This window comes from Streptomyces sp. NPDC029159, assembly GCF_055564055.1.
Genome location: NZ_JBVHWT010000005.1, coordinates 112,708 through 155,457, shown reverse-complemented (window position 1 = coordinate 155,457; position 42,750 = coordinate 112,708). Strand labels below are relative to the sequence as shown.

At 72.8% G+C, this 42,750-nt stretch carries 36 protein-coding genes, 5 pseudogenes and 1 riboswitch (1 of these 42 only partly in view); of the genes and pseudogenes, 16 read left to right on the top strand and 25 right to left on the bottom strand.

The window, feature by feature from the left end:
• Positions 1–181 precede the first annotated feature (181 nt).
• Both ACZ4U4_RS12930 and ACZ4U4_RS12925 read left to right on the top strand, forming a co-directional pair.
• Complete coding sequence (locus ACZ4U4_RS12930; protein WP_467872459.1) at positions 182–742, top strand: glycosyltransferase family 2 protein; 561 nt, start codon at positions 182–184, stop codon at positions 740–742.
• 103 nt (positions 743–845) lie between these two features.
• Positions 846–1,001 carry a hypothetical protein gene (locus ACZ4U4_RS12925; RefSeq protein WP_467872456.1) on the top strand — a complete coding sequence of 52 codons (156 nt, stop codon included), beginning with the start codon at positions 846–848 and terminating at the stop codon, positions 999–1,001.
• Positions 1,002–1,170: 169 nt separating this feature from the next.
• Here ACZ4U4_RS12925 and ACZ4U4_RS12920 read toward each other — a convergent pair whose 3' ends face one another.
• The 3 genes from ACZ4U4_RS12920 to ACZ4U4_RS12910 all read right to left on the bottom strand — a co-directional run bounded on the left by ACZ4U4_RS12920 (position 1,171) and on the right by ACZ4U4_RS12910 (position 3,889).
• Positions 1,171–2,019, bottom strand: a complete 849-nt coding sequence (locus ACZ4U4_RS12920; RefSeq protein WP_467872454.1) for an LLM class flavin-dependent oxidoreductase — start codon at positions 2,017–2,019, stop codon at positions 1,171–1,173.
• 34 nt (positions 2,020–2,053) lie between these two features.
• Positions 2,054–3,208 carry an epoxide hydrolase family protein gene (locus ACZ4U4_RS12915; RefSeq protein ID WP_467872452.1) on the bottom strand — a complete coding sequence of 385 codons (1,155 nt, stop codon included), beginning with the start codon at positions 3,206–3,208 and terminating at the stop codon, positions 2,054–2,056.
• 228 nt (positions 3,209–3,436) lie between these two features.
• Positions 3,437–3,889 carry an SRPBCC family protein gene (locus ACZ4U4_RS12910; protein WP_467872450.1) on the bottom strand — a complete coding sequence of 151 codons (453 nt, stop codon included), beginning with the start codon at positions 3,887–3,889 and terminating at the stop codon, positions 3,437–3,439.
• Between the two features lie 56 nt (positions 3,890–3,945).
• On the opposite strand from ACZ4U4_RS12910, the gene ACZ4U4_RS12905 reads away from it, so the two are divergent.
• Complete coding sequence (locus tag ACZ4U4_RS12905; protein ID WP_467872447.1) at positions 3,946–4,428, top strand: MarR family winged helix-turn-helix transcriptional regulator; 483 nt, start codon at positions 3,946–3,948, stop codon at positions 4,426–4,428.
• Position 4,429: 1 nt separating this feature from the next.
• Here ACZ4U4_RS12905 and ACZ4U4_RS12900 read toward each other — a convergent pair whose 3' ends face one another.
• Together ACZ4U4_RS12900 and ACZ4U4_RS12895 are read right to left on the bottom strand one after the other, a co-directional pair.
• Positions 4,430–5,869: an ATP-binding protein gene (locus ACZ4U4_RS12900; protein ID WP_467872445.1), complete on the bottom strand. Its 1,440-nt coding sequence runs from the start codon at positions 5,867–5,869 to the stop codon at positions 4,430–4,432.
• Positions 5,870–6,156: 287 nt separating this feature from the next.
• Positions 6,157–6,303 (bottom strand): annotated as a pseudogene (locus tag ACZ4U4_RS12895) (peptidase C39 family protein); the annotation flags it as partial.
• A gap of 515 nt (positions 6,304–6,818) precedes the next feature.
• On the opposite strand from ACZ4U4_RS12895, the pseudogene ACZ4U4_RS12890 reads away from it, so the two are divergent.
• The 4 genes and pseudogenes from ACZ4U4_RS12890 to ACZ4U4_RS12875 all read left to right on the top strand — a co-directional run.
• A pseudogene (locus tag ACZ4U4_RS12890) lies at positions 6,819–6,932 on the top strand (3-hydroxyacyl-CoA dehydrogenase family protein); the annotation flags it as partial.
• Positions 6,933–7,688: 756 nt separating this feature from the next.
• Positions 7,689–8,396 (top strand): annotated as a pseudogene (locus ACZ4U4_RS12885) (DUF6177 family protein); the annotation flags it as partial.
• A 244-nt stretch (positions 8,397–8,640) separates the two neighbouring features.
• Entirely contained in the window at positions 8,641–11,169 is a 2,529-nt protein-coding gene (locus tag ACZ4U4_RS12880; RefSeq protein ID WP_467872442.1) for a hypothetical protein, read from the top strand.
• Positions 11,169–11,540, top strand: a complete 372-nt coding sequence (locus ACZ4U4_RS12875; RefSeq protein WP_467872440.1) for a toxin-antitoxin system YwqK family antitoxin — start codon at positions 11,169–11,171, stop codon at positions 11,538–11,540. The genes ACZ4U4_RS12880 and ACZ4U4_RS12875 overlap by 1 nt, the downstream gene beginning before the upstream one ends.
• Before the next feature lie 140 nt (positions 11,541–11,680).
• Here the strand turns inward: ACZ4U4_RS12875 and ACZ4U4_RS12870 are convergent.
• The 3 genes and pseudogenes from ACZ4U4_RS12870 to ACZ4U4_RS12860 all read right to left on the bottom strand — a co-directional run.
• Positions 11,681–12,133 (bottom strand): annotated as a pseudogene (locus ACZ4U4_RS12870) (IS1380 family transposase); the annotation flags it as partial.
• Between the two features lie 46 nt (positions 12,134–12,179).
• Positions 12,180–12,347 (bottom strand): annotated as a pseudogene (locus ACZ4U4_RS12865) (IS5/IS1182 family transposase); the annotation flags it as partial.
• A gap of 280 nt (positions 12,348–12,627) precedes the next feature.
• Entirely contained in the window at positions 12,628–14,004 is a 1,377-nt protein-coding gene (locus ACZ4U4_RS12860) for a peptidase C39 family protein (RefSeq protein ID WP_467872437.1), read from the bottom strand.
• 251 nt (positions 14,005–14,255) lie between these two features.
• Here ACZ4U4_RS12860 and ACZ4U4_RS12855 point away from each other — a divergent pair, with 251 nt between their 5' ends.
• The gene (locus tag ACZ4U4_RS12855; RefSeq protein ID WP_467872435.1) at positions 14,256–14,840 is read left to right on the top strand and encodes a uridine kinase family protein; all 585 of its coding nucleotides are present in this window, start codon (positions 14,256–14,258) and stop codon (positions 14,838–14,840) included.
• Between the two features lie 481 nt (positions 14,841–15,321).
• A complete protein-coding gene (locus ACZ4U4_RS12850; RefSeq protein WP_467872433.1) occupies positions 15,322–17,199 on the top strand; it encodes an AAA family ATPase in 1,878 nt (625 codons plus the stop codon).
• Positions 17,200–17,248: 49 nt separating this feature from the next.
• Here ACZ4U4_RS12850 and ACZ4U4_RS12845 read toward each other — a convergent pair whose 3' ends face one another.
• The 10 genes from ACZ4U4_RS12845 to ribD all read right to left on the bottom strand — a co-directional run bounded on the left by ACZ4U4_RS12845 (position 17,249) and on the right by ribD (position 25,950).
• Positions 17,249–18,394 (bottom strand): hemolysin family protein, encoded by a 1,146-nt coding sequence (locus ACZ4U4_RS12845; protein WP_467872430.1) that lies wholly within the window; start codon positions 18,392–18,394, stop codon positions 17,249–17,251.
• Entirely contained in the window at positions 18,391–19,746 is a 1,356-nt protein-coding gene (locus ACZ4U4_RS12840) for a hemolysin family protein (RefSeq protein WP_467872428.1), read from the bottom strand. The genes ACZ4U4_RS12845 and ACZ4U4_RS12840 overlap by 4 nt, the downstream gene beginning before the upstream one ends.
• Positions 19,747–19,935: 189 nt before the next feature.
• On the bottom strand, positions 19,936–20,388 hold the full coding sequence (locus ACZ4U4_RS12835; protein ID WP_467872426.1) for a PH domain-containing protein: 453 nt from the start codon (positions 20,386–20,388) through the stop codon (positions 19,936–19,938).
• A gap of 47 nt (positions 20,389–20,435) precedes the next feature.
• The gene (gene hisG / locus ACZ4U4_RS12830; RefSeq protein WP_143943901.1) at positions 20,436–21,284 is read right to left on the bottom strand and encodes an ATP phosphoribosyltransferase; all 849 of its coding nucleotides are present in this window, start codon (positions 21,282–21,284) and stop codon (positions 20,436–20,438) included.
• 50 nt (positions 21,285–21,334) lie between these two features.
• Entirely contained in the window at positions 21,335–21,607 is a 273-nt protein-coding gene (locus ACZ4U4_RS12825; RefSeq protein ID WP_467872423.1) for a phosphoribosyl-ATP diphosphatase, read from the bottom strand.
• Positions 21,608–21,737: 130 nt separating this feature from the next.
• Positions 21,738–22,223: a 6,7-dimethyl-8-ribityllumazine synthase gene (gene ribH, locus ACZ4U4_RS12820; protein WP_467872420.1), complete on the bottom strand. Its 486-nt coding sequence runs from the start codon at positions 22,221–22,223 to the stop codon at positions 21,738–21,740.
• Between the two features lie 50 nt (positions 22,224–22,273).
• Entirely contained in the window at positions 22,274–23,557 is a 1,284-nt protein-coding gene (locus ACZ4U4_RS12815; protein WP_467872418.1) for a bifunctional 3,4-dihydroxy-2-butanone-4-phosphate synthase/GTP cyclohydrolase II, read from the bottom strand.
• Entirely contained in the window at positions 23,554–24,207 is a 654-nt protein-coding gene (locus ACZ4U4_RS12810; protein ID WP_467872416.1) for a nicotinamide mononucleotide transporter family protein, read from the bottom strand. Before ACZ4U4_RS12810 ends, ACZ4U4_RS12815 begins: the two co-directional genes overlap by 4 nt.
• Positions 24,204–24,821, bottom strand: a complete 618-nt coding sequence (locus ACZ4U4_RS12805) for a riboflavin synthase (protein ID WP_467872414.1) — start codon at positions 24,819–24,821, stop codon at positions 24,204–24,206. The genes ACZ4U4_RS12810 and ACZ4U4_RS12805 overlap by 4 nt, the downstream gene beginning before the upstream one ends.
• Before the next feature lies 1 nt (position 24,822).
• Positions 24,823–25,950 carry a bifunctional diaminohydroxyphosphoribosylaminopyrimidine deaminase/5-amino-6-(5-phosphoribosylamino)uracil reductase RibD gene (gene ribD / locus ACZ4U4_RS12800; RefSeq protein WP_467872411.1) on the bottom strand — a complete coding sequence of 376 codons (1,128 nt, stop codon included), beginning with the start codon at positions 25,948–25,950 and terminating at the stop codon, positions 24,823–24,825.
• A 154-nt stretch (positions 25,951–26,104) separates the two neighbouring features.
• Positions 26,105–26,235: riboswitch (FMN riboswitch) on the bottom strand.
• A gap of 195 nt (positions 26,236–26,430) precedes the next feature.
• On the opposite strand from ribD, the gene ACZ4U4_RS12795 reads away from it, so the two are divergent.
• Together ACZ4U4_RS12795 and ACZ4U4_RS12790 are read left to right on the top strand one after the other, a co-directional pair.
• A complete protein-coding gene (locus tag ACZ4U4_RS12795; RefSeq protein ID WP_467872404.1) occupies positions 26,431–27,204 on the top strand; it encodes an SDR family oxidoreductase in 774 nt (257 codons plus the stop codon).
• Between the two features lie 140 nt (positions 27,205–27,344).
• Complete coding sequence (locus tag ACZ4U4_RS12790; RefSeq protein WP_467872401.1) at positions 27,345–28,901, top strand: eCIS core domain-containing protein; 1,557 nt, start codon at positions 27,345–27,347, stop codon at positions 28,899–28,901.
• Between the two features lie 319 nt (positions 28,902–29,220).
• Here the strand turns inward: ACZ4U4_RS12790 and ACZ4U4_RS12785 are convergent, their stop codons facing one another.
• A complete protein-coding gene (locus ACZ4U4_RS12785; RefSeq protein WP_467872398.1) occupies positions 29,221–30,549 on the bottom strand; it encodes an ROK family transcriptional regulator in 1,329 nt (442 codons plus the stop codon).
• 218 nt (positions 30,550–30,767) lie between these two features.
• Between ACZ4U4_RS12785 and ACZ4U4_RS12780 the strand changes: the two genes are divergently transcribed.
• The gene (locus ACZ4U4_RS12780; RefSeq protein ID WP_467872396.1) at positions 30,768–32,039 is read left to right on the top strand and encodes an MFS transporter; all 1,272 of its coding nucleotides are present in this window, start codon (positions 30,768–30,770) and stop codon (positions 32,037–32,039) included.
• A 76-nt stretch (positions 32,040–32,115) separates the two neighbouring features.
• On the opposite strand, the gene ACZ4U4_RS12775 is transcribed toward ACZ4U4_RS12780, so the two are convergent.
• Positions 32,116–32,607 carry an acyl-CoA thioesterase gene (locus ACZ4U4_RS12775; RefSeq protein ID WP_467872393.1) on the bottom strand — a complete coding sequence of 164 codons (492 nt, stop codon included), beginning with the start codon at positions 32,605–32,607 and terminating at the stop codon, positions 32,116–32,118.
• 268 nt (positions 32,608–32,875) lie between these two features.
• A complete protein-coding gene (locus ACZ4U4_RS12770) occupies positions 32,876–33,520 on the bottom strand; it encodes a LysE family translocator (protein WP_467872390.1) in 645 nt (214 codons plus the stop codon).
• A 172-nt stretch (positions 33,521–33,692) separates the two neighbouring features.
• On the opposite strand from ACZ4U4_RS12770, the gene ACZ4U4_RS12765 reads away from it, so the two are divergent.
• The 4 genes from ACZ4U4_RS12765 to ACZ4U4_RS12750 all read left to right on the top strand — a co-directional run bounded on the left by ACZ4U4_RS12765 (position 33,693) and on the right by ACZ4U4_RS12750 (position 37,491).
• Entirely contained in the window at positions 33,693–34,043 is a 351-nt protein-coding gene (locus ACZ4U4_RS12765; protein ID WP_467872388.1) for a hypothetical protein, read from the top strand.
• Between the two features lie 141 nt (positions 34,044–34,184).
• Positions 34,185–34,868 (top strand): response regulator transcription factor, encoded by a 684-nt coding sequence (locus ACZ4U4_RS12760; protein WP_467872385.1) that lies wholly within the window; start codon positions 34,185–34,187, stop codon positions 34,866–34,868.
• 2 nt (positions 34,869–34,870) lie between these two features.
• Complete coding sequence (locus ACZ4U4_RS12755) at positions 34,871–36,193, top strand: sensor histidine kinase (protein WP_467872383.1); 1,323 nt, start codon at positions 34,871–34,873, stop codon at positions 36,191–36,193.
• Positions 36,194–36,585: 392 nt separating this feature from the next.
• Positions 36,586–37,491, top strand: coding sequence for a serine hydrolase (locus ACZ4U4_RS12750; protein WP_467872380.1), 906 nt, complete (start codon positions 36,586–36,588; stop codon positions 37,489–37,491).
• On the opposite strand, the gene ACZ4U4_RS12745 is transcribed toward ACZ4U4_RS12750, so the two are convergent.
• The 4 genes in view from ACZ4U4_RS12745 to ACZ4U4_RS12730 are tightly spaced (at most 21 nt apart) and all read right to left on the bottom strand, a layout consistent with a single transcriptional unit that may run on beyond the window.
• On the bottom strand, positions 37,457–38,209 hold the full coding sequence (locus tag ACZ4U4_RS12745; RefSeq protein ID WP_467872378.1) for a 4'-phosphopantetheinyl transferase family protein: 753 nt from the start codon (positions 38,207–38,209) through the stop codon (positions 37,457–37,459). The genes ACZ4U4_RS12750 and ACZ4U4_RS12745 overlap by 35 nt on opposite strands.
• Entirely contained in the window at positions 38,206–39,129 is a 924-nt protein-coding gene (locus ACZ4U4_RS12740) for an amino acid kinase family protein (protein WP_467872376.1), read from the bottom strand. The genes ACZ4U4_RS12745 and ACZ4U4_RS12740 overlap by 4 nt, the downstream gene beginning before the upstream one ends.
• A gap of 21 nt (positions 39,130–39,150) precedes the next feature.
• Positions 39,151–40,560: an aspartate aminotransferase family protein gene (locus ACZ4U4_RS12735; protein WP_467872373.1), complete on the bottom strand. Its 1,410-nt coding sequence runs from the start codon at positions 40,558–40,560 to the stop codon at positions 39,151–39,153.
• A protein-coding gene (locus ACZ4U4_RS12730; protein WP_467872371.1) for a Pls/PosA family non-ribosomal peptide synthetase crosses the window boundary here: on the bottom strand, positions 40,557–42,750 show its 3' portion. It continues 1,937 nt past the right edge of the window; 2,194 of the gene's 4,131 nt are visible here — the last part of the coding sequence; the start codon falls outside the window, past its right edge; its stop codon occupies positions 40,557–40,559. The genes ACZ4U4_RS12735 and ACZ4U4_RS12730 overlap by 4 nt, the downstream gene beginning before the upstream one ends.

Here is a 42,750-nt window from a genome sequence, read left to right as displayed (position 1 = left end):
ACCCCTCCCCCCCCCCCCCCACCCCCCCCCCCCCCCCCCCCCCCCCCCCCCCCCCCCCCCCCCCCCGCCCGCCCCCCCCCCCCCCGCTTCCGTCTGCCCAGGGCAGGAGCCCTGGCCCGCGCCCTTGAGCAGGAGTGGGCGGTGAACACCGAGTCCGCAATCGAGTGCGGTCGAGGGCCAGTTGTCGAACGTCGCTCAGATCGTTGCAGCGTCGAAGGCCGGCGCCCTCGTGGACTCCGCGTTCGGTGTCGAAGTGGCCGTTGTTACGCCTACGCGGCTGCGTCCGGACCGGATCGCGTACCTGCTGGAGCTCTATGCGAGCCTGCGGGATCAGGATGTGAGCTGGGAGTGGATTCTCGCTCTCGACGGCGTGTCCGAGGAGGGCGTGCCCGAAGTTCTGCGTACGGACGCTCGTGTGAAGGTCGTCGCGCTCCCGCGGCCTGTGGGAGCCGGCTCGGCGCGCAACTTCGCGATGAACGAGGTGACCGCCGAGTGGCTCACTACGTCGGACGATGACGACGTACTGCACACCAGCCCAGTCCGTGCGCCCGCGCTACGCTCAGGCGCACGGACTGGGCTGGTGTGCAGGTTGGTCTGCAGACCTTCGCCCCGACCGTTCGATCACTACCTGGCGTTGCTCAACTCCGCCTGGTTTCCATGCGCCTGGCGATGTCTGGCGGCACTGGGCGTCCCCGGACTCGACCATTCCCATCGGACCGACGACGCTGCTGGCGCGCACTGAGGTTGTCCGCGCGAGCGGTGGCTACGCTGCCCTGCCCCAGGGAGAGGACTACGCCTATCTGGTCGGCGTCATCGGTGTCGCCCGCGGCGCTCTGCTGCCGACCGTGGTCTATCACTACCGCAAGCACGCGGAGCAGATGACGGCCCAGCCCGAGTATCCGGCCATGGAGCCGCAGGCCCGCCGGTTCGCCTGGAACCACGGCAAGCACCTGCAGTCGCTGCGCAAGGAGAAGTGCACTCTAGGTTCCGCGGTTTCGTGAGCACCGCCGCGTGATCATGAGCACCGTTCGAGCATTTCCGCGCGATCGTGGGCAGCGGTACCGGCTCGGCGACGCTGCGCCGGCACTGGACGCGGAGCTGCGTGCGGACTTCGCGCCGGGCAGGCCAGTCGTTTGGAGGTCTTGCTGTATGTCGGCTCCCGACGGCTGTTCAGGTGGCGATGTCGGCGAGCCTCGTGACCTCGTCGAGGTCGTCCGTGGCGGGAACGAAGATGATCTCGTCCACACCGAGGTCGGTGTACTCCGTGATGGACCGCTCGATCGTCTCCCGGGTGGTGCGGAGCACCGCGTTGGCGGCGATGTCCTTGGGGGCCAGCCGGTAGAAGTCCTCGATGTTCGCCCGTCCGGCCTCGGGGTCGCCCAGTGCGAAATAGGTGAGGACGACGAGTTTCGGGGCGCCCCGGCGGCCTGCCTCCCGCCAGGCCCGTTTCGCCGCCTCGAAGCTGGGCGCCGTCATGGCCGGAGGCAGCGACCCGCCGATGTAGCCCTCTCCCCAGCGCACCATGCGGTCCAGCGCACGAGCGGAGTACCCGCCGAACAGCATGGGGACTTGCCGGGTGCCCGACGGCACGGCCGGGTTCGGTCCGTTGCCGGCCGGCGCCCCGCTCCAGATCTCGCAGTACGTCGCCAGGTCGGATTCCAGCCGCGCGCCACGACCGTGCATGCCGTGACCGGGCACGGTGAACTCGTCCTCGCGCGACCCGACGCCGACACCGAGCGTGAGCCGGGCGCCGGAGACACCGTCGATGCCCGCGATCTCCTTGGCCAGCAGGGCACCGGGCCACGTCGGGGCCAGCAGGACCGCGCTGAGCAGTCCGATCGTGGTGGTCGCCCCGGCCGCGGCCGCGAGCGCGACGGTGTCGCTCACGCCCGGGTATGCGTAGCGCCCGGTCGTGGCAAGGGTGGAGAATCCCGCTTCCTCGGCCCGGGCCGCCCAGCGTGGAAGGGCCGATGCCGTGACATCGCGGACCTGATTCGGAAGTCCGATGCCGATCTGCACAGTGGTTCCTCTCTGGGGTGGGGTCAGTCCTGCGTCAGGGTGTGCCGGGCAGGCTTCGGAAGAACTCCCGGATGTCGGCCACGAGTAGCTCGGGTGCTTGGAGGGCGGGGAAGTGCCCGCCTCGCTCGTACTCCCGCCAGCGCGTGATCACGTGGGACCTTTTCGCCAGGTCCCGGATCGCATGGTCCCCGGGGAAGTTCGCCACCGCTGTCGGGACCATCGACGGCGACGGCCTTCCCGCCGACAGTTCGGCCCCGGCCTCGAAGTAGAGGCGTGCGGCAGAGCCCGCTGTTCTGGTCAGCCAGTAGATGGTGACGTTGGTCAGGATCGCGTCCCGGTCGACGGCGGTGTGCTTGGTCGCGGTGGGGTCGTAGTCGACGAACCACTCGGAATTCCAGGCCAGTTGACCGGCCGGCGAGTCGTTCAGCGCGTAGGCGATCGTCTGTGGGCGGGTGCTCATCTCGTGCATGTAGCCGGAACGCCCGTACCACCACCGCTCGTGTGTGAGCGCCCGTTCGCGATCGGCTTCGCCGAGTGTGTCGAGCTCGTCGGGGGACATGGGCCACGCGGCGAAGGCCAATGCGTTGACGTGCACTCCGATCACCCGTTCCGCGGCAACCCGGCCGAGCTCGGGCGCGATGAGACTGCCGAAATCCCCTCCCTGGGCCGCGTAGCGCTCGTACCCCAGGTCGCTCATGAGCTGAGCCCAGGCGCGGGCAGTGCGGTTGACGCCCCAGCCGCGATCGCGGGTGGGGCCGGAGAAGGCGTACCCGGGCAGGGAGGGCGCGACGACGTGGAAGGCGTCGGCCGGGTCGCCTCCGTGTGCGCGGGGATCGGTGAGCGGTCCGAGGATCGCCTGGAAGTCGGCGATCGTGCTGGGCCAGCCGTGCGTGATGATCAGGGGCGTCGCGTCAGGCTCGGGGGAACGGACGTGCAGGAAGTGGATGTTCTGCCCGTCGATCTCGGTGGTGAACTGCGGGTGCGTGTTGAGCGCCGCCTCGTGCGCTCGCCAGTCGTAGCCCTCGCGCCAGTAGCCGGCCAGGTCCCGCAGCCATGCTCTGTTGACGCCGTGGGACCAGCGGGCTCCGGGCAGCTCATCGGGCCAGCGGGTGCGGTCCAGGCGCTCCGCGAGGTCCATGAGATCTTCTTCGGGTGTGTCGATCCGGAAGGGGCGGGGTTCGGACGCCATGCGACTCTCCTGGGTTGTGCAATGCACACTGCGGCGGCACGCCGCGCTGAAGGTGGTGTTGGGCCCGCGGCAGCAATCGCCTCTGCGCGCCGTGATTGGGCGGCATGCGAACGTTCCGCGGAAGCATGTCGAAGTGGTGCGACGGTCCCGGCAGCCCGGGTACCTGGAGCGGGCATACGGTGCATGGCCGGCTGCGGCTGGTGTGCCGGGCCGCCCCTGCCCGTCGCTTCAGGCGCCGTTCTCGACCAGGGCCTTGAGCCGCGGCAGGGTCTTCTCGATGCCCTCGGCGTTCCAGCGGGGCCACGGTGTGCGCAGGAGCAGTCCGCGCACAGGCGAGGTGGAGAAGTCGCAGGTCTCGACGACCCGTGTGGCGCCGTCGACGGCTTCGAGTTCGTAGCGCCAGCGGTGCTTGCCGGGGTGGCACCACGCGATGCGCCGGTCCGCCTCGAACTCGACCACGGTGTTCACGATTTGGTAGCGCACACCGAACAGTTTCATGGCTGTCTTGAACGTGTCGCCCAGGCCCAGGCGATCGGGTCCCGATACCGCGTTCTTCACGGTGCCCGAGCCGTCGAAGTCGGCGTGACGGTGCGGATCGGCGAGCACCGAGAAAACCGTCGAGGGCAGTGCGGCGATGATGATGCTGCGTGAGATTAAGAGGGGGCGGGATACGGAGAACATGCGGTACTCCTCATTCGCTCATTGCGGCCCGAAGCGCAACATGACAACATGTTGCCATGTCCGAGAAGGTAGCTACACGACAACATGTTGTCAAGGATGGGGACCGGGCCTGTGATGCCTACAGCGCGCTGATCGACCAGGTCGGCAGACTCGCCGACGTCGTCGAAGCGATCGGCAACGGCATCGCCCGGCCGACCGGCCAGAGCCTGGCGCGCTGGCAGGTCCTCGCCGAGGTCGAACACGAAGCCGCCCCGGTCGGAGCCATCGCCTGCCGGCTCGGCCACACCCGCCAGGCAGTCCAGCGCGTCGCGGACCTGCTCGTCCAGGACGAACTCGCCCGCTACCGGCCCAATCCCGCGCACCAGCGGGCCAAGCTGATCGAGGTCACCCCGACCGGCCGCGCCGCACTGCACAGGATGCAGGCGGCCTACACCCAGCTGGCCCTGCGCACCACCGAGGGTCTCGACCCGGAAAGGCTCACCCTCGCACGCGAGACCCTCGGTGAGCTGCAGCGCCGCCTCGAATCCGAACTGACCTGACTCATCGAATGGCGCGCCGGCACTCAGGGGATCTCGATACACGGATCCCCGGCTGGACCGCCACCAGGATCCGCCTCGCCCACCCGGCCGACAAACCGGTCAGACTGGGGCGCGGACCCCGCGGCCGAGCGAACGTGGACCACCTCGCCATCGCGCCCGGCGACGCCGTGATCCTCCCGGAGGGAATCGCTGGTCGGGCCGCTACCGGGTCCGCACCGTCGGTGAACGCCTGCTGCACGGCCAGTGCGACGTCACCGACCGACTCCGCGGCCTCCGCCACGAAACAGCCACCCGTCTCCACCGCCCTCGACGTCCGCGTCACCCCGCTCGTCCTCATGGACGGTGCCCCCATCGACGACAGCGAGCTGGTTTGGCTCCGTCTATACCGTGAGCGGCATTTCAGGAAGCGTTCGACGGCGGTGCCGCTGGGGTCGCCGACCTCGGCTGGGTCTGTCGGGCGGGTCTCGGCGAGCATCGAGACCAGCACGGGCAGCCCGCCGGACAGGGTGAGGATCACCTCGACGACGCGTTCGTCGGTGACGCCCTTGACCGCCAGCAGATGGCGGGCCTCGTCCTCGGTGAAGACGTCCAGGGGGAGGTCGGTGACGAGGTCGAGCCAGTCGCCCCAGCACCGCGCGTCCAGCCGTGACTGGCCCGCCAGCAGGACCATGACGTTCGCCGGGAGTTCGCCGTAGCGGTCGCTGACCAGCAGGTCGCGCAGCCAGGTGTCCAGCCGTGGGCCGGTGCGTTCGTAGGTGTCGAAGAGCAGCACGATCCACGGTCGGCCGCGTGCCGTGTCGGTCAGGTGCCGGAGAAATACCGGGGTGAGGGCCTGAAGCGGGGACGTGACGAGCTGGACGTCCTCGTGGTTGCGGAGGTGGGCGCTGAGTGCCGCCTTGAGACGATCGGCCCCCGCCGCCAGATGGTTGGCACTGACCGCGCCGGTGAACGTACTCAGGCCGGGGACCATTCCCGCGCCCGCAAGGCCAAGTTGGGCGAGGACCATACTCGATGGCGACGGTGCGGCCGGTGTGGCGGTTTCCGACGAGCCCACCGCCGCCTCGGCCTCGGCGAGGCTGGAGTCGGCTTCGTGACGCCGTTGCCGGTAGGTCGCCAGCGCCTTGCTGAAGTCCTTCGACGGCTCGCCCTGCGCGGCGAGCTGGGCGCTGATGGACTCCATCGCCTCGATCGGGTCGGCCACCGCCTCATCGACATAAGCGGTGAGCGCGCCCGCCTCACGGGCGACGTTCTCCAACTGCCGGGCCAGCGTGGACTTCCCCACACCACCAGGCCCGTGGATGTGGAAGAGAGACTGCGTGGCCTCTTCCGGCTCCTGCTGCAAAGCCTCCTGGAACTGCGCCCGCTCGCTGCGGCGTCCGACGAACCCGCTGCGCCGGCGCCGCCTGATCAGCTCCTGCCGTGAAGGTCCCCGCCCCGCCACCTACTACCTCCCCGCCCTGCGGCTCACCCCCACCATGCTGTCACCACGATCACTGCAGCGGGCCGAGACCGGAACTTCGGTTGGAGTACGCAGCGTCGGGCCGCCCCTGGCCACGCTGGACCGGGCGATCGGCGAACCCGGCCTGGACACCGATCCATCAAGGTCACGGTCGACCAGTACGGACACCTCACACCCAGGACGGCCGGGAGCACAGCCGCCAGGTGATGACGACGGCCTTCCGGGACCACCTCCCGAAGAAGCCGTCGCCCCACCCGGCGGCCCCACCGCTACCGGACCCCGACGTCCCGCAGTGCGCCGCGCTGGGCCGGGGTCGGGTCCACCGGGAAGTAGAGGTAACACACTCCCCCGCTACCGCTCTTGACCTGCCCCTCCGCGTCGTACCGCTTCGTCCGCAGCCAGATGGTCTCGAACTGGAACGCTGAGCCCTAGCAAATGCTGGGCGGAGTGGCAAACATACAGGTCAACGGCCTGGGCTCGTTCGCCGCGAACGAGCCCAAGCCGGGCCGTGCTGAGTTCGTGCTGAGTTCCGCTGAGGCCCCTTTTCGGTCCGGCCAGGAGCGTTGTGCTGGATCGGTGCTGGTTTCCCGCGGGGCGGGCCCACTGTGCGTCACCTCAGCCCCAGCGCCGCCTCCCTCATAGAGGCTGTGTTTGAATCAATGAAGGTCAAGCGGCGCTACACAGCTCGTTTGGTGCGGCCGTTTTCCGTCCCTATCGTGTGGCACTCCCGACCTCCGGAGTGAACAGTTATGGACCAATCCATGTGGACCGTGCCACCCCTCGCCAGCTTTCTTGGAAAGCCCGCCTCATGGGTTTACGACAATCACGAGAAGCAGGTCATCCCCAGTTTTCGCGTTGGACAGCAGCTTCGGTTCCGGCCCAGCGAGATCAAGACCTGGCTGGAGGATAACTGCCGCGGGCAAGAGGCTGCATGAACGAGGAGTACAAGGAGCCGCTCTACGCCGCTCCCCCGCTGCTCGCGCGGATGGTCGACGCCGGCCGGCTGGGCCGCAAGAGCGGGTCGGGGTTCTACTCGTACCAGTGAGTGCGACCGCTTCGCCAACTGGCGCTGCTCCAAGGGGTAGTTCACTTGGAGCAGCGCCGATCGCGGCACTACGCTCGCGCGACTCGCACTGCTCCACCAGCCCCTCGCCCACGCAGCCGCGTCCATCCAGGGCGGCTCGCACAAGGGATGTGGCCCGGCGAGCATCACCAACCGACAGGGAACCACCTCTGAACTGGGCCTTTGCGTCTTTCAGAGTCGTCGGGGCCTTACCCGTTTACTCAGCGAAAAGTCCGAAAAGTCCCTGGGAAGTCTCTGGTCCGGATTAGCTTGACCTGCATTTTCGAGCCCTGGATCGGCGGCACGTACAGCGGCAGCGGCTCGCCCCTCCCCTGGGCGTGGAAGTTCTCGCGGATGCCTCGCGTAAATGCTCGGCGGCGAGCACGACGAACCACCGCTCCGCTTGATCAGGGGTGTCCGATGAGCCGCACGAACGCGATCACACTCCCATCGGGCAGCGCCCGCGCCCACACCGGAAACGTCAGCCCTCCCTACACCGGCTGCGCTCCTGATCGTCGATGCTCCGGCGAGTGCCCCGCTGCCGAGGAAGAGGAAAAGCTACCTGGTCCGAGCCTGCCCTCCGGGGTGCGGCTCCGTTGTGGCGCTGTCTACCAGGTCGCTGGGTACATCGGTCTGGGCGCTTACCGTTCCGAGCGCGGCGGCCCTACAGCGACGGCATACACCAACACCCTCGTGGCACGCACCAATCCCGGCATGGGCAGCTCGGCCATGGAATACGGCATATTCGCCCCCGTGACGTCGGCCGACGTGACCGCTGACGACCCGCCTACCCCGGTGGCCGCCTCCTACCAGGACGTGGCGGTCACCGGTGAACACCAGCTGGCCGTGACCTTCCGCACCGTCCACCCCGCGGACGACCGCCTGGTCCTAGGCGGCGCCCTGGAGTCGATATGGCGCGAGCTGACCGGCGCGCCCCCGGCCGGATGGGGAACCGCCGAGCCCGCCAATCTCCCCTGGTCACCGCGCCGGATCACCGACCTCGCCCACGAGCGGGCGCCCGAGCCGACGTGGTGCGTGGTGGTCGGCAACCCAGACCGGCCGGGCCTTGCCACCGTGCGTATCAGCCGGACGACGGCGGGCGTGGAGGAAGATGTCACGCTGATGTTCGGCTACGGCCCCGACGAAGTGCCCCCGGTGGACGCCTTGCCCTGGACAGCGGTCGGTGCTCGTCCAGCTCCGCAAGGCCCGCCGCGACCTGGCGGTGCCGCCCCGCTTCGAAGGCCCGGGGCCCCCTCGCCTTCGTCCTCGGCGCGGACGAGGTCCGCCGGATGCCTGACAACCGCGCCCAGCACACCCCGCTGTCCGGACCGCCGGCCCCTCTCGGCCCGAAGACGCAACCGGCGATGGTGCTACCCGCTGCCGGGAGACCCGTCGGATCTGTCGGGCTGGAAGGACTTTGAGTGCCTGATGCGGCGTCTGAAGGGCGGGGGAGAACGCCTGGAGCGGGTGGGTCGGCCGTTCGGCCTCCCGTATCAGCCTCGCTACGGCGGCGGGCAGTCGGACAGCCGCCCTGAGCCCGTTGTCACACCCCGGTCGTAGCATCGGGATAGCGGATTGCATCAGCGATCCCGCACTTGATAGGCATAACCGCACAAAGGATCGTCAAGTTCAGCAGGGGGGCGATCTGGAGGCGGCCAGGAACGCCCAGAACGCCGCCCGGGCTGTGCGGGTGGATGCGCTGAAGGGCTTCGGGGGGGGGGAAGAAGTGAGTGACGCTCCGGTCGACCCGGCCGAGGTACCGGTCTTCACCGGCGATCTGGACCTTCTCGAATCCAAGGTGAAGTCGCTCTCCCACAGCGGCCCCAAGATCCAGACCGCCGGCTCGGACGTCCACACGTCCTTCGGCGGACTGTCCGCCTTCTACAAGGCGCCCGAGGCCGAGCAGCTGTTCGCCGTCACCAAGCCCGTCGCGGACAAGGCCCACGACGTCAGCGAAGACGTACGCGTCATCGCCAAGGCCCTGGGCACCTATGCCCGTGAGATCGCTCCGCTGGTCAAGCAGCTCGATCAGCTCAAGCAGGACGCCGCCACTTTCCGCCACAAGGTCGCGGGCGACGACAACTGGCGCGAGGACGGCGACCTGACCGACGAAAACCTCAGCCGCCGCAACAAGATCGCCGAGGTCTGGGCCGCATTCCAGGCAGCCGAACGCGACTGCCACGCCAAGATCGTCGCCCTGGTCGGCGGCAAGAAACTGCACGCGATCGACGGCTCCCACACGACGGGCTACGGCTACGACGCCGAAGCCCTCAAACAGTCCAAGCACCTGCCCTGGGGCGACGCGGTCGAGGAATCCGTGCCGTGGTGGAAGGTGTGGCGGCACGCCTACGACTTCGGCAAGGGCGTCATCGTCGACGGCGCCTGGGGAACCATCAGGGGCCTGGGCACCCTGCTCTGCGTCGACGGCTGGGACGCCGCCGGCCAGGCATGGACCGGCCTGGCCAAGCTCGCCACCGGCGTCTCGATCACCACCATGCCCCTCATAGGCCCCGCCTTCCTGGCGATCCCGGGCGACAAACTCCCCTCCTGGCTACGGGACTCCCGCACCGCGATGAAGGAAACCGGAAAGGCCCTCGTGGCCTGGGACCAATGGGAGTCGAACGCCCCCCGGGCCGCCGGCGCGGTCACCTTCAACGTCCTGACCGCCATCTTCACCGAAGGCGCCGGCGCCACCGCATCAGGCGCAGGCAAAGCCGGCGCCGCGGCCAAGGTCGTGTCCATCGCCGGCAAGGCGGGCAAGGCCATCGACCCGATGACCTACGTCTTCAAAGGCGCAGGCGCGGGAGTATCGAAGATCAGCACCGTCATGGCCCACCTCAAAGACGCCGGCCACTTCACCATCCCCAAGATCTCCGAAGGCGCCTTCAGCCTGCCTGAGGGTGCCGTCAGTCTGCCGGACGGCACCGTCCAACTCCCCAACGATGCCGCCGTCCCAGTCGGCGCAACCAAGCTCCCCAACGGCACCATCAAGCTGCCCGAGGGCACGACCGTCCTCCCGCCCCACACCGTCAAGGACCCCTTCACCGGGAACTACACGGACGGCGCCGGGCACCTCTACGACAAGGACGGCACCCTCCTCCAGCACGCCGACGACGCCCCCAAGAACAAGCCCGCCCAAGCGGCCACAGGCGCGGACAGCCCGCGGATCGAGGCCCCCGCACACCAGAGTCAGCCGGTCCTTGCCGGCGTCGGCGGACGCAGTGACAACGCCACACGCATCGGCTCGGACCTCTCCGATCCGGCCCGCACCGTGGACGGCACCTCAGCCGTCCACACCGACACGTCTCCGGGCGGCACCACAGGACACAGCCTTTGGGGCCAAGCGGGCGATCACACGCCCACGAACAACGTGGAAAATGAGGCAGGTAGAGCAGGCCGCACTGGTGATGCCACCCCCACGATCGGAGGCCACGGCTCTGACGACCCGACGGTCCCGCACCAAGGTCAGCACGGGGCCGGTTTCGGGGCGGCCGGGCACGACCCTCATGTTCCAGGTTCGGGCGGGACACCCGATCACGGCGCCTCTGGCTCTGCCTCCAGCCCGGAAGAAGCGCTCTCCCTCGATACACACGTGGGCGAAGACGGAACAGTTCCACCTCCTGGGCAGGGGCAGAAGCTCTTGGAGCAGATCGACGTCAACCAGCCTTATGTGGCCAGGAAGGACGGCCTCATCACCCACATCCACGACAAGCCGGTCGCCGACTACCTAGATGAGCTGGCCCAAAAGCGCGGAGCTGAGTACCGAGACGCCAAGGACTCAGGTGCCTTTCCCAGGAAGCAGACAGGGGCTTGCGTCGGATCCGTGATGGACCTCCGGACGGGCACAATCATCGAAGGCATCAACGGCAAGGCGGATGTCGTCATCAAACTGGACGACCTGCACCCCACCCTGCGGGAGAGGTTGGAAACGATTGGGGACCCCCCGCCGCACAAGGACAACCCACTGGGCCATGCCGAGGTGAAGGCGGCCAACGAGCTGCTTTGGATGCGTACGCGCCAGGGACTTCCGGACGACGCCTCTGTTCTCGCCGAGATGCGCGCGTCGGTCGACTTCCCCTACCTCAACGATGCTTCGACGGGGCTTCCTGGCAGGCGAGCTCCCTTCTGCGCGAACTGCAACCATATGCTGCAAGGGCTGCCCAGCAGCCACGGGAGGTTCACCGGCTTCCCTCCGAATGACGAGAACTGGATTCCCTGATGACCCCTGCGCCACGAATCGACGTTGATGATCCGGACGTTGACATGGATCCCGCTCAGCGCTTGCTCTACCGAGGTAAGCCCTTCACCGGAGAAGTAGCTGAGTACCAGGGCGGACACCTGATCAGCTTGGATGAGTACACCGATGGAATCCCGAACGGGCAGTCCCGTGAGTGGTACCAAGACGGCATTCCGCGCTCCGAGGGGGTTGTCCGAGACGGCCAAGCTGTCGGTGAATTCAAGGAGTGGCACCCCAACGGGGTCTTGAAGTCCCGAAAGTTCTTCGACAGCTCCCTAGCTTCTCTCCGCGAGGAGGACACATGGGATGAGCAGGGAGTTCGGTTGACCTCATGGCGCCGCGACGACACCTGAGCCAGAAAATCCCATGTGCTTGATTTCGATCCGACGTTGTACGGCGTGAAATGCTGCCAAGAACTTCACAAAGCTGACGCGCATCGGCTCAAGGCCAGAAGACATCTGGATGAATGCCGCGCGTCGTGAATGCGCGTCAAGCGGAGCATCACCATTAGGGGTTTCGGGTGGTCGAGGAATGCGATGAGGGAATGGTGGTCGGAGGTCTTCTTCCAGATCGTGGTGGCGTCCTGTTTGTCGGAGTGAGCAAGGACCAGCAGGCCGTCGCTGTCCACGACCACCTGCCCGTCGGCGGCCTGACTGCTCACGCCGGCCAACTCCCGCACCCGTTCACGCGTACTTGGTAGCGTACGTCCCGGATTACCGCGAGGGTCTTCGGGCCGGAGGCGGCGAGTGTCTCGATCAGGCAGGAGACTGTCGGATCGGAGGCCACCGGGCCGAACGCATCCGGCTCGGCCCGCAGCGTGCAGGCATCGGCCAGGTAGTCCCCCACCGAGTGCGACGGCCAGGGCAAGTCCAGCAGGATCGTGCACGGCCCGCGGCCTGCACCACGGCATGAGTGCCGCCGTTATCGCCTGGTGTTGCGCCAGCTTGCAGGTCTCGCGGTCGAAGGCCGGTGGCCTGCAGGACCGTGTCCAGCCGGGTTCTCGGTCTTCCCCGTCGGTGGGGAACGCACAGGCGGGCCATGACATCCACGAAGGCAGGCGCGCCACCGGCCTGGCCTGCGGTGAAAACGAAGGCCAGCGGTAGGCAGCAGGCATCGGCAACAAGACGGATCTTCGTGGTCAGCCCACCGCGGGACCGGCCGTAGGCATGGTCGTCCGGTTCACCGGCCGGGGCCTCTTTTTACGGCCCCGGCCGCGTGCTGGTGAGCCTGCACGATCGTGGAGCCCACCGAAACTGCCCAGTGCAGGTCCTCGTCCGCTTCGGCCTGGGCCACCAGAGCGGTGAGGCCCGCCCCCAAGTGCCGTCGACCAGTACGACCATCTCCCGGACAACCAGAAGCGCAGCCGCCAGGCGGTGACGACAGCTCTTCCAGGACCCGCCTCCCGGATGACCTGTCGGTCCACCCGGCGACCTGAGACCGTTACCGGATCCCGAGGTCCCGCAGTGCGCCGCGCTGGGCCGGGGTCGGGTCCACCGGGAAGTAGAGGTAACACACTCCCCCGCTACCGCTCTTGACCTGGCCTTTTGCGTCGTACCGCTTCGTCCGCAGCCAGATGTTCTCGAATTCGTGGCGGCGGTAGACGCGCCGTACCGCCGGGTCGTCGGGGGAGGCGGGGTCGTTGGCGATGACGTCGCCGGTGGGGGTGAAGCCGATGACGGTCATGAGGTGGCCGGCGGTGCCGTAGCCGGCGCCGGTGAGTTCGGTGGCGAGGAAGGACTGGGAGGTGATGACGGGGATGCCGGCGGCGATGAGGTGTTCGGCGTCGGTGAGGGAGGTCAGGCGGGTGACGACGGACTGGAGGCCGGGGTAGGTGGCGGCGTAGGCGGCGTTGAAGGGCCAGTTGCCGCAGCCCTTGTACTGGTTGTCGTAGGTGCGGCGGGCGGCGAGGCAGACCTGGGGGTCCTGGTACGAGGGGTCGACCCAGGTGAGGTCCTCGGGGGCCGGGTGGTGGCCCCAGTACTCGACGATCATCTGGGAGGAGGTGGGGCTGCACCATGCCTCGCCGCCGTTGTCGTACTCGGGGTACTGGCCCTTGTGGATCTCCTGGGAGTAGCGCGGGACGGACAGTTCGCGGCCGGCGGCGGGGCCGGGGGTGGAGGCCGGGACCTCGAAGCGGGCGGGGATGTCCGAGCCCATCGCGCCGAGCCGGTGGACGGTGGGGGTGGCGGCGGTGCCCGGGGTGCGGTGCAGGGTGACGCGGAGGGCGTAGGCGGTGAAGCGGGTGCCGGACGCCGCGTCGTCGATCGCCAGGGTGTCGGTGGAGACGCTGCTGCGGCCGTCCTTCTGGTCGTCGACGGAGGTGCGGCGGATGTCCGCGTCGCCGTCGCCGGAGGTCCAGCGGCCCATGACGTACCAGGGCGTCCGGCCGCCGTCGGAGTAGTCGGCGCGGGCCTCGACGGTGATCCAGGTGCCGGGCGGGGTGTGCGCGTTCCAGGCGGCGACGAGTTCGGTGGCCGGGACGGCGAGGGTGTGGCGGGGGCCGGTCCAGGTGGCGTACTCCCAGGCGGCGGTGCGGCCGGTGTGCGGGTCGTGGTACTCGGCGGTCCCGGCGGGCTTCAGCAGGCGGATCCCGGCGCGGGCGGACGGCGCCGGGCCGGTCCCGTCGTGGGTGCCGCGCGCCCAGTCGGCGGCGGTGGTCCAGGCGTGGTGATCCACGGTTCTCCTCGGGCGGGCCGCCCGCGGCGCGGGCCCGGGGCCCGTGTGGCGCGGCGCGGCGGCCGCGACGGGGGCCGCGGTGGCCGCGGCCGCGGCGAGTGCGGCGGCGAGGACGGTGCGGCGGGACGCGGAAGGTGTCATCGGGATTCCCCCAGTCGGGTGCGGCGTACGGAAACGCGGGCGGTGCGGACGGCGGGCGGAACACGGTCGGGTGACTCCCGGACGGCGTACGCGCGCCGGGCGCCACGGGGGGACGGCCGCCGGGCGCATGGCCGCGGCGCCCGTTCGGGCAGGGATCAACTATCGCCGGTGCCCCTACATTTCGGCCAGCGGTCGGACGCGCGTCGTCGGGCCGATGTGAGCGGCGGCCACGGGGTACGTACGCTGGCGCGATGGACGACACCCTGGCCCCGCTCGCCGCCCGCCTCGCCGCGCTCCCGCCGTCCTGCGGCCCGGTGCGGCTGATCGGGGTGGACGGGCACGCGGGGTCGGGGAAGAGCACCTTCGCCCGGCGGCTGGCCGCGGCGCTCGGCGGCGCGCCGGTCGTCCGCACCGACGACCTGGCCTGCCACACCTGGCTCTTCGGCTGGGTGGAGCGGTTCCGGGAGCAGGTTCTTGTGCCGTTGTCCCGGGGCGAGCAGGCGCGGTACGAGGTGTACGACTGGGTGCGCCGGGAGTACGGCGAGGTGCGGGAGGTGGCGCCGGAGCCGGTAGTGCTGGTGGAGGGGGTGGGCGCCGGGCGCCGGGCGCTGCGGCCGCAGCTGGCCTGTCTGTTGTGGATGGAGCTGGCGGACGAGCCGTCCTGGGAGCGGGGGCGGCTCCGGGACGGCCCGGCTCTCACGGAGTTCTGGGATGGCTGGATCCCGGCGGAGCGGACGCACTTCGCGGGGGATCCGTCACGTCCGTACGCCGACCTTCTGGTGCGGCAGGGAGCGGTGGGTTACGAGGTGTCCGAGGGGCCCGGTTCGGCGACCTGAAGGAACGTCACCTTTACCCTGTGTCACCGGACTTGGGGGTAACGCGGGTGCCGGGTGGCGAGGACCCGCCGACTGCCCAACTCGGCTTGACCTGGGGGGCGTACAGGACTTACGTTCTCATTGTGCGGCTCACGGAGTCGCCCGCAGATGCGAAGCCCCCGGTTGTTCCCCCGTGATCGGGGGCTTCGTTCTGCCCGGAAGTCCTTTTTCACCGCTCCGGGCCCCCTCTCCCCCTCACCGTGGGTCACCGCTCCGTTCGCGCCGTGTGCGCCCCTCTCTGCCCCCTTCCGCGCATCCCCGCTCGCCCCCTACGGCCTGCGGCGACACCCCGGGTACCATGCGAGTCGGTGCCACGGCAGGGGCGTGCGAGGGGCCGGTGACGGCTGCGGGGCGGCGGCAACTCCCGTACGGCGTACGGTGCTTCGGCGGCGGCGTGGCGACCGGTCGGCGGGACACCGGGGCACGTTCTGTGGGGGATGCGATGGACTTGGGTACACCGGGCGCGCCGCCCGCCCCGGCCGAACTCGCCTGGCTGCGCGCGGTCGACGCCTACACCGTCGGCGCGTATCCGCAGGCCGAGGAGGAGTTCCGGGCCGCGGTACGGCTGGATCCGACGATGGCTGACGCCTGGCTCGGCCTCCACGCGCTGCGCGCCGACACCTCCACCGCCCTGCTGCGGATGCACCGCCACCGCGACCGCTTCGGCGAACAGCGCACCCGTCACCGACGCCCCCTCAACTCCTGGTACTGGCTGGGCTGGTGGGTGCAGCCGGTGCTGGAGAGCCGCCGCGATCTGCTGCTCGCGCACGCCTCGCACTGGCTCGACGGCCGCCATGTCGCGGAGCTGGACCAGGCGCTGGCCGGCTGCCCGCCGGTCGACACCGATCCGCAGGTCCGCTTCCTGCACGCCTGCCGCGCCTATCTCGTCAAGGACTGGGAACAGCTCGTCCGCCACACCGAACCGCTGCTGGACGATCCGGTGCTGGGCATCGAGGCGGGGCTGTTCGGCGGGATGGCGCGGGTGCGGCTGGAGATGTACGGGCAGGCGGCGCCGCTGCTGTCGGCCGCGCTGATGCGGTGCCGCAGCGAACAGCCGCAGCGCAAGGAGCTGCGGTACTGGCTCGCCCGCGCCCACGAGGGCACCGGCCGCAGCGCCGCCGCACTCCCCCTGTACCGCGCGGTGCACCGCGTCGACCGGTCGTTCATGGACACCGCGGCGCGGCTGGCCACCATCACGCAGGCCGACGGCCTGGAGGAGGACGGCGATCTCGCGATCGTGCCCGCCGCGGGTCAGGAGGCCGGGCGCGACCCGGATCCGCTCGCTCCGCTCGACGCCGTCGACGGCTGGGAGGCGGTCGCCGGTGAGGCGGGCTTCCCGGAGGCGGCGGGTGTGGTGCCCGATGCGGCGTCCGCCGCCCGGCGCAGGGCGGCGGCACCCGGGCAGCGGGCCGCCGGGCGGGCGGCCGGGCCCGCCGATCCGGTGCTGCTGGAGCAGGCGCTGGCGGAGCTGGAACGGATGGTCGGCATGGAGCCGGTGAAGCGGCAGGTGCGGGCGCTCTCCGCGCAGCTGCGGATGGCGGGGCTGCGGGCCGGGCAGGGCCTGCCGGTGCAGCCGCCCAAGCGGCACTTCGTCTTCTCCGGCCCGTCCGGCACCGGCAAGACGACGGTGGCCCGCATCCTCGGCCGGGTCTTCTACGCGCTGGGCCTGCTGGGCGGCGACCATCTGGTGGAGGCCCAACGCGCCGATCTGGTCGGCGAGTTCCTCGGGCAGACCGCCGTCAAGGCCAACGATCTGATCGACTCGGCGCTCGGCGGTGTCCTCTTCGTCGACGAGGCGTACAGCCTCTCCAACACCGGCTACAGCAAGGGCGACGCCTACGGCGACGAGGCGCTCCAGGTGCTGCTCAAGCGGGCCGAGGACAACCGCGACCGGCTCGTCGTCATCCTGGCCGGCTACCCCGAGGGCATGGACCGGCTGCTGGCCGCCAACCCGGGGCTGTCGTCGCGGTTCACCAGCCGGGTCGACTTCCCCAGCTACCGGCCGGGTGAGCTGACCGCTATCGGTGAGGTGCTGGCCGAGGAGAACGGCGACCGCTGGGACGACGAGGCCCGCGACGAGCTGCGCAGCATCAGCAGCCACGTCGTCGACCAGGGCTGGATCGACGAACTGGGCAACGGCCGCTTCCTGCGCACCCTGTACGAGAAGAGCTGCGCCTACCGCGATCTGCGGCTCTCCACCTGGCGCGGCACCCCGGGCCGCGACGACCTCGCCACCCTCCGGCTGCCCGATCTGATCCAGGCGTACGGCGAGGTGCGCTCGGGGCGCGGCCCGGACGCGGCGGGGCCCGCCCCGCTCTGAACCGCGCGGTGCGCGGCGGCGGGACGGGCCCCTGGGCCGGTCGGCCGGATCAGCCGGTCAGCGCGCGGTCCCCCTCGGGGAGCCCGGCCACCTCGGCGCCGGTGGCGTCCGGGACGGCAGCCGGGACGGGCGTGGCCGCGCCGCGGGCGCCGTGCGAGGGCGCCCCGGTGCGGTGCGCCGGGTCGTGGACCTCCCCGACCAGCTTCTCCAGGACGTCCTCCAGCGCGACGAGGCCGAGCACCCGGCCGGTCGGATCGGCGACCGCGGCGAGATGGGAGGCGGCCCGGCGCATCGCGGTCAGCGCGTCGTCCAGGGGGAGTTCGGCGCGGAGCGTCGTCATCGGGTGCCAGATCCGCTGCGGCACCGCGCGGTCCCGCTCCTCCAGGTCGAGGACGTCCTTGACGTGCAGATAGCCCATGTACGCCCCGCCCGGCCCGCAGACCGGGAAGCGGGAGTAGCCGGTGGCGACGGTCAGCTCCTCCACCTGGCGCGGGGTGACCGTCGCATCGACGGTCACCAGCCGGGCCCGGTCGAGGAGGACGTCGGTGACCGGGCGGCTGCCCAGCTCCAGGGCGTCGGCCAGCCGCTCCTGTTCGGCCGGGGCGAGCAGTCCGGCCTGTCCGGCATCCTCGACGAGGTGGGTGAGCTGTTCGCTGGTGAAGACCGCCTCGACCTCGTCCTTCGGCTCGACGCGGAAGAGCTTCAGCACTCCCCTGGCGCAGGCGCCGAGCAGTGCGGTGACCGGGCGGCAGAGCCGGGCGAAGGCGACCAGCCCCGGGCTGAACCACAGTGCGGTCCGCTCGGGCGCCGCCATCGCCAGGTTCTTCGGCACCATCTCGCCGATGACGAGGTGGAGGAAGACCACCACGGCCAGCGCGATGGCGTAGCCGAGCGGATGGATCAGCGGGGCGGGCAGGTGGACCGCGGCGAAGAGCGGTTCCAGCAGCCGGGCGACGGTCGGCTCGGCGACGGCGCCCAGGGTCAGCGAGCAGACGGTGATGCCGAACTGTGCGGCGGCCATCATCTGCGGCAGGTTCTCCAGCCCGTGCAGCACCTGCCGGGCCCGCTTGGAGCCCTCGGTGGCCAGCGGCTCGATCTGGCTGCGGCGTACGGAGACGAGGGCGAACTCGGCGCCGACGAAGAAGCCGTTGGCGAGGACGAGGAGAACGGCGAGGAGGAGTTGCGCGAAGGTCACCGGGCCGCCTCCGCCCCGGCGCCGACGGCCTCCCGGGCGACGCCCGCGGGGGCCGTGCGGACGAGCCTTATGCGCTCGGCGCGGTGGTGGGCGACCAGCCGCACCCGCAGCCGCCAGCCGTCGAGTTCGGCGGTGTCGCCCGGTGCCGGGATCCGGCCGAGTATGTGGGCGACCAGCCCGGCGACCGTCTCGTACGGGCCGTCGGGAGCCGCCAGACCGATCCGCCGCAGGGTGTCGACGCGGCAGCCGCCGTCGGCGTCCCAGGTGGGGCGGCCGTCCTCGGCGGGTGCCTGGGCCAGCTCGGGCAGGTCCACCCCGTCGTGCTCGTCGCGGACCTCGCCGACCAGTTCCTCGATGATGTCCTCCAGCGTGACGACGCCGGCGGTGCCGCCGTACTCGTCGACGACGACGGCTATCGGCGCCTCGCTGCGCAGCCGCTCCAGCAGCGGGGCGACGGGCAGCGTGGCCGGCACCTGGAGCGGCGGCACGGCGATCCGCGCGGCGGGCGTGCGCAGCCGGTCGTGCGCCGGGACGGCCAGCGCGTCCTTGAGGTGCACCATGCCGACGACCTCGTCGAGGCGGGCGCGGTAGACCGGGAAGCGGGAGAGGCCGGTGGCGCGGGTGAGGTTGACGACGTCCTCGGCGGTCGCGGACGCCTGGAGGGCACTGACCCGCACCCGGGGCGTCATGACGTTCTCCGCCGTCAGCTCACCGAGCGCGAGGGTGCGGACGAAGAGGTCGGCGGTGTCCTGCTCGATGGCGCCGGCCTGGGCGGAGTGCCGGGCGAGGGAGACCAGTTCACCGGGGGTACGGGCGGAGGCCAGCTCGTCGGTGGGCTCCACGCCGAGGGCGCGGACGAGGCGGTTGGCGACGGTGTTCAGCAGGGTGATCACCGGGCGGAAGAAGCGCGAGAAGGCGTTCTGCGGCCCGGCGACGAAGCGGGCCACCTGGAGCGGCTTGGAGACCGCCCAGTTCTTCGGCACCAGTTCGCCGACGACCATCTGGACGGCGGAGGCGAGGAGCATGCCGGTCACCACCGAGATGCCGGACACGGCGCCGCGGGGCAGTCCGGTCGCGGTCAGCGGCCCGTCGAGGACGGCGGCGAGCGCCGGTTCGGCGAGCATGCCGACGACGAGGGAGGTGATGGTGATGCCCAGTTGGGTGCCGGAGAGCTGGAAGGACAGCTCGCGCAGGGCGGCGACGACGGTGGCGGCGCGGCGGTCGCCGTCGTCGGCGGCCCGCTCGGCGTCGGCCTTCTCGACGGTGACGAGCCCGAATTCGGCCGCCACGAAGAAGCCGTTGGCCAGGATGAGGACGAGCGCTGCGGTGAGCAGCAGGAGGGGGCCGGTCATGCCGCCGCCTCCGTCGTATCCGGGGGGTCGCAGGGGGCGGCGCAGGTACTACAGGACGATCCGTCCATTGCTGGAGGGAGTCACTCCTCAGGTCGCAGTGGCCCCGGGCAGGGGCGGGCGCGGGAGCGCGCCGTGGGGAACAGGGTAAACAGCCGGGAGCCGGTTACGGCAGGGTCATCGGACGGCGGGTCAGGCCGTGGCGGAGTCGCCGGTGCCGTGGAGTTCGGCGAGGTCGCGCAGTGCGCGGGCGTCGCGGATGGCCTGCTGGCGGGCGATGCCGGGCTGGATGCCCATCGCGGGCAGGCTGGTGCCGTCGGCGAGGTCGAGGTGGACCCAGGCGTCGCCCTGCCGGAGGTTGACGCGCAGCACCTGGGCCCAGGCCAGTTCGCGGCGGGTGGTGAGGTTGACGACGGTGACGCCCTCCTGCCGGGCGACCACCTTGGGGCGGGCGAGCAGCAGGAGGACGGCGAGCACCAGCAGACCGGTGAAGACGAAGCTGATCCGCTCCCCGCCGGACAGCTTGGGCAGCGCCACACCGATGGCGGTGAGGGCCGCGAGCTGGGCGAGGCCGACGAGGTACAGGACGACCCGGGTGTGGGTCGGCCGGAAGGTCACCGGCAGGCTGGGCAGGGGCGCGGACACGTCGTGGGTCTTCCGTCGGAGGTGGTGGGGCGGGGGCTGCGGGGCCGTCAGAGGCGGCAGGCGTGGATGCCGGTGGTGAGGATGGCGCGGGCGCCGAGGTCGTACAGCTCGTCCATGATGCGCTGGGCGTCCTTGGACGGGACCATCGAGCGGACCGCGACCCAGCCCTCGTGGTGCAGCGGGGAGACGGTCGGCGACTCCAGGCCCGGGGTGAGCGAGACGGCCTTCTCGACGTGCTCGACGCGGATGTCGTAGTCCATCATCACGTAGCGGCGGGCGACGAGGACGCCCTGCATCCGGCGGAGGAACTGACGGACCTTCGGGTCGTCGGCGGGGGCGCCGGTGCGGCGGATGACGACCGCCTCGGAGGTGAGGATCGGCTCGCCGATGATCTCCAGTCCGGCGTTGCGCAGCGTGGTACCGGTCTCGACGACGTCCGCGATGATCTGGGCGACACCGAGCTGGATGGCGGTCTCGACGGCGCCGTCGAGGTGGACGACGTCGGCGTCCACGCCGTTGTCCGCGAGGTGCTTCTTGACCAGACCGGAGAAGGAGGTGGCGACGGTCATGCCGCCGAACTCCTTGACGTCGGTGGCGGTGCCCGGGCGCGTCGCGTACCGGAAAGTGGAGCCGGCGAAGCCGAGCTGGAGGATCTCCTCGGCCTGCGAGCCGGAGTCCAGCAGCAGGTCGCGGCCGGTGATGCCGATGTCGAGCTTGCCGGAGCCGACGTAGACGGCGATGTCGCGGGGGCGCAGGAAGAAGAACTCGACCTCGTTCTGCGCGTCGACGAGGACCAGTTCCCGGCGGTCCTTGCGCTGGCGGTACCCGGCCTCATGGAGCATCGCCGACGCAGGCTCGGACAGTGAACCCTTGTTGGGGACAGCGATGCGCAGCATGAGGTGCTCTTCTTCCTTCGGTGGGTGAGGTGTGACGGGGTGAGCGGGGCTCAGAGGTGGGCGTAGACGTCGTCGAGGGAGATGCCCTTGGCGATCATCATCACCTGGAGGTGGTAGAGGAGCTGGGAGATCTCCTCGGCGGCGGCGTCGTCGGATTCGTGCTCCGCGGCCATCCACACCTCGGCGGCCTCTTCGACGACCTTCTTGCCGATCGTATGGACACCGGACTGCACCAGCTCGGCGGTACGGGAGGTGGTGGGGTCGCCGGTGGCGGCCTTCTGCTGGAGCTCGGCGAAGAGCTCCTCGAACGTCTTCTTGGACATGGTGCTCCATACCCTAGCGGGCAATGTCGCTGCGGCGCGCAGCGCCTCGGATGAAGGGTGGTGGTGGGCGGCGGGCGGGCGCAGCGCCTCGGATGGTGGACGGGCGAGCCCCGAGACGGGGCCCGGTTCCTCAGCGCCAGGGTTCCGACACCGTCCGCAGGGTGGCGGCGGTGGCGACGGCGGCGGTGACCGCCTCGTGGCCCTTGTCCTCGGTGGAGCCGGCGAGTCCGGCGCGGTCCAGGGCCTGCTGCTCGGTGTCGCAGGTCAGCACGCCGAAGCCGATGGGGACGCCGGTGTCGACGGCGACCTGGGTCAGGCCCTGGGTGACGCCCTGGCAGACGTAGTCGAAGTGCGGGGTGCCGCCGCGGATGACGACGCCGAGCGCGACGACCGCGTCGTAGCCGCGTCCGGCGAGGACCTTCGCGACGACCGGCAGCTCGAAGGCGCCGGGGACCCGCAGCAGGGTCGGCTCGTCGATGCCGAGGTCGGTCAGGGCGCGCAGGGCGCCGCTCACCAGGCCGTCCATCACCTGCGCATGCCACTGCGCGGCGATCACGGCGACCCGCAGGTCCCGGCAGTTCTTCACGGTCAGTTCGGGTGCGCCCTTGCCGCTCACGGTTCTCCTCGTACGGGTGGTGGTGGTGTCGGGGACGGTCGGGAGGTGCGTTACCGCTGGTCCTGGTGGTCGAGCCAGGGCAGGTCGTGGCCCATGCGGTCGCGCTTGGTGCGCAGATAGCGGAGGTTGTGCTCCCCGGCCTGGACGGGCATCGGCTCGCGTCCGGCGACGGTGAGGCCGTGGCGCGCCAGGGCGGTGATCTTGTCGGGGTTGTTGGTCAGCAGCCGGATCGAGCGGACGCCGAGGTCCTGGAGCATCTGGGCACCGGCGGCGTAGTCGCGGGAGTCTGCGGGCAGGCCCAGTTCGAGGTTGGCGTCGAGGGTGTCGCGGCCGCGCTCCTGGAGTTCGTAGGCGCGCAGCTTGGAGAGGAGCCCGATGCCGCGTCCCTCGTGGCCGCGGAGGTAGATGACCACACCGCGCCCGGCGGCGCTGATCCGCGCCAGCGACGCCTGGAGCTGCGGGCCGCAGTCGCAGCGCAGCGAGTGGAAGACGTCGCCGGTCAGGCACTCGGAGTGGACGCGGACCAGGACGTCCTCGCCGTCGCCCAGCTCGCCCGCGACCAGTGCGATGTGTTCGACGCCGTCGACGGTGGAGCGGTAGCCGTACGCGGTGAAGTCGCCGTGGGCGGTGGGCAGCCGGGTGGTGGCCTCGCGGCGGACGGTGGGGGTGGAGCGGCGGCGGTAGGCGATCAGGTCCTCGATGGAGATGATCGCGAGGCCGTGCTTGCGGGCGAACGGCACCAGCTCCGGCAGGCGGAGCATGGTGCCGTCCTCCCCGGCGATCTCCACGATGGCGGCGGCCGGGCGGAGTCCGGCGAGGCGGGCCAGGTCGACGCCGGCCTCGGTGTGGCCACTGCGGACGAGGACGCCGCCGGGGCGGGCGCGCAGCGGGAAGATGTGCCCGGGGCGGACGAAGTCGCCGGGTGCGGAGTCGCCGGAGGCGAGCAGCCGCAGGGTGGTGGCGCGGTCGGCGGCGGAGATGCCGGTGCTCACGCCGTGCGCGTCGGTGGCGTCGACGGAGACGGTGAACGCGGTCCGCATCGACTCGGTGTTGTGCTCGACCATCTGCGGCAGCGCGAGGCGGTCGAGTTCGGGGCCCTCCATGGGCGCGCAGATCAGGCCGCGGCACTCGCTCATCATGAACGCGACGATCTCGGGGGTGGCCTTCTCCGCGGCGAGGACGAGATCGCCCTCGTTCTCGCGGTCCTCGTCGTCGACGACCACGACGGGGCGGCCGGCGGCGATGTCGGCGATCGCCCGCTCGACGGGGTCGAGGGTCAGGTCCGCGGCGTCGTCGGTGGCCTCGGGCTCGTACCAGCTCTGCAGTGCGGTCATGCCGCGGCTCCTTCCAGGGCGGTGGCGGTGGCGGTGCGCGAGCGCAGCCACCAGTCGCGCAGGCCCCACATGACGAGCGCGAAGTAGACGACGTAGACGAGGCCGGAGAAGGCGAGGCCGCTGCCGAAGGCGAGCGGGACGCCCACCAGGTCCACCAGGAGCCAGGCGAACCAGAACTCGACGAGTCCGCGGGCCTGGGCGACCATCGCGGCGAGTGTGCCGACGAAGATGTACGCGTCCGGCCAGGGGTTCCAGGACAGCTGCGGGACGAGGGTGAAGAGGCCGCCGACGGCTGCGGTGCCGGCGGCGGTGCCGGCCAGCAGCAGTCCGCGCTCGCGCCAGCTCGCGAAGCGGACGGCGATGGAGCCGTCCTGCGCCTGGCGGCGGCCACGGCGCCAGGACCGCCAGCCCCACAGCGCGACGACGATGACCAGCAGCTGTTTGCCGACGCCGCCGCTGAGGTGGGCGGAGGCGTAGGCGGCGACGAGGATGACGCCGGAGAGGAACTGCGCGGGCCAGGTCCAGATGGAGCGGCGCCAGCCGAGGGCGAGGGCGGTGAGGCCGATGGTGTTGCCGAGCATGTCGGACCAGATGACGTGCTGTCCGAAGAGGGTGAACGCCTCGCCGTTGAGCCAGGTCGGCGCGGTCACCGGACGGCTCCTTCGGGTGTGGTGCCGCCCTGGCCGAGCAGCCGCTCGACGTACTTGGCGAGGACGTCGACCTCCAGGTTGACCGGGTCGCCGACCTGTTTGATGCCGAGGGTGGTCAGGGCGAGGGTGGTGGGGATGAGGCTGATGGTGAAGTGGTCGTCGGCGGCGTCGACGACGGTGAGGCTGACTCCGTCGACGGTGATCGAGCCCTTCTCGACGACATAGCGCGCCAGCTGCGGGGGCAGCGCGATCGTGACGATCTCCCAGTGCTCGCCGGGGACCCGCTCGGTGATCGTGCCGGTGCCGTCGACATGGCCCTGGACGAGGTGGCCGCCGAGGCGTCCGCCGAGCGCCATCGGGCGCTCCAGGTTGACCCGGGAGCCGACCGCCAGCGCGCCGAGGCTGGAGCGCCGCAGCGTCTCGGCCATCACGTCCGCGGTGAACTCGCCGTCCGCGGTGTCCACGACCGTCAGACAGACGCCGTTGACGGCGATCGAGTCGCCGTGCCGGGCGCCGTCGGTGACGACGGGACCGCGCAGGCGGAATCGGGAGGAGTCGCCGAGGTTCTCGACGGCGGTGACCTCACCCAGTTCTTCGACGATTCCGGTGAACACGTCAGTTCTCCTCGTGCGGGGTGTGGCGGACGGGGGTGGCGGTGATCCGCAGATCGGGGCCGAGGCGCACGGTCTCGCTCATATCGAGGCGCAACGCATCGGTGAGGGTGGTGATTCCGGCGTCGCCGACGGCGGCGGGCCCGGCGCCGAGCAGGACCGGCGCGAGGTAGGCGACGACCTTGTCGACGGCGCCCGCGGCGAGGAACGCCCCGGCGAGCGTCGGCCCGCCCTCCAGGAGGACGGAGCGGACGTCGCGGGCGTACAGCTCGTGGAGCAGGGCGGTGATGCGCAGACCGCGGCCGGTGGTGGCCCGGGGCAGCCGTACCAGGGGCGCGAGCCCTTCGAGGTGGGCGGCGTCGGCGTCCTCGGCGACGGCGACGAGGGTGGGCGCGGTGCCGTCCAGGACCCGGGCGCCGGGTTTGACGGCCGTGGCGCCGGAGTCGACGACGACCCGCAGCGGCTGGGTGACCTCGTCGTCGGTGAGTCCGGTGACGCGGGCGCCGAGCTGCGGGTCGTCGGCGCGGGCGGTGCCGGAGCCGACGACGACGGCGTCGGCCCGGGCGCGCAGCCGGTGGACGTCGGCGCGGGACTCGGCGGAGGAGATCCAGCGGCTGGTGCCGTCGGCGGCGGCGATCCGGCCGTCGAGGGTGGCGGCGTACTTCCACAGGACGAAGGGGCGGCGGAGCCGGACGGCGGTGAGCCAGGCTTCGTTGACGGCGGTGGCCTCGTCGGCGAGGAGTCCGCTCTCGACGTCGACCCCGGCGGCCGCGAGGGTGGCGGCGCCGCCGGTCGCGGTGGGGTTGGGGTCGGGGACGGCGTAGACGACGCGGGCCACCCCGGCGTCGATGAGGGCGCGGGCGCAGGGTCCGGTGCGGCCGGAGTGGTTGCAGGGCTCCAGCGTGACGAGTGCGGTGCCGCCGCGGGCCCGCTCACCGGCTTCCGCCAGGGCGTGGATCTCGGCGTGCGGGCCACCGGCGCGCCGGTGCCAGCCCTCGCCCGCGGTACGGCCTTCGGCATCGAGGATGACGCAGCCGACGACGGGGTTGGGGCTGGTGTGCCCGAGTCCGTGGGCGGCGAGTGCGATGGCGCGGCGCATCGCCGCGGTCTCGACGGGGGCTTGAGTGGCCACCGGGTCCTCCTGCCTCTTCGGGCACGGACTCCGGGGCTGCCTGGACGGCAGAAGCGGAAACGAACGACGGCGGACCCACCGCGGAAAAAGGGGAAAGCCCGCCCGGAAAAATGCACCGGACGCGCCACCTGCGGCGGTCACCGAAGCTCGCCCGCCGCGCACTGCCTCCCATCCGGACTTTCACCGTCGGTGCAGGAATTTCACCTGCTCAACCGGCCGCTGGCTGCGGACGGGTCGCGGACTGTTACCGCCGGTTCGGAATTACACCGACCCCGGAGTGCGCTGCTGCTTGTTTCAGTACAGGGCCAGTGTGCCACGGCTGATCGTCGGCCATGCGGGCGAACCCTGTGGGGTGGCTCACAGGCTTCGGCGGCCACCGGTTTCCGGGGCGTGCCGGTTCTGGAATGGATGTCACACCTACGACGGACCCGCCGTGGGTACGGCGCTCCTCACCCTTAAGACCTCAAGGAATGATCCGCGATGGCGACTCTTCTGGTGACCGGCGGTACGGGCACGCTCGGCCGGGCCGTCGTCGGCCGGCTGCTCGATGCCGGCCACGACGTCCGCTCGCTGAGCCGGCGGCTCCCCGCCGGACCGGCCGTCCCGGGGCTCCGTCCGTACGCGGTGGACCTGCGTGACGGCGTCGGGCTGGCGGAGGCGGTGGCGGGTGTGGACACGGTGGTGCACTGCGCGTCCACCCCGTCGGGCGGGGACGAGGAGGCGGCGGACCATCTGCTGGCCGCGGCGGAGGCCGCCGGGGTGCGGCATCTGCTCTACATCTCGATCGTCGGGGTGGGCGGCATTCCGCTCGGCTACTACCGCGCCAAGCGGGTGGTGGAGCGGATGGTCGAGCAGTACCGCCCCGGCTGGACGATCCTGCGGACGACGCAGTTCCACGATCTGGTGCTCCGGGTGGTGAAGGCGGGCGCCCGCTCCCCGCTGCTGCCGTACCCGCCGGGGGTGCGGGTGCAGCCGGTGGACGTGCGCGACGTCGCGGCGGAACTGGCCGGGTTGGCGCTCGGCGCGCCCGCCGGGCGGGTCACGGACATGGGCGGGCCGCAGGTCCTGGGCGCCCGGGAGCTGATCGGGCTGACGTTGCGGTACGGCGGACGGAAGCGGCTGCTGGTGCCGCTGTGGCTGCCGGGGCGGACCATGGCCGGTTTCCGGGCGGGCGAGAACCTCGCGCCGCTCCACGCCACCGGGACGCGGACGTACGAGTCCTTTCTGCGGGAGCGGGCGGGCTGGCGGTACTGAGGGGGCGCGCGCCGCGGGGCACCCCCGGGCACCGGATGCTGCCCCCGGAGCTGCCCTTCCGTGCCTTCCGGCGGGGCGGGCGCGGATGACACCGTGCACCGCCGGGGGCGTAAGTCCGCAGTACGGAGAGAGGGCGCACCATGCACGCACAGGAGCCGGAGCGGTCGTCCGGGGAAGGCCGGCGGCGAGCGCCGGTGCGGCGCCCCGGGAGCGTCGCGGGGACCTCCGCAGCCACCCCCGCCGTCGCCCCGGAGACCGCCGCCCTGCTCGCGCTCCAGCGCACCGCGGGCAACGCCGCCGTCGCCCGGGCGCTGGAGCAGCAGCGCCATGAGCACGGCCCCGGATGCGGCCACCGGCAGGAGCCGGGCCCGGCCGTCCAGCGCTCCGCCGTCCACGAGGTGCTGCGGGGCTCGGGCGCTCCCCTGGAGGCACCGGTGCGCCGCGAGATGGAGGCACGGCTCGGCGCGGACTTCTCCGACGTACGGGTGCACAGCGACGCGGCCGCGCGCCGTTCGGCGGGGGAGATCGGGGCCCGCGCGTACACCTCCGGCCACCACGTCGTCCTCGGTGCCGGCGGCGGTGACAAGCACACCCTGGCGCACGAGCTGACGCATGTGATCCAGCAGCGGCAGGGCCCCGTGGCGGGTGCCGACAACGGTGCGGGGCTGCGGGTGTCCGACCCCGGCGACCGGTTCGAGCGGGAGGCGGAGGCGAACGCGACCCGGGTGATGGCGGGGGCAGCGCCGGAGGCCGCCGTCGCGGAGCCCGCGCCCTTGGACACGGTCGGCGCCGAGGCGCCGCAGGTCCAGCGGGCGGCGGTCGACGAGGCGGAGGAAAAGGCGGGCGGGGAGGCGGGGAAGGAGAAGCACTACCGGCAGGTGCGGCCCAGCAAGCCGGGTACCCGCTCCGCCGATCTGCGGGCCAAGGACCGGCTGGCGCGCGAGGCACACGCCCCCAATGCCAGGAAGACGCCGCACGTCGCGGTCTCCCACGTCCCCGGCGAGGGGATCCGCTACTCGTCCAACTCGGGCCAGAAGAAGCTCTCCGCGGGCAAGCAGGCGGACGGTCTGGCGTCGGTGGACAGCGCCCTGGACCCGGACGCGCCGCTGTCGGAGGACCCCCGCCGGCGTAAGGACCAGCTCAAGCTGCGGGCCCTGAAGTCCGGCGACTACGAGCGGCAGCACGCGCAGGACGGGGACCTCAGGGCCACCGCCAAGGCGCTGCGTACCTCCCGCGGCACCTGGAACGGCGGCCCGTCGCACGACAAGAAGGACGCCTCCGTCCACGGTGAGATGACGCTGCTCGGCGAGCAGATCGCGAAGTGGAAGGAGAACCCCTGGCCGCTCGGGCAGGGGGAGATCAAGACCGTGGCGATGGGTGGCGTCAAGAAGGCGTGCGGCGCCTGCCAGATGGCCTTCGAGGCGGCCAACGCGCACATCGGTGCGCAGTACGGCTACCGCGTCGAGGCGGCCGGTTCGCACGGCGAGATGTTCCGATGGCAGGCCCCCGCCTGGCTGACCGACGCCGCGCTCGCCCAGGTGGCCGCCGCGGCTGCCCCGCTGGGCTGGGTGTTCCAGGGGCGGATCCTGGAGCAGACCCCGGAAGCGGCGGAACGCGACAAGGACGCCCCCCGGATGAGCAGCGCCGAGCACCTGCCGGAGGACTCGGACTCGGAGTGGGAGGAAGTCGCCGGGTAAGGGCCGGGCGGGGAGCGGTGCGGCGGCGGGCGCCGCGGCCCGCACCGCACGGCCCGCACCGAGGGGCGTGTACGGGGCCCGGACCCGGCTCCGGCCCCTCGTCCGCTTCCACGAGGGGCGTCGCTCCGGTGGGCGGAAGGGTGCCCGGAGCCCGGCCGTGTCCCGGGGCGAGGGCCCCTACGGCGGCGCGAGGGCGGCCCCGCCCGGTGCCGGTCCCGTCCGGCGTCTGCCCGCGGCCGGTGCCGGCCCGGTGCCGGTCTCCGGCCCGCCGCCGGTGCGTCGCGGGGCGCGGCGCCGGTGTCCGGTGCGGCGGGCCGGCTCACCGCACCGCTCCGGTGGCATCCGGGAACAGGTCCTCCTGGGCCGCGTCCCTCGCCGTCAGGACGGCGCCGCGCAGCACTCCCCGGCCGCCCACCGTCCCGGCCCGCACCTCGGTGGCGAGCGGGGAGACCCGGGCGAGCTGCGCGGCGACCCGGCGGGCGAATTCCGGTCCGCCGGCCCGGCCGACCTCACCGCCCAGCACCACGCAGCCGGGGTCCAGGACGGCGCTCACCGCGGCCACCCCGAGGGCGACCCGGGCGGCGAGGTCGTCGAGGAACGCGGCGCCGCCGGGCCGTTCGACCGCGGAGTGCATCAGGGCCTCGGCGGCGGTGACGTGGGCATCGGATTGGGCGGCCTCGGAGGTTTCGTCTTCGGGTCCCGCGGGCGTGGCGGTGAGCCCCTTCCCCCCGGATCCGCGGCCCGGCGCTCCGGTGCCGGAGGTGCGGCCCGCTCCCGGCTCCGGCAGGTCGATCCCGTATTGCGCGGCAAGGCGGACGACCGCCGCCGAACCGGCGAGCGAATGGAAGCCCCCGATGCAGCCGTGCGCGGAGGGCAGGCCGCCGGTGCCGGGGACGGGCAGGAAGCCGATCTCGCCGGTGCCGCCGGAGGCGCCGCGGCGGAGGCGGCCGTCGAGGACCACGGCGGCGCCGGTGCTCTGCCCCAGCCACAGCAGGACGAAGGTCTCCCGCTCACGGGCCGCGCCGTCGCGGGCCTCGGCCACCGCGGCGAGGTTGACCTCGTTCTCCAGCAGGACCTGCGCCCCGGACTCCTCGAACGCGGTCACCACCGCGTGGTGCCAGCGGGGGATCCAGTCCGTCCCGCCGATGCGGCCGCTCTCCGGGTCGATCAGGCCGGGGGCGCCGATGGCGACGGTGTGCGGTGCGGTGGCGCCCGCGGCGGCCAGCGCCTCGTCCACCGCGCGGCGGGTGGCCCGGACGGCGTGCAACGGCGGTGCGTGCTCCGCGAGGGAGACGGTGCGCTCGGCACGGATCTCGCCGAGCAGATCGGCCACGGCGATGCTGACCCCGCGGTCGCGCAGATCGAGGGCGAGGAGATGGGCGCGGTCGGCGACGATGCCGAACAGCCGGGCGTTGGGGCCGCGCCGCCGGGCGCCGCTCTCCCCGACGACGGCGATCAGGCCGGCCGCCCGGAGCCGTCCGACGAGGTCGGCGACGGTCGGGCGGGACAGCCCGGTCAGCTCCCGGAGCCGCGTCGCCGTCAACGGGCCCTCTTCCTGGAGGAGTTGCAGGGCCAGACGGTCATTGATCCGCCGTGCGGTGGTGGGAGAGGCGGTCCGGCCCATGGCCTCGCTGCGCGGTGCATGCATGGCGGGGATCCTTCCAGAAATCGTCAACCCGACGAACGGCCTGTGGACAACTCACCGTTGGTGGACGGACGCACCGCCGGGACGCCGGGCGGTCACGCGTGCCGGGTGTCCGTTCCGGTGGCGCTCCACGGGCGGTGGCGCGGCCTCCGTACACGCGCCAACAGCCGGTGTTCGCGGCGCTCTTATTAACAGGCAGGGTTCCTGATAGTTTGCGCGCCATGGTCGGCAACGGTGCCCGCAACGACGTCTGTCCACCGGCCGCGGCTGTGCGCCGCGCCCGGTGGGCCATCTCCCTGGTCTTCCTCGTGCACGGCTCGGTGACCGGCAGCTTCGCCACCCGGGTGCCCTGGATCCAGGAGCACACCGGTATCGGCGCGGGGCAGCTCGGCCTCGCGCTGGCCTTTCCCGCGATCGGCGCTTCGTTGGCGATGCCGCTCGCCGGACGGATCAGCCACCGCTTCGGCGCCCGTACGGCGCTGCGCGGCCTGCTCGCCCTGTGGACCCTGTCGCTGATCCTCCCGGCCCTCTCCCCCGGTCTGTACGCGCTCTGCCCGGCGCTGCTGGTCTACGGCGCGAGCGCGGGCATGTCGGACGTGGCGATGAACGCGCTGGGGGTGGAGACGGAGGAGCGGCTGGGGCGGTCGATCATGTCGGGGCTGCACGGTATGTGGAGCGTCGGTGCGCTGCTCGGCTCCGCGGCGGGCACGGTGGCCGCGCACGCCGGTACGGATGCCCGGCTGCACCTGGGCGGCACGGCTCTCGTCCTGACCCTGGTGGGCGCGTTGGCGTGCGGCGGGGTGCTGGACCTGCGGGGTGCGGCCGATGCGCCCGCGCCGCCGCGCTTCGCGCTGCCGCCGAAGTCGGCGCTGGTCATCGGCGCCGTCGGGTTCTGCGCGGTGTTCGCCGAGGGCGCCAGTCTGGACTGGTCCGCGGTCTATCTGCGGGACGTCCTGGGGACGGGCGCGGGCCCGGCGGCCGCCTCCACCACGGCGTTCGCCTGCACGATGGCCGCGGCGCGGCTGGTGGGCGACCGGGTGGTGGCCCGCTTCGGCCCGGTGCGGACCGTGCGGTGCGGGGGCGTTCTCGCGACGGCGGGCGGTCTGCTCGTGGTGGCCGCCCACCACCCGGTGGTGGCGATGGCGGGGTTCGCGCTGGTCGGGCTGGGGATCGCGGTGGTGGTGCCGCTGGCGTTCGCGGCCGCGGGCCGCAGCGGCCCCGCGCCCAGTCAGGCCATCGCCGGCGTCGCGACGATCACCTACGCGTCGGGCCTGATCGCACCGTCCACCATCGGCGGTATCGCTCAGGCAACCTCCCTGACGATTTCGTTCGCGCTGGTGACGGCCCTGGCCGCGGGGTTGATCGCGGGCGCCCGGGTGCTGCGTCTCCCGCCCCGGACGGCACCGGCGGCGACCGCGGAGGCGCACGCCGCGGCGGCGCCCCCGGCCGCGGCGGGAAACCCGGCCACGCCGGAGGCGCCGCCCCAGCCGTGACAGGGCCGAGGGCCGCCCGGTTCGGGGGCGGCCCTCGGCGCCGGCGTCCGGCCCGGCCGGATCAGGTCACGTCCGATCAGGCGGCTTCGCCCTCCGGCAGCGCCTCGTCCGCCGCGGGGCGGAGGAGCTCCGCGGCGAGGGTGCGGGTGTGGTCCGACCACGGGGCGGGGCGGAGGGCCTGCGGATCGACGCGGACGATCACGCGGTGGCCGTGGGCGTGGGTCTCGGTGCCGTCGGCGGAGCAGATCCGGAAGCCGTAGGTCATGCCGGTCCGGCCGAGGCGTTCGATCCAGAGGTGGGCGGCGTAGCGGCCGGGGCGGGTGATCGGGCGCTCGTAGGAGACCTTCATCTCCTTGATCACGTTGCACATGTCGCCGGCGGCCGCCCAGTCGCCCTCGAAGGTGAAGCCGTGGCGGTGCCAGTGGTCGGCCCAGGCGCGTTCGGCCAGCACCGGGTAGCGCGAGTTGTGCAGCATGCCCAGGGCGTCGAGGTCGTCGAAGTGGACGATGACGGGGACCAGTTGCCCGAACGGCACGGGGCGGGCGGACTGGAGGGGTTCGACGCTCACGGGTGATGCTCCTGGGTGGTGCTGTGCAAAATGGCAGGAAACCATCGTAAGCGGCTGCTTACGGTGGTTTGCCCGGCGGGGCCTCGACACCTCGGAGACGGGCGCCTCACCCGCCCCCGGAGCCCGGGAACACCGGGTCGGAGCGCCTGGCCGGTGCGCGGCGCCGGGTCGCGGCGCCAGCCCGTACGGCCGTTCCCGTACGGATCCACCGGCCAGGAGCGGTGGCGAGATCCGCCCCCCAGGGGCGCCCCTGGGACCGTCCGCCGGTTCAGTCCGCGCGGCCGGTCGCCGCCACCGTGACGCCCAGGCCGATCATCGCCAGGCCGCCCGCGCCGCCGACCAGCGACAGGCGGCGTTCCGAGCGCGCGAACCAGGTGCGGGCCGCGGAGGCGCCCAGGCCCCAGAGGCTGTCCGTGACCAGGGCGATGGTGACCGGGACCAGTCCCAGCACCATCATCTGTACGGGGATGTGCGCCGCCGCGTGGTCGACGAACTGCGGGAGGACGGCGGCGAAGAAGACGAGGCCCTTCGGGTTGGTGACACCGACGAGCGCACCGTCCAGGACCGTGCGCAGCGGACCGCGCCGCGCGCCGGCCGGGGCGTTCATGTCCGCCGCGTGCATCTCCTTGCGGTGCCGGAACGCCTGTACGCCCAGGTGGACGAGGTACACCGCGCCCGCCAGCTTCACGACGGTGAACACCACCGCGGACCGCTCCACCAGCGCGCCCAGCCCCCAGGCCACGGCGACGATCAGTGCGTAGGAGCCGAGGATGTTGCCGAGGGCCGTCTCCAGCGCCGCGCGGCGGCCGTGGGCGAGGGCTCTGCCGACGACGAACAGCACGCTCGGGCCGGGGATCACGATCACCACCAGCGACATCACCGCGAACGCGAGCAAGCTCTCCGTGGACACCATCTGTCCGTCACCTCCTGGTCGGTCGGGCCGCACCGATTCCCTCTGCCCCCGCCGACCCGTCGGCCATCCTCGCCTATGCGCGCACCGGGACCCGTACGAACACGACGGCCCCGGGGAGCTGCGCCGGTGGGCGTCCGGCCGACCGGCGGGAGACACCCCCTAGGGTGACCCCATGCCACTCGTCGAGATCACCTACGCACCCCGGGTCACCGAGGCGACGCTGCATCAGCTCGGTTCGGTCCTGCCGCACTTGGTGTCGGAGGCCGTGGAATGCCCCGAGGAGCCCTACGACGGGGATTTGCAGCCCGGCGACATCGAGCTGCGGTTCCGGCCGCTCGGTCCGTACGACCGCAGCGGACTGGACGTCGTGATCGAGGTGCGGTCGAAGTGGTTCGAGAGCCGGGCCGCCAACCGTCAGGAGCGGGTGGACCAGCTGTACGAGGGCGTCGCCGCCGCGACGGGGCTGGAGGACGTCGGCGTCTACCTCTCGCTGCCGGTCGCGGCGTGGTCCCAGGGGGACTGATCGGCGGACGCGCCTCGGGTCCGGGGAGCGCTCGGGATCAGGAACCCTTCCTGAAAGAAGCCGCCCCGCAGGGCCACCCCACCGGGCCACCCCTCCCCCGTCCGCGGATGCGTCCTCAAGGCGCGTACGTACCATGAACCTGTGGCACGCATCGTGCTTGTGGAGGACGACGAGACCATCGGTGACCGCCTCGCCAGGACGCTGCGCGGGCTGGGGCACGAGAGCACCTGGTGCCCCGACGCGGCCTCGGCGCGGGCCCGGGCGGCGCTCGGGCCGGCCGATCTGGTGCTGCTGGACCTGGGGCTGCCGGACGCCGACGGCTTCGAGCTCTGCCGGGAGCTGCGCGAGCGGCTGCCGGGCGCGGTCCTCGTGGTGCTGAGTGCCCGTACCGGCGAGATGGACGTCATCCAGGCGCTGGAGTCGGGCGCGGACGACTACCTCACCAAGCCGTTCCGCCTCGCCGAGTTGCAGGCCCGGCTCGCCGCGCATCTGCGGCGCGCCGCACCCGACGGTTCCGGTGCGGCGGCCCGGCCGCTGCGCCACGGGAAGCTGGAGATCGACCGGGCGGCCCGGCGGTGTCTGACCCCGGAGGGCGAGACGGAGCTGCGGCCCAAGGAGTTCGATCTGCTGGTCCACCTCGTCATGTCCAGCGGGCAGGCGGTGAGCCGGGAGGAGCTGATGAGCGACGTGTGGGACGAGAACTGGTTCGGTCCCACCAAGACGCTCGACGTCCATGTCGCCGCGCTCCGCCGCAAGCTCGGCGGGATGATCAAGATCACCACGCTGCGCCACTACGGCTACCGCCTCGAACCGCCGACGGGCTGACCGTGCGCCGCCGCATCCTCCAGGCGAGCGTCATCGCGGTGGTCTGCGCGATCCTGCTGTTCTCGGTGCCCCTGGGGGTGGCGATCCTGCGGCTGTACCAGCAGGACGAGGTGCAGCACCTCCAGCAGGTGGCCGCCCGGGTGGCGGTGAACGTCCCGGCCGATGTGCGGGGCCGCTGGGATCCGCTGGAGCTGCCGCGGCTGCGGCCCGGTACGCATGTCGGGGTCTACGACTCCGACGCCCGTCTCGTGCGGGCGTCCGGCCCGTTGCGTACCGCCGGTCCGCCCAACGGCGATCTGCCGGTGCACGAGGCCCTGGAGGGCTCGGTCTCCTCGCACCGGGTCCGGAGCAGGCTGGTCTCCGCGGTCCCGGTGGGCACCTCGGAGCAGGTCCGGGCCGTGGTGCGGGTGAGTTCGCCGGCCGACGTGCCGCTGCGCCGGGCGGCCGTGACCTGGGCCGGGATGCTGGCGCTCGCGGCGGTGGCGGTCGGCGTCGCGGTCGCGCTGTCGTTCCGCTCCAGCCGCAGTCTGGCCCGGCCGCTGGAGGAGCTGGCGACGACGGCCGCGCGGCTGGAGGAGGGCGATCTGACCGCGCGCGCCACCGTCACCGGGCTGCCCGAGGCGGACGACGTGGCCCGGGCGCTCAACCGTGCCGCGCAGCGGGTGGCGGAGCTGCTGCGCCGGGAGCGGTCGTTCAGCGCCGACGCCTCGCACCAGCTGCGGACCGCGCTGACCCGGGTGCGGCTGGAGCTGGAGTCCGTACCGGCCGAGGCGCCGCCTCAGGTCGCGCGGGCGGCGACGGACGCCGCGCTGGCCGCGCTGGGCGACATGGAGGCGACGCTCGGTGCGCTGCTGGACCTGGCGCGGGACGTGCCCGAGCGGGCGCCGCTGGACGTCGGCGCGCTGCTGGCCGAGGCGGAGCGGCGCTGGCGGGACGAGCTGCGGGCCGCGGACCGCCCGCTGCGGGTGACGGCCGAGGAGGATCTGCCCGAGGCGGTCGGTTCGGCGCGCGCCGGACGGCAGGTGCTCGACGTCCTGCTGGCCAACGCGGTGGCGCACGGCACCGGCGCGGTGACGGTCGTCGCGCGCGACGCCTCCGGGGTCGTCGCGGTGGACGTGGCGGACGAGGGCCCGGGGCTGCCCGAGGGGCTGGACGTGTTCGCCCGGCGCCAGGAGAACGACTCGGCCACCGGCCACGGCATCGGCCTCGCTCTCGCCCACTCCCTGGTCGAGGCCGAGGGCGGGCGCCTGATGGTCACCCGGCGGGCCCCGTACGCCCGGTTCACCTGGCTGATCGCCCGCGGGGGTGCGGACACCGGGGAGTGAGCGGGGCGGCGCCCCGGGGGTGGGCCCGGCGCGCCGCGCACGGGGCGCGCCGCTGCCCTTGCCGGCGGCCCCGCCCGGCTCCCCTTCGGCGGACCTCCCCCCCGTCTCGCCGGGGAGGTGTCGCACCTCACCTCTCCGAACTGCACCGATCATCCCGTTTGCCCCTTATCGTCGGCGATGACCGGTCGTGTGCGTACGCCTCTCCGTCTCCGTGTACGTCGCTCCGTACGGCCTCCGTGCGGACCGCCGGTGTCCGCCGTCTCCCGGTGTGTCCGGGCAGGCGTCTCTTCCGGGCAACCCCGTCCGCCGGTCCGATCCGGCCGGTGCGGCGCCGGCTTCCGGCTCCCGCACGGTGCGTGGGTGCCCGGCTCCTCAGCGAACAGGACTTCTCCATGCCCCGCTCCCGTCCCTCCCGTCGCGCCCGGGCCGTCGCCGTGACGGCCGGCGTCCTGCTCACCGCGCTCGGTGCCGCCGCCCCCGCCCTCGCCGTCACCGGGATCTACCCGTCCGACGGCGGACGGCACGGCTCGGCCGCCGTCGGCGGCGAGCGGGTCGTGTGCACCTCCGGTACGCGGGGCCTCGCGCCGACGCTGTCCCGGGACATCGCGGACGCGTTCCGGGGGCGCGAGGACACCCCGGCGCTGGCCCTCTACGACGCGTCCACGCAGACCAGCTGCCGGTTCCGGGCCGATGACGCCTTCGACTCGGCGAGCGTGGTGAAGGTGACCGTGCTCGGCGCGCTGCTGCGGCAGGCCCAGGAGGCGCACCGGCCGCTCACCGCGGAGGAGGGGCGGCTGGCCACCGCGATGATCACCAAGTCGGACAACGCCGCGACCACCGCGCTGTGGCGGCAGGTCGGGCCCGACGGCATCCAGCGCTTCCTCACCCTGGCCGGGATGGCGCACACCGAGCCGGGCGACGGTCCGTCCTGGGGCCTGACCCAGATCACCGCCGACGACCAGCTCACCCTGATGCGGCTGCTCACCCACGACAACGACGTCCTCGGGCCGGGCGCCCGCTCGTACGCGCTCGGGCTGATGCGGCAGGTCGTCCCCGACCAGCGGTGGGGCGCCCCGGCCGGGCATCCGGCCGACGCCACCTCCCAGGTCAAGAACGGCTGGCTGCCGCGGGCCACCGACGGCTGGCGGGTGCACAGCGTCGCCGCGTTCACCGGCGGCGGCCACGACTACGGCCTCGCCGTCCTCTCGGGCTCCAACCGCACCATGGACTACGGCATCGACACCATCGAGGCGGCGTCCCGCGTCATCCACCGCGACCTGGACGACGCCACCGGCTGACCGCCCGCGTCCGGTACGCACAGGCGGCGACGGCCGGTGCGCCGTCGGGCTCCGCGAGCGGCAGGTCCACCACCCGCCACGGTCCGCTCCGTACCGGCCGCGGGCCCGTGCCCACGCGCACCGCGGCGGGCCCGGGGACGAAGCCGGTGCCGAGGCCCTTGAGGTACGCCTCCTTACGGGTCCAGCAGCGGGCGCACGCCGTGGGGCGCTCCGCCGCCGGCAGCGCGGCCAGCTCCGCGCGCTCGCCCGGGTGCAGCAGCCGGGCGATCTCCTCGGCGCCGGACGCGGACGGCACCGCCTCCGCGTCGACGCCCACCGGCGCGTACCCGAAGGCGAGCAGGACGGGCCCGCCGCCGCGGGTGAGCGAGAAGTGCAGCGGGGCGTCCGCCACCAGCGGTCTGCCGTGCGGGGCGCCGCAGTGCGGACACCGCTCCCGTACGAAGGTCACCGCGGCGGGGGCACGGTTCAGGTAGGCGCCGAGCAGTTCGCGGAGGAGCAGGTGGGCGGCGGTGTAGCGGGTGCGGGCCGGGGCCGGGCGGAGGGCGGCGGCGCGGCGGCGTTCGTCGGCGGCGAGGACCGCGGCGGCCGCGTCCGGGCCGCGGGCGCGCAGATATCCGGCGGCGTCCGGCAGCAGCCACACCTCCGGGGCGCCCCGAGGCGGGGCGCCCCCGGGGAGCGGGTCGCGGCCGACGGTGCGGACCGCCGGGGTCCGGCTCATCCGGCCGCCTTCCGGCCGCCGCCGGTGTGCGCGGGGGCCAGCGGCCGGGGCGCCGGGGCCGGCCGGCCGCCGCCCGCCACGGCGTCCGGCAGCGGCTCCGCACCGCCCCCGGCCGGACCGGCGTACGCCCGGCCGACCACGGTCCGCGGGACCTTCCGGCCGGGCGTGCCCGTCGCGGCGGGGACCGGCGAGGCGGACATCACCGTGCCGGGCCGGTCGTGGAAGGACGACCTGACGTGCACGGTCACCCCGTACCGGGCCGCGTACTCCACGCTGCGCAGCGCCAGCACCTCGGCGCCGTCGGCGGCCAGCCGGCGCATCGCCGGGTAGGTGACATGGCGCAGCAGCCGGGCCGACGGGTCGATGCGCGGGTCGGCGGTGTAGACGCCGTCGACGTCGGTGCAGATCTCGCAGACGTCGGCCTTCAGGGCCGCGGCGAGGGCGATGGCCGTGGTGTCGGAGCCGCCCCGGCCCAGTGTGGTGACTTCGCCGGTCTCCCGGCAGCGGCCCTGGAATCCGGCGACGAACGGGATCTCCCCGCGGTCGAGCGCCAGCCGTATCCGGCGCGGTTCGACCGCGACGATCCGGGCGTCACCGTGGACGGTGGTCGTCAGGACACCGGCCTGCGGTCCGGTGAACGAGCGGGCCGGGACGCCGAGCGCGGCGGTGGCCATCGCGGTCAGCGCGTTGGCGACCTGTTCGCCCGTCGTCAGGACGAGGTCGAGTTCGCGGGGGACGGGGTCGGGGCTCACCTCGCCCGCCAGGTGGAGCAGCTCCTCGGTGGTGGCGCCCATCGCGGAGACCACCACGACGACGTCGTGGCCGGCGCGGTGTGCCGCGACGACACGGGCGGCGACCCGGCGGATCCGCTCCGGACTCCCCACCGAGGTCCCGCCGTACTTCTGGACGATGAGCGCCATGGTGGCTCCTTCCAGGGCGGTTCAGAACGCCGCGCCCGCGCGGGGGCGGCAGGCGACGGTGACGGCGTCGCGGAGGATCGCGCAGGCCGTGTCCATGACCTCCGCGGTGACGTTGAGCGGCGGCAGCAGGCGGACGACGGCGTCGTCGCGGCCGCCGAGTTCGACGATCAGCCCGTGCCGCAGCGCGAGGGACTGCACGGCGGCCGCGGCCCGGGTCGCGGGCCGTCCGTCGGCCGGGTCGGCGAGTTCGATGCCGCGGATCAGGCCGCGGCCGCGGACGTCACGGACCCAGGGGTGGTCGGCGAGCGGCGCCAGCAGCTGTGCGCACTGCCGGCCGCGCGCCCGGACGTTGCCGAGCACGTCGTCGCGGCGCATGATCCGGACCGTCTCCACCCCCGCGGCGAACGCCGGCTGGTCGCCGCGGAAGGTGCCGATGTGCGCGCCCGGCTCCCAGACGTCCAGCGCCGCGTCGTAGAGGATCAGGGCGACCGGCAGGCCGACGCCGCTGAGGGCCTTGGACGCCACGACGACGTCGGGCTCGATGCCGTACTGCTCGAACGCGAACCAGGTGCCGGTGCGGCCGCAGCCGGTCTGCACCTCGTCGGCGATGAGCGGGATGTCCAGGGCGCGGGTCAGCTCCCGCACCCGGCGGACGAACGCGGGGCGGGCCGGGACGCTGCCGCCCTCGCCCTGGACCAGTTCGATCAGGACGGCGGCGGGCAGCGGGACGCCGCTGGTGCTGTCGGTCAGGGCGCGCTCCAGCTGGTCGGCGCAGCGCCGGGAGCAGCCGTCGGGGACGGGGCCCTCGGGGCAGCGGCCGGGTCCGCAGTACGGGAAGAAGTGGACGCCGGACATACCGTCACGGACGGCTTCCTTCCGGCCGACCGGGCCGCTGAGCGCCGTCGTGGCGTAGGTGGTGCCGTGGAAGGCGCCCTGGAAGGCGACGACGTCCGAGCGGCCGGTGGCGATCTTGCAGAGCTTGACGGCCGCCTCGACGGCGTTGGCGCCGGTCGGCCCGCAGAAGTGGAGCTTCGTACGGTGGCGCATCCCGGGCGCCAGCATGGACAGCTGGGCCTGGGTGAAGGCGTCCTTGACGCGGGTGGGGAAGTCCAGGCCGTGGGTGAGGACGCCGAGTTGGCGGGCGGCGGCGCGCACGAGTTCGGGGTGGTTGTGGCCGAGCGGGAGCACCCCGGCGCCGTCGAGGAAGTCGATGAAGACGTTGCCGTCGACGTCGCGGACGTAGGGGCCGTCGCCGTCGGCGAGCGCGATCGGCAGATGGCGCGGGTAGACGCGGGCCGCGGATTCCCAGCGTTCCTGGCGGGCGAGGAGTTCGGCGGAGCGCGGGCCGGGCAGGTCCCCGGCGACGTGCGGGCCGGTCACCGCGCCGGACGGCGAGAAGGTGATCAAGGGGGGTGTGGCGAGCGTGGTCATGGACGTGCTCCACGGGGGGTGCGGGGCGGATCGGCGGGCCGGGCGCCGGGACGGAGGGTGGCCGGGATGCCCCGCCACCGGGTCGCCCCGGGCAGCGCCTCGCCCTTCATCACCAGGGACAGGGCGTCCAGGGACGCGTCTTCGGCGACGCGGGCGTCGTAGAGGACGACGGAGCGGATGCCCACGGACGCGCCGCGCTCGACGGTGACGCGGGACATCTTCATGACCCGGTCCTCGAAGAGGTGGGTCTGCAGGGAGGTGAACTGGCCGACGGCGGCGTCGTCCGCCACGCTCACCAGGTCGAATTCGGTGAGGAAGGTGGTGGACAGCCACACCCGGCGGCCCATCCGGGCGCCGAAGAGGCGCAGCAGCAGCGGCGCCCAGGGGGTGCCGAGCAGGAAGTTCATGGCGGTCGGCACCACGAGGTTCTCGTAGAGGCCGGTGACGAGTTCGGTGCGGCGTACCCACATGCTCCACAGCGGTGCGACGCGGGGCCGGTAGCCGCCGATGACCAGCCACTTCACGGCGGCCGCGGCGAGGACGCCGGCCAGCCCGGTGGCCATCAGCACGAGGGGCATGGCGAGGAAGAGCGCGACCGGCGGGAGGGCCGCGGCGAGGGCGAGCGAGACGTGGTAGGCGCCGAGGACGGAGAGGAGGCCGAGGGTCGGCGGCAGCGTCACCCGGACGTACTCGACGGCGAGGCGGGCCAGCACCCGGCCCCGGCTCGGGGCGTAGGTCAGCCGCTCGGGGAAGCCGGGGCTGGCCTCGCGGTGCGGCAGGAAGATGGCGGGCGAGCCCAGCCAGGTCGTCTCGGGGGCGATCGGTTCGGCGGGGGCGACGGAGTGGACGCCGAGGAGGCTGTTGTCGCCCATCCGGCCGGAGCCCGGCAGCAGGGCGCCGTTGCCGACGAAGCTGCGGCGGCCGACCTGCGCGGGCGCCAGCGCGAGGTGCCCGTGGTGGAAGACGGCCGGGCCCACCACGCTGACGTCGGCGAGGAAGCTCTCCGGGCCGACCCGGAGCATGTCGGGGTCGACGAAGGTGACGGTGGCGACCTCCGCCCGGTGCCCGGTGCGGGCCCCCAGGCCGCGCAGGAACGGGATCACGTAGAGCGTGGAGTAGAGCGCCTGGGTGAAGGTCAGGCTCATCGTCATCATGCCGTCGCCCAGCCATTTGCGGAGCCCGAAGGCGCTGCGCTCGGGGTGGACGCCGGGGCGGGCGACGGGCATCACGGCGCGCTTGACGGCGAGGACGGCGGCGCAGCTGGTCAGGACCATCAGCGGGGCGGCGCCCACGGCGGCGAGGCAGCCCCAGGCGACGCCGTCGCTGTGGGCGGTGGCGATGGCGAGCCAGGCCCCGCACTCGATGATCAGCAGCGGCAGGAGCAGCAGGAACACCGCGCCGAGCGCGAACCCGGCCACCACCGGGACCGGCCAGCGGCGGTCGTCCGGACGGGCGGCGAGGTCCGCGACGAGGGGCGGCGGCGCGGGCTGCCGGGTGGCCGGGGAGCCCGACCAGTGCTCCCCGGCCGGGATCTCGGTGTCCTCCGGGACGAGGGACTGCTCCCCCACCGTGGCGCCGTCGCCGAGGACCGCGCCGGGCAGCACCACGCTGTTGGTGCCGACGCCGCAGCCCGCGCCGATACGGACGGGGGCGAGCCGCAGCCGGCCGCCCTCGACGGTGTGCACCTCGACGCGGGCGCCGTAGCCGAGGGTGGTGCCCGCGCCGATCGTCACCAGGGACGGCGGGGCGGTGATGGTCCCCAGGTGGCAGTGGCGGCCGATGCGGGCGCCGAGCAGCCGCAGCACCGGCGGCAGCAGCGGCGAGCCGGTCAGCAGGATCAGCGGCGAGACGATGAGCAGCTTGTGGGCCAGCCAGAACCGCAGATAGACCACGCCCCACAGCGGGTAGCGGCCCGGTCGGACGCCCGCCATCAGCAGTCTGCTGAGGATCATCGGCACCACCAGCAGACTCAGGACCAGCCAGCCGGCCTCCATCGGGATCAGCGCGGCCAGCGGCAGCCCGGCGACGGTGTCCAGGGCGCTGCCCGCGGTGATCGAGTGGACCGGCAGGTCCCAGATCTCGCCGAGCCGGTACAGCGCGACGAGCGCGGCGAGCGCGGGCAGCAGCAGCCAGACGTAGAGCCCGGCCACCTGGGCGACGCCGCAGGCCAGCACCCGGAGCGTGGAGTGG

Coding starts and splice junctions, on each gene's coding strand:
- ACZ4U4_RS12910 (WP_467872450.1), bottom strand. CDS start 3,889: ATGTTCTCCGTATCCCGCCCCCTCTTAATCTCACGCAGCATCATCATC.
- ACZ4U4_RS12735 (WP_467872373.1), bottom strand. CDS start 40,560: ATGACCACGCTCGCCACACCCCCCTTGATCACCTTCTCGCCGTCCGGC.
- ACZ4U4_RS12770 (WP_467872390.1), bottom strand. CDS start 33,520: ATGGTGTCCACGGAGAGCTTGCTCGCGTTCGCGGTGATGTCGCTGGTG.
- ACZ4U4_RS12825 (WP_467872423.1), bottom strand. CDS start 21,607: ATGTCCAAGAAGACGTTCGAGGAGCTCTTCGCCGAGCTCCAGCAGAAG.
- ACZ4U4_RS12790 (WP_467872401.1), top strand. CDS start 27,345: ATGCACGCACAGGAGCCGGAGCGGTCGTCCGGGGAAGGCCGGCGGCGA.
- ACZ4U4_RS12785 (WP_467872398.1), bottom strand. CDS start 30,549: ATGCATGCACCGCGCAGCGAGGCCATGGGCCGGACCGCCTCTCCCACC.
- ACZ4U4_RS12855 (WP_467872435.1), top strand. CDS start 14,256: ATGGACGACACCCTGGCCCCGCTCGCCGCCCGCCTCGCCGCGCTCCCG.
- ACZ4U4_RS12875 (WP_467872440.1), top strand. CDS start 11,169: ATGACCCCTGCGCCACGAATCGACGTTGATGATCCGGACGTTGACATG.
- ACZ4U4_RS12860 (WP_467872437.1), bottom strand. CDS start 14,004: ATGACACCTTCCGCGTCCCGCCGCACCGTCCTCGCCGCCGCACTCGCC.
- ACZ4U4_RS12765 (WP_467872388.1), top strand. CDS start 33,693: ATGCCACTCGTCGAGATCACCTACGCACCCCGGGTCACCGAGGCGACG.
- ACZ4U4_RS12745 (WP_467872378.1), bottom strand. CDS start 38,209: ATGAGCCGGACCCCGGCGGTCCGCACCGTCGGCCGCGACCCGCTCCCC.
- ACZ4U4_RS12815 (WP_467872418.1), bottom strand. CDS start 23,557: ATGACCGCACTGCAGAGCTGGTACGAGCCCGAGGCCACCGACGACGCC.
- ACZ4U4_RS12740 (WP_467872376.1), bottom strand. CDS start 39,129: ATGGCGCTCATCGTCCAGAAGTACGGCGGGACCTCGGTGGGGAGTCCG.
- ACZ4U4_RS12905 (WP_467872447.1), top strand. CDS start 3,946: ATGTCCGAGAAGGTAGCTACACGACAACATGTTGTCAAGGATGGGGAC.
- ACZ4U4_RS12840 (WP_467872428.1), bottom strand. CDS start 19,746: ATGACCGGCCCCCTCCTGCTGCTCACCGCAGCGCTCGTCCTCATCCTG.
- ACZ4U4_RS12850 (WP_467872433.1), top strand. CDS start 15,322: ATGGACTTGGGTACACCGGGCGCGCCGCCCGCCCCGGCCGAACTCGCC.
- ACZ4U4_RS12795 (WP_467872404.1), top strand. CDS start 26,431: ATGGCGACTCTTCTGGTGACCGGCGGTACGGGCACGCTCGGCCGGGCC.
- hisG (WP_143943901.1), bottom strand. CDS start 21,284: ATGCTGCGCATCGCTGTCCCCAACAAGGGTTCACTGTCCGAGCCTGCG.
- ACZ4U4_RS12915 (WP_467872452.1), bottom strand. CDS start 3,208: ATGGCGTCCGAACCCCGCCCCTTCCGGATCGACACACCCGAAGAAGAT.
- ACZ4U4_RS12780 (WP_467872396.1), top strand. CDS start 30,768: ATGGTCGGCAACGGTGCCCGCAACGACGTCTGTCCACCGGCCGCGGCT.
- ACZ4U4_RS12750 (WP_467872380.1), top strand. CDS start 36,586: ATGCCCCGCTCCCGTCCCTCCCGTCGCGCCCGGGCCGTCGCCGTGACG.